The sequence below is a fragment of the Vibrio comitans genome (assembly GCA_024346835.1).
GTDB classification, from domain to species: Bacteria; Pseudomonadota; Gammaproteobacteria; order Enterobacterales; family Vibrionaceae; genus Vibrio; species Vibrio comitans.
The window spans coordinates 1,384,115-1,441,785 of sequence record AP024866.1 but is presented as its reverse complement, the minus strand read 5'-3'; the positions used below and the strand labels follow the sequence as shown (position 1 = coordinate 1,441,785).

General features: G+C 44.7%; 47 protein-coding genes (2 of these 47 running past the window's edge). 17 read left to right on the top strand and 30 right to left on the bottom strand.

Annotated features, from left to right (window positions below):
* The 3 genes from OCU46_RS06530 to msrB all read left to right on the top strand — a co-directional run.
* Positions 1 to 1,673, top strand: partial view of an Hsp70 family protein gene (locus OCU46_RS06530; RefSeq protein ID WP_141270239.1) — the 3' portion only. It extends 172 nt beyond the left edge of the window; only the last 1,673 of its 1,845 coding nucleotides appear in the window; the start codon falls outside the window, past its left edge; its stop codon occupies positions 1,671 to 1,673.
* Positions 1,674 to 1,751: 78 nt separating this feature from the next.
* Positions 1,752 to 4,577, top strand: coding sequence for an Hsp70 family protein (locus OCU46_RS06525; protein WP_141270237.1), 2,826 nt, complete (start codon positions 1,752 to 1,754; stop codon positions 4,575 to 4,577).
* 189 nt (positions 4,578 to 4,766) lie between these two features.
* Entirely contained in the window at positions 4,767 to 5,894 is a 1,128-nt protein-coding gene (gene msrB / locus OCU46_RS06520) for a peptide-methionine (R)-S-oxide reductase MsrB (RefSeq protein WP_141270235.1), read from the top strand.
* 70 nt (positions 5,895 to 5,964) lie between these two features.
* On the opposite strand, the gene OCU46_RS06515 is transcribed toward msrB, so the two are convergent.
* The 9 genes from OCU46_RS06515 to OCU46_RS06475 all read right to left on the bottom strand — a co-directional run bounded on the left by OCU46_RS06515 (position 5,965) and on the right by OCU46_RS06475 (position 14,568).
* Positions 5,965 to 6,927, bottom strand: coding sequence for an alpha/beta fold hydrolase (locus OCU46_RS06515; protein ID WP_141270233.1), 963 nt, complete (start codon positions 6,925 to 6,927; stop codon positions 5,965 to 5,967).
* Positions 6,928 to 6,944: 17 nt separating this feature from the next.
* A complete protein-coding gene (locus OCU46_RS06510) occupies positions 6,945 to 7,418 on the bottom strand; it encodes a DUF2947 domain-containing protein (RefSeq protein ID WP_141270231.1) in 474 nt (157 codons plus the stop codon).
* Position 7,419: 1 nt separating this feature from the next.
* Positions 7,420 to 8,010, bottom strand: a complete 591-nt coding sequence (locus tag OCU46_RS06505; protein WP_141270229.1) for an HD domain-containing protein — start codon at positions 8,008 to 8,010, stop codon at positions 7,420 to 7,422.
* Positions 7,998 to 8,591 carry a ribosomal protein S5-alanine N-acetyltransferase gene (gene rimJ, locus OCU46_RS06500; protein ID WP_141270228.1) on the bottom strand — a complete coding sequence of 198 codons (594 nt, stop codon included), beginning with the start codon at positions 8,589 to 8,591 and terminating at the stop codon, positions 7,998 to 8,000. The genes OCU46_RS06505 and rimJ overlap by 13 nt, the downstream gene beginning before the upstream one ends.
* A gap of 8 nt (positions 8,592 to 8,599) precedes the next feature.
* Positions 8,600 to 10,144: a transcriptional regulator TyrR gene (tyrR, locus tag OCU46_RS06495; protein WP_141270226.1), complete on the bottom strand. Its 1,545-nt coding sequence runs from the start codon at positions 10,142 to 10,144 to the stop codon at positions 8,600 to 8,602.
* 86 nt (positions 10,145 to 10,230) lie between these two features.
* Entirely contained in the window at positions 10,231 to 11,310 is a 1,080-nt protein-coding gene (locus OCU46_RS06490; protein WP_141270224.1) for a YcjF family protein, read from the bottom strand.
* Between the two features lie 4 nt (positions 11,311 to 11,314).
* A complete protein-coding gene (locus OCU46_RS06485; RefSeq protein WP_141270222.1) occupies positions 11,315 to 12,685 on the bottom strand; it encodes a YcjX family GTP-binding protein in 1,371 nt (456 codons plus the stop codon).
* A 72-nt stretch (positions 12,686 to 12,757) separates the two neighbouring features.
* Complete coding sequence (locus OCU46_RS06480) at positions 12,758 to 12,943, bottom strand: hypothetical protein (RefSeq protein WP_141270220.1); 186 nt, start codon at positions 12,941 to 12,943, stop codon at positions 12,758 to 12,760.
* Between the two features lie 110 nt (positions 12,944 to 13,053).
* Positions 13,054 to 14,568, bottom strand: coding sequence for a fumarate hydratase (locus OCU46_RS06475; protein ID WP_141270218.1), 1,515 nt, complete (start codon positions 14,566 to 14,568; stop codon positions 13,054 to 13,056).
* A gap of 160 nt (positions 14,569 to 14,728) precedes the next feature.
* On the opposite strand from OCU46_RS06475, the gene pabB reads away from it, so the two are divergent.
* The 4 genes from pabB (at position 14,729) to OCU46_RS06455 (ending at position 19,620) form a co-directional block, all read left to right on the top strand.
* The gene (gene pabB / locus OCU46_RS06470) at positions 14,729 to 16,087 is read left to right on the top strand and encodes an aminodeoxychorismate synthase component I (RefSeq protein ID WP_141270217.1); all 1,359 of its coding nucleotides are present in this window, start codon (positions 14,729 to 14,731) and stop codon (positions 16,085 to 16,087) included.
* Between the two features lie 22 nt (positions 16,088 to 16,109).
* A complete protein-coding gene (locus tag OCU46_RS06465) occupies positions 16,110 to 16,709 on the top strand; it encodes a CoA pyrophosphatase (RefSeq protein WP_141270215.1) in 600 nt (199 codons plus the stop codon).
* Between the two features lie 128 nt (positions 16,710 to 16,837).
* Positions 16,838 to 18,238 (top strand): asparagine--tRNA ligase, encoded by a 1,401-nt coding sequence (gene asnS, locus OCU46_RS06460; RefSeq protein WP_141270213.1) that lies wholly within the window; start codon positions 16,838 to 16,840, stop codon positions 18,236 to 18,238.
* A gap of 191 nt (positions 18,239 to 18,429) precedes the next feature.
* Positions 18,430 to 19,620 carry an amino acid aminotransferase gene (locus OCU46_RS06455; RefSeq protein ID WP_141270211.1) on the top strand — a complete coding sequence of 397 codons (1,191 nt, stop codon included), beginning with the start codon at positions 18,430 to 18,432 and terminating at the stop codon, positions 19,618 to 19,620.
* Positions 19,621 to 19,701: 81 nt separating this feature from the next.
* Here the strand turns inward: OCU46_RS06455 and OCU46_RS06450 are convergent, their stop codons facing one another.
* The gene (locus OCU46_RS06450) at positions 19,702 to 20,346 is read right to left on the bottom strand and encodes an outer membrane beta-barrel protein (protein ID WP_141270209.1); all 645 of its coding nucleotides are present in this window, start codon (positions 20,344 to 20,346) and stop codon (positions 19,702 to 19,704) included.
* Between the two features lie 178 nt (positions 20,347 to 20,524).
* Here OCU46_RS06450 and OCU46_RS06445 point away from each other — a divergent pair, with 178 nt between their 5' ends.
* From OCU46_RS06445 to OCU46_RS06435, 3 genes are all read left to right on the top strand, one after another.
* Positions 20,525 to 22,393 (top strand): putative nucleotidyltransferase substrate binding domain-containing protein, encoded by a 1,869-nt coding sequence (locus OCU46_RS06445; protein WP_141270207.1) that lies wholly within the window; start codon positions 20,525 to 20,527, stop codon positions 22,391 to 22,393.
* 4 nt (positions 22,394 to 22,397) lie between these two features.
* The gene (locus OCU46_RS06440; RefSeq protein ID WP_141270205.1) at positions 22,398 to 23,132 is read left to right on the top strand and encodes a 3'-5' exonuclease; all 735 of its coding nucleotides are present in this window, start codon (positions 22,398 to 22,400) and stop codon (positions 23,130 to 23,132) included.
* Positions 23,133 to 23,231: 99 nt separating this feature from the next.
* Entirely contained in the window at positions 23,232 to 24,212 is a 981-nt protein-coding gene (locus OCU46_RS06435) for a helix-turn-helix domain-containing protein (RefSeq protein ID WP_141270203.1), read from the top strand.
* 30 nt (positions 24,213 to 24,242) lie between these two features.
* Here OCU46_RS06435 and OCU46_RS06430 read toward each other — a convergent pair whose 3' ends face one another.
* From OCU46_RS06430 to OCU46_RS06395, 8 genes are all read right to left on the bottom strand, one after another.
* Positions 24,243 to 25,478 (bottom strand): membrane dipeptidase, encoded by a 1,236-nt coding sequence (locus OCU46_RS06430; protein WP_141270201.1) that lies wholly within the window; start codon positions 25,476 to 25,478, stop codon positions 24,243 to 24,245.
* Positions 25,479 to 25,685: 207 nt separating this feature from the next.
* Positions 25,686 to 26,594: a SphA family protein gene (locus OCU46_RS06425; protein WP_141270199.1), complete on the bottom strand. Its 909-nt coding sequence runs from the start codon at positions 26,592 to 26,594 to the stop codon at positions 25,686 to 25,688.
* A gap of 407 nt (positions 26,595 to 27,001) precedes the next feature.
* The gene (locus OCU46_RS06420; RefSeq protein ID WP_141270198.1) at positions 27,002 to 27,280 is read right to left on the bottom strand and encodes a hypothetical protein; all 279 of its coding nucleotides are present in this window, start codon (positions 27,278 to 27,280) and stop codon (positions 27,002 to 27,004) included.
* 265 nt (positions 27,281 to 27,545) lie between these two features.
* Positions 27,546 to 27,860: a N(4)-acetylcytidine aminohydrolase gene (gene yqfB / locus OCU46_RS06415; protein ID WP_141270196.1), complete on the bottom strand. Its 315-nt coding sequence runs from the start codon at positions 27,858 to 27,860 to the stop codon at positions 27,546 to 27,548.
* Between the two features lie 75 nt (positions 27,861 to 27,935).
* On the bottom strand, positions 27,936 to 29,507 hold the full coding sequence (locus tag OCU46_RS06410) for a BCCT family transporter (protein WP_141270194.1): 1,572 nt from the start codon (positions 29,505 to 29,507) through the stop codon (positions 27,936 to 27,938).
* A gap of 109 nt (positions 29,508 to 29,616) precedes the next feature.
* Positions 29,617 to 30,906 carry a TRAP transporter large permease gene (locus OCU46_RS06405; protein WP_141270192.1) on the bottom strand — a complete coding sequence of 430 codons (1,290 nt, stop codon included), beginning with the start codon at positions 30,904 to 30,906 and terminating at the stop codon, positions 29,617 to 29,619.
* On the bottom strand, positions 30,903 to 31,427 hold the full coding sequence (locus OCU46_RS06400; protein ID WP_141270190.1) for a TRAP transporter small permease subunit: 525 nt from the start codon (positions 31,425 to 31,427) through the stop codon (positions 30,903 to 30,905). Before OCU46_RS06400 ends, OCU46_RS06405 begins: the two co-directional genes overlap by 4 nt.
* Before the next feature lie 70 nt (positions 31,428 to 31,497).
* Positions 31,498 to 32,589 (bottom strand): TRAP transporter substrate-binding protein, encoded by a 1,092-nt coding sequence (locus OCU46_RS06395; RefSeq protein WP_141270188.1) that lies wholly within the window; start codon positions 32,587 to 32,589, stop codon positions 31,498 to 31,500.
* 207 nt (positions 32,590 to 32,796) lie between these two features.
* Here OCU46_RS06395 and OCU46_RS06390 point away from each other — a divergent pair, with 207 nt between their 5' ends.
* Positions 32,797 to 33,456: a DUF2982 domain-containing protein gene (locus OCU46_RS06390; protein ID WP_141270186.1), complete on the top strand. Its 660-nt coding sequence runs from the start codon at positions 32,797 to 32,799 to the stop codon at positions 33,454 to 33,456.
* A 120-nt stretch (positions 33,457 to 33,576) separates the two neighbouring features.
* Here the strand turns inward: OCU46_RS06390 and OCU46_RS06385 are convergent, their stop codons facing one another.
* From OCU46_RS06385 to gyrA, 4 genes are all read right to left on the bottom strand, one after another.
* Positions 33,577 to 34,230: an MBL fold metallo-hydrolase gene (locus OCU46_RS06385; protein WP_141270185.1), complete on the bottom strand. Its 654-nt coding sequence runs from the start codon at positions 34,228 to 34,230 to the stop codon at positions 33,577 to 33,579.
* 151 nt (positions 34,231 to 34,381) lie between these two features.
* Positions 34,382 to 35,965 (bottom strand): L,D-transpeptidase family protein, encoded by a 1,584-nt coding sequence (locus OCU46_RS06380; RefSeq protein ID WP_141270183.1) that lies wholly within the window; start codon positions 35,963 to 35,965, stop codon positions 34,382 to 34,384.
* Between the two features lie 83 nt (positions 35,966 to 36,048).
* Entirely contained in the window at positions 36,049 to 36,645 is a 597-nt protein-coding gene (locus OCU46_RS06375; RefSeq protein WP_141270181.1) for a GTP cyclohydrolase II, read from the bottom strand.
* 213 nt (positions 36,646 to 36,858) lie between these two features.
* On the bottom strand, positions 36,859 to 39,498 hold the full coding sequence (gyrA, locus tag OCU46_RS06370; RefSeq protein ID WP_141270180.1) for a DNA gyrase subunit A: 2,640 nt from the start codon (positions 39,496 to 39,498) through the stop codon (positions 36,859 to 36,861).
* 285 nt (positions 39,499 to 39,783) lie between these two features.
* On the opposite strand from gyrA, the gene ubiG reads away from it, so the two are divergent.
* From ubiG to yfaE, 4 genes are all read left to right on the top strand, one after another.
* Positions 39,784 to 40,500 (top strand): bifunctional 2-polyprenyl-6-hydroxyphenol methylase/3-demethylubiquinol 3-O-methyltransferase UbiG, encoded by a 717-nt coding sequence (gene ubiG, locus OCU46_RS06365; protein ID WP_141270178.1) that lies wholly within the window; start codon positions 39,784 to 39,786, stop codon positions 40,498 to 40,500.
* Positions 40,501 to 40,980: 480 nt separating this feature from the next.
* Positions 40,981 to 43,263 carry a class 1a ribonucleoside-diphosphate reductase subunit alpha gene (gene nrdA, locus OCU46_RS06360; protein ID WP_141270176.1) on the top strand — a complete coding sequence of 761 codons (2,283 nt, stop codon included), beginning with the start codon at positions 40,981 to 40,983 and terminating at the stop codon, positions 43,261 to 43,263.
* Between the two features lie 70 nt (positions 43,264 to 43,333).
* Positions 43,334 to 44,467 (top strand): class Ia ribonucleoside-diphosphate reductase subunit beta, encoded by a 1,134-nt coding sequence (gene nrdB, locus OCU46_RS06355; RefSeq protein ID WP_141270174.1) that lies wholly within the window; start codon positions 43,334 to 43,336, stop codon positions 44,465 to 44,467.
* Between the two features lie 22 nt (positions 44,468 to 44,489).
* Positions 44,490 to 44,771, top strand: a complete 282-nt coding sequence (yfaE, locus tag OCU46_RS06350; RefSeq protein WP_141270172.1) for a class I ribonucleotide reductase maintenance protein YfaE — start codon at positions 44,490 to 44,492, stop codon at positions 44,769 to 44,771.
* A gap of 87 nt (positions 44,772 to 44,858) precedes the next feature.
* Here yfaE and OCU46_RS06345 read toward each other — a convergent pair whose 3' ends face one another.
* Together OCU46_RS06345 and OCU46_RS06340 are read right to left on the bottom strand one after the other, a co-directional pair.
* The gene (locus OCU46_RS06345; RefSeq protein WP_141270170.1) at positions 44,859 to 45,194 is read right to left on the bottom strand and encodes a hypothetical protein; all 336 of its coding nucleotides are present in this window, start codon (positions 45,192 to 45,194) and stop codon (positions 44,859 to 44,861) included.
* Between the two features lie 218 nt (positions 45,195 to 45,412).
* Positions 45,413 to 46,678, bottom strand: a complete 1,266-nt coding sequence (locus tag OCU46_RS06340) for a molybdopterin-binding protein (RefSeq protein WP_141270168.1) — start codon at positions 46,676 to 46,678, stop codon at positions 45,413 to 45,415.
* Positions 46,679 to 46,928: 250 nt separating this feature from the next.
* Between OCU46_RS06340 and OCU46_RS06335 the strand changes: the two genes are divergently transcribed.
* Positions 46,929 to 47,801 (top strand): DUF3943 domain-containing protein, encoded by an 873-nt coding sequence (locus OCU46_RS06335; protein ID WP_167495350.1) that lies wholly within the window; start codon positions 46,929 to 46,931, stop codon positions 47,799 to 47,801.
* Between the two features lie 58 nt (positions 47,802 to 47,859).
* On the opposite strand, the gene OCU46_RS06330 is transcribed toward OCU46_RS06335, so the two are convergent.
* From OCU46_RS06330 to OCU46_RS06305, 6 genes are all read right to left on the bottom strand, one after another.
* Positions 47,860 to 50,148 carry an acyl-CoA dehydrogenase gene (locus OCU46_RS06330; protein ID WP_141270164.1) on the bottom strand — a complete coding sequence of 763 codons (2,289 nt, stop codon included), beginning with the start codon at positions 50,146 to 50,148 and terminating at the stop codon, positions 47,860 to 47,862.
* Positions 50,149 to 50,177: 29 nt separating this feature from the next.
* On the bottom strand, positions 50,178 to 50,804 hold the full coding sequence (gene psrA, locus OCU46_RS06325; RefSeq protein ID WP_141270163.1) for a TetR family transcriptional repressor PsrA: 627 nt from the start codon (positions 50,802 to 50,804) through the stop codon (positions 50,178 to 50,180).
* A gap of 422 nt (positions 50,805 to 51,226) precedes the next feature.
* Complete coding sequence (gene nhaA, locus OCU46_RS06320) at positions 51,227 to 52,411, bottom strand: Na+/H+ antiporter NhaA (protein WP_141270161.1); 1,185 nt, start codon at positions 52,409 to 52,411, stop codon at positions 51,227 to 51,229.
* 253 nt (positions 52,412 to 52,664) lie between these two features.
* A complete protein-coding gene (locus OCU46_RS06315) occupies positions 52,665 to 53,780 on the bottom strand; it encodes a lipocalin-like domain-containing protein (RefSeq protein ID WP_141270159.1) in 1,116 nt (371 codons plus the stop codon).
* Between the two features lie 9 nt (positions 53,781 to 53,789).
* A complete protein-coding gene (locus OCU46_RS06310) occupies positions 53,790 to 56,243 on the bottom strand; it encodes an ABC transporter permease (RefSeq protein ID WP_141270157.1) in 2,454 nt (817 codons plus the stop codon).
* Entirely contained in the window at positions 56,224 to 56,895 is a 672-nt protein-coding gene (locus OCU46_RS06305; RefSeq protein WP_141270155.1) for an ABC transporter ATP-binding protein, read from the bottom strand. The genes OCU46_RS06310 and OCU46_RS06305 overlap by 20 nt, the downstream gene beginning before the upstream one ends.
* 167 nt (positions 56,896 to 57,062) lie before the next feature.
* On the opposite strand from OCU46_RS06305, the gene OCU46_RS06300 reads away from it, so the two are divergent.
* A protein-coding gene (locus OCU46_RS06300; protein WP_141270153.1) for a DUF2867 domain-containing protein crosses the window boundary here: on the top strand, positions 57,063 to 57,671 show its beginning. It continues 819 nt past the right edge of the window; 609 of the gene's 1,428 nt are visible here — the first part of the coding sequence; its start codon is at positions 57,063 to 57,065; its stop codon lies beyond the right edge, outside the window.

The window sequence follows — 57,671 nt, the reverse complement described above, 5'->3', positions numbered from 1 at the left end:
AGCCTAGCGAACATGAAATGGGCGCTGGCTCAAGAACCCTGCCTTGGACAGAGTCTCCAGAAGCACTTGTTGGCTCTGTTGCAAGAAAACTAGGTAGCAAGACTCCAATTCGTTTAGTCGCAAGTGCTAAGTCTTGGCTGGGTCATGCGGCAGTCAATCGCCGTGAAGCCTTCTTACCCGCAGGTAGCCCAGAAGAAATCAGCAAGGTTTCTCCTTTGCGCGCAACTGAGCTTTACCTAGAGCACTTAATGCGGGCTTGGAATCATGCAAATCCTGAGCATAAGCTTCATGAGCAAGATGTCACAATAACGGTTCCAGCCTCCTTTGATCCAGCGGCCCGCGACCTCACAGCAGAAGCGGCTCGTAACCTTGGCCTGCACCACCTAACGCTATTGGAAGAACCGCAAGCGGCTTTATACAACTGGATTGAGAAAACCGGTGATGACTGGCGCAATCAATTAACAGTCGGTGATGTCGTGTTGGTTGTCGATGTTGGTGGTGGTACTACCGACTTATCTCTAGTTGCAGTAACCGAAGATGAAGGGAATCTTACCCTAGAGCGTGTTGCAGTCGGCGAGCACATACTGCTTGGCGGTGACAACATGGATCTTGCCCTAGCCTATCGCATCAAAATGAAGATGGCTCAAGACGGTAAAGACCTGCAACCTTGGCAAATCCAAGCCATCGTACACGCGTGTCGTGATGCAAAAGAAGCACTACTCAACGATAAAGAACTGCAATCTGTACCGATTGTTATTCCAAGTCGCGGCTCTAAGCTGATGGGTAGCACACTGAAAACTGAGCTGACTTCAGAAGAAGTTCAACAAACCCTAGTGGATGGTTTCTTCCCTGTCGTAGATATCGACGAGCATCCAAAACAAGCCAGACGTGGTGCATTAACTCAAATGGGTCTCCCATATGCACAAGATGCAGGCGTGACAAGACACATCGCCGCATTCCTTAGCAAGCAAGCAGAATCCACCTCTGATGTATTTGGTGGCATGTTTGGCTCTGATAAACCTGATTTTGTTAAGCCAACGGCTATTTTATTTAATGGTGGTGTACTCAAAGCAGAGATGCTTGCTGAACGCTTGTTCGAGGTCATTAACTTATGGCTAACGGGTGCTGATGCGCCTCAGGCGAAGCAGTTACTCGGTTCAGATCTAGATCTTGCGGTATCTTCAGGTGCCGCCTACTACGGTCAAGTTCGTCAGGGCAAAGGAGTACGCATCCGAGGCGGTATCGCTTCAAGCTACTATGTGGGTATCGAAAGCGCTATGCCTGCGATCCCTGGCATGGCACCACCAATGGAAGCGCTGTGTGTGGCACCTTTTGGCATGGAGGAAGGTTCTTCAGCGGATGTACCAAGCCAAGAGTTTGGTCTAGTGATCGGTGAACCTGTCCACTTCCAGTTCTACGGCTCTACCATTCGCCGAGACGACAGTGCAGGCACGCACCTAGACCATTGGCAAGACGGTGAGCTAGATGAGCTTCCTGAAATCCAGGTCACTCTAGACGCCAAAGAAGGCCGACAAGTAGGTGATGTGGTAGCGGTTAAGCTAGCGTCTCGAGTCACAGAGCTGGGTACTCTCTACCTAGAAGCCATTGCAGCTGACAACGGTCAAAAATGGCACGTTGAATTTGATGTACGAGAAGAAAACACCTCAAGCTAATCTATAATTCCATAGACCCTAAACAGCACTGATGCCTTCAGTGCTGTTTTTCTCCACCCCTGTTTCTCCGAGTTAACTATGACATCGTCAAAGACATCAGCTTCTTCAAAAAAATCTCGATTCCTGGTCGGCATTGACCTTGGTACCACCAATACTGTGGTCGCTTTTTGTGAAAACACTGAACCTCTTAAAGAGTCGCCTCTGCAATTGTTTGAAATTGACCAGCTTGTGGGACAAGGTGAAGTGGCACGCAGACCGCAACTTCCGTCCTTCAGGTTTCATGCGACAAAGCAGCAGTTTTCCAGTGAAGCTCTTCAGTTGCCGTGGACACAGCAACAGGTTGAAGGAGACGTTGGACATGTCATCATTGGTGAATGGGCGCGAGAATTGGGCTCTCAGGTTGAGGGAAGACAGGTTTCTAGTGCGAAAAGTTGGCTATCCCATGCCAATGTAGACCGAGAGTCAGAGATCTTGCCGTGGGCAGGTGCTGATGATGTGGAAAAGGTTTCTCCGGTTATTGCCAGTGCCAGTTACCTAAACCATATCAGGCAGGCATGGAACCACCGAAACCCAATCAACAGACTTGAAGAGCAAGAAGTGGTTATCACCGTTCCTGCCTCATTTGATGAAATCGCCAGAAGTTTAACCCTAAAGTCTGCCTCTCTGGCGGGCTTAGAGAATGTGCTGCTTCTGGAAGAGCCTCAGGCGGCCTGTTATGACTGGTATGCTCGCTTTGAACAGCAGCAGAACCCCGATCTTTCCGATATTCCTCTGATTTTGATTTGCGATGTAGGTGGTGGCACCACCGACCTTAGCCTTATTCAGGCTAAATATACAGACGGTGAACTTAGCCTCAACCGTATTGGTGTGGGTGAACACCTGATGCTTGGTGGTGATAACATCGACCTTGCCCTCGCCCATATTAGTGAGCAAAAGCTAAACAACAAAACGCCCATGAAGGCTCAAGCCCTAAGCAAACTCATTTCACAAACTCGCCGCGTGAAAGAGAACTTGCTTGGCGTGAATGCGCCCGAGGAAGGTAAAGTCACCCTTCTTGGCGGAGGCTCTCGACTCATTGGCGGCGCACGCAGTGTGGCAGTAACGCGAGAGGAAGTTCAGCAACTCGGCTTGGAGGGCTTTTTCCCTCTCACCGAATTTGATGAGCTACCTAGCAGTAAACGTAGTGCCGTTGTGGAATTTGGCCTGCCCTATGTATCCGATCCCGCTGTAACTAAACACGTCGCGCAATTTTTAAACCAGCACCAATCGGCTTGCCAAGACGCGTTAGGACAAAGCCAAGGTAGCGCTATCCCTGTCGCTCTGTTAGTTAATGGAGGCGCGTTTAACAGTCCTCTGATTAAAAAACGTATCCAGGATGTCCTTGAATTGTGGCGTGATGATTCCGTTACTCTGTTAGATAACCCACACCCAGACTTTGCCGTGGCTTATGGCGCAGTGGCCTACAGCAAAGCACGCCGTGGTGCCCAGTTAAAGATTGGTGGTGGTAGCCCTCGCTCCTACTTCTTGCACCTTGCGGGTAAAAATAAAAGCCAAGCGCTCTGTCTACTGGGTAAAGGCAGTGAAGAAGGCACCGAAGTGCGTCTAACCGGACGCCGCTTCGCGCTCACCCTTGATCAGCCGGTTCGCTTTAATCTGTTAACCACTACGATGGACAGTTTGAGCGATGGCTCAATACCCAACAATGGAACACTTCACACGGTGGACAGTGACCTAATGCAGGCACTTCCTCCTTCTATCGCATCACTTGATAGTGGGAACGACGAGGAACTAGAGGCTAATCAAAAGCGCAGAGTGGAAGTGCAGCTGAGCAGTAAGTTAACAGAAGTTGGCACATTGCAGCTTGAGTGTGTTGACATCGAAAACGATGACGACCGCTGGCAGGTGGAGTTTGAGGTACGCAACCAAAAAACGGTTGAAGAGCAACAAATTCCAGAGAATTTAACACAATCCAAGCAGCTCATTTCTGCGCTTTACAGCGGCAGTAAAAAGCAAACTGATGCTAAAGAAATCAAAATGCTCGCCAAGCAACTAGAGCGAAAATTAGGCAAGCGGGAGAGCTGGGACTTAACCACCTCTCGTCATCTGTTTGATGCCTTTGCGCTGGGTAAGAAACGCCGACGCCGCTCGGAGCCCCATGAAAAAAATTGGTTAAGATTGGCGGGTTACAGCTTGAGACCAGGATTTGGCGATCCCGTTGATTCTTGGCGCATGGAGCAAGTTTGGCCACTTTACCAACAAGGTATTCAATTTAAAAACCAGCAAGGATGGAGTGATTGGTGGATTTTTTGGCGCAGAGTCAGTGGAGGCCTAAACCAAGACCAACAAGAAACCATTCTTGCCGATATTGCTAAATATCTACACCCAGGAGCGCTGAAAAACCCTCAAACAGCCAAAGTAGCACATGACAATGGTTATGAAGCAATGGTGCGCCTATCTGCTTCTTTGGAACGATTACATTTCGAGGACAAAACGCTGCTTGCCAATTGGTTCATGACCAAAGCATGCCACTTAGAAAGCTACCGTGATGCGCACTGGTGGGCACTAGCACGCCTAGGCAGTCGCAGGCCATTGTATGGCAGTCAGCACAATGTGATTCCGGTTAAAGAGATCAATACCTGGCTACACACTTTGCTTGAACTTGATTGGAGCAAACAAAGCATGGCTGCCTTTGCTGCAGTCATGATGGCGTGTAAAACCGGTGATAGAACGCTTGATGTATCAGAGGAACTCAGGCAACAAGTAATAGAAAAAATCACTGGCAGTAAAGTTCCTCAAACTTGGTTGCACCTGCTAACTGCTGAAGAGTCGTTTAATCAAGAAGAGGCTCAAAAAGCCTTTGGCGATACCTTGCCAGCAGGCCTGCAATTACTGCAAGACGACTAAGCGTGCTCTAACATCATCGATTGCCCCTATCAAAAGGGGCAATATTATCTTTCTTCTGAACCAACCCCTTCTGCAGCTCGTACTACTATTGTTAATTAAAATTGCTATTTAATAACAAATAGTGAAAGTTTTTCTTAGTTCGCACTTTCCTATTGAGAGACTATTTAACAAAGAAAGACGAGGTCTCAAATGAAACGACTGTCTACCGCACTTTTCACCATTGTAATCGCTTCTCCTTTCGCATGGATGATGTCTGGCAGTTCTATGGCTGACGATGCAAAGATGTCCGATGCAACCAACATCAAAGTCGCCACGCTTGCCGGTGGGTGTTTTTGGTGCACAGAGGCTGATCTTGAAAAACTGCCTGGCGTTATTGATGTTGTCTCTGGTTATGCCGGAGGAACGGAGGTCAACCCGACCTACAAACAAGTAGCTGCAGGTAAAACGGGCCATATAGAGGTAATTCAAGTTACCTACGATGCTGACTCTGTCACCTACATTGAAGTGCTTGACCAGTTGTTTCGCCACATGGACCCTACCGATGACCAAGGATCGTTTGTGGATAGAGGCCGACACTACCGACCTGCTGTGTTTTATCACAATGAACAACAGCTCGATATTGCTACAGGGTTTATACAAGATATAGACCGATTGGGTGTGTACAAAAAACCGCTGAAAACAGATCTAATCGAATACACAACCTTTTATGAGGCCGAAAATTATCATCAGGATTACTACAAAAAGAATCCTATTCGTTACAAGTACTATCGCCACGGTTCAGGGCGTGATCGTTATCTAGATAGCATCTTTGGTAAAGATCGTGAAGAATCTGGCATGACCTTGATAGCAATGATTGAGGCAGACAAAGGCGTAGATACTCAGCGTTACTCAAAACCGAGTGACTCTGCAATTAAAGATATGCTAACTGAACTTCAATATTATGTTACTCAACAAGAAGGTACAGAGCGTCCGTTTAAAAACGAATATTGGGACAATAAAAAAGAAGGTATCTACGTCGATATCGTCTCAGGAGAGCCTCTGTTTAGCTCAACAGATAAGTATAAATCTGGCACCGGCTGGCCGAGCTTTACAAAACCGATTAATGACCGATTTATCACCGAGCATAAGGACAACAAACTGTTTTACACACGTGTAGAAGTCAGAAGTCGATTTGGTGATTCTCATCTCGGGCATGTGTTTGAAGATGGTCCACAGCCTACTGGATTAAGATACTGCATTAATTCAGCGTCACTAAAGTTTATTCCCAAAGATCAACTGGCTAGCATGGGATACGAAGAGTTTTTATCGCTGTTTTAGAAGTTGTAATTTTAGTGTATGATTTTCTTAGCGGCTAAGTTAACCACGTTGCAATGGCTAACCAAACTGCTTAGAGCACCGGCCTTCGGGCCGGTTCTTTTTTATCTGCTAACCCTTGAATAAATTCAACCAAAGCCTCATTCACAACCTCTGATTTTTCATACTGAAGAGCGTGGCCTGCATCCTCTAGTGCAACAAAGGTGTGATCACTGGATAAGTAAGAGCGAACTTTGTCTGATTGATTGAAATCGAACATCTGATCTTTCTTTCCCCACATTAAAAGCGTCGGTATGTGATTTATTTTGAGGCTCTCCAAAGCCTGTTGACTCGACTGTTGCAGGGCCTGATTTGCGGTTAAATAAATCGCGTTACGAAACCCTTTTATCTTCATTTGCTCACGATATCGCTGTTGCCAGTAATCCAACAGCTCTGGTTTGACAAAGTCTTTTATCTGCTCGTTAACCATTTTAGGAAGATAGAAAGCGTAGGTGAGGTAGCGACCAATGAAAGGCAGTTTTAGTGGTCCAATATCTATCGGTTCATTCAGTGGAGCAAGAAGACTCACACTTGCAACCCGACCGGGATGCGCCTTAGCATAGTTCGCCACAATAGCGCCGCCCATAGACAAACCCACTAAATGCACTGCTTGCTCTATGTGTAAATGATCTAAAAGTTGCTCTATCTGATTAGAAAACAGCTCTAGGTTGTATCGCGTATTTGAACGGGCAGAATAGCCTCTTCCGAACAAATCAAACGTCAATACGCGAAAACCAGATTGTTCTATAGCTTTTACGTTTTTTTCCCACGCAAAGCTAGGAACTGAGAAACCATGAACCAGAACCACAACGGGTAAATCACAGCCACCAGCAAAGTGATAATTAACAATGCCAAGTGGTAGCTGCGCAATAGTAAGTTCAGGGTGTTTTTTTAATTCTTGAGTTAAATAGCGACGTTCTACGTTTCGCCAAACAGGTAGCATGGTCAAAAATAGAATGAGTAATAAAAGTATTAATAACCCTAACTCAAGCCACACATGCCACCCCTCAAATCTTAAGGACGGTTACCCAATTTAACCTGTCCATCAGTGGTAAACCATAGCGCCTGTTTGCGTCGTCGGCCAATCAATATTGGGCCGTCGTCGAAAAACAGAAAGTTTTTCCAGTGCTGCTTGAATATCGACCAAGTCGTTTGTACCACATTGTACTTCTCGTAACAGAAATACACAGTCACATCGTCTTGCCAGTCAATGTGTTCAAGTACTGCTTCAGGCAACCCCTCGCTATCGGACTCCCAATTGCTCATCCAGTTTACCGAGTCAGACCAATTAGCCTCTGAAGTCGGCCAATCTTGGCTGCTCATACGCTCTGAGTCTGGACTTTGCTTGCTGACATTATCCTTCCAGAACTGAGCACTTTTAGCCTGAGACATAGGCTTTATAGCTGCTAAGTCTTCTGATGGGATAGGCATGGATTGGTGGGTAAAGATCCACTTACGTGAATACTCATCTAACGATATATGGTCCATATTACTCATCTTTTAGCCAGCCGTTTTCTACGGCTTCATCTATGATCTGTAGCGCCTTCTGCCACAAGGTTTCTGAACCTTGCTGAATGCGACTGTTGATAGCAATAACTTGGCTGCGTTTCACTTGATGCTCAACCCAGCTTTGCCCTTGATTATGATAGTTCAATAACATTGGGATGAATCGATCTAATGCCTTGGCAAACTTGGCATCACTTGTTATCGCTGCTTCAAATTCATCCCATATAGAACGAAGCTCTTCTCTTTGTCCTTCTGGCAGGTAGCCAAACAAACGATCCGCTGCTTGAAGCTCCTTTTGCTCTTGCTCTTTTGAGGCAACTGCGTCGTAAACGAAGGTGTCCCCCGCATCAATTTCAACAATATCATGCAGTAGCAGCATCTTTAACACTCGAGCGATGTCGACTTCTGCATTGGCATGCTCTTGAGTCAGCATTGCCATAGTTGCTACATGCCAGCTATGCTCTGCACTATTTTCAAGACGGCCCTGTGCGCTCTTTACGCGCGTTCTTCTAAGGACGTTCTTAAGCTGGTCAATCTCCATCAACATATCAAGTTGCTGGTTTAATCTTTGCATGTTTCCATCCAATTTTGGTTAGTTAATGACGTCAGTACATGGTCTTGCCAACGCCCATCAATCAATAGGTAATCCTTGGCGATACCTTCTTTTACAAAGCCCATTTTATCTAGGACCTTAGCACTTCTCTCATTATGCGGAAGATAAGATGCTTGAATGCGGTGCATATTAAACGTCTCGAAAAGATAGTGACAGGCTTCTTTTAAGCTAGAGTGCATTAGTCCCTTTCCCTGCTCCTGTTCGTCGAGAGAATAACCAAGATTACAGGCGTGAAATGGGTAACCGACAATATTACTAAAGGTCACTACACCTAATACCTTGCTCTCGTCATGGCTCAACAATAGAAGGTATAAGCCCTGTCTGAGTTTCTCTAACTCTTCAAGGCGGGTTATCTTATATTTCCACCCTGTTACGGTGTAAAAACCTTCATCTCGAATGGGATCCCAAGGCTTTAAAAACGCTTTATTACGCACAAAGTATTCGCACAATATCTTTGCATCCGAGCGAGTAACAGAACGAATCGTCGGTTCTGATACAGAAGTGCTTTTTTTAATGACCAAAGGCTTATGTGTGAAAAACATCTCCAAACCTATTTCTTCCCAATCTCATAGTCTCTCAGCTTATTAGCTATTGAGGTGTGAGACACGTTCAGCCTTTTCGCTAGTTTTCTGCTCGATGGGAATGCCTGATACAGCTTAGATAACACCTGAGATTCATGACGCTTCATTATATGGTCCAGCGAACCATCAAGATCGAGCTTCGTCTCCCCTTTCGACAAACCATCAAGAGTAGGAAGGTGGAAATGTTGGGTCGACAACTCAGTCCCTTCAAGCTCTGTGAGGGCGCGCAATACTGCATTGTTGAGTTCGCGTATATTGCCCGGCCAGCTATAACTAATTAAGGCGTCCATTAGGCTTGCTGAACAGCTTGGCTTATCAATACCTAACTGCGCACTGTGTTTCACTAGTAACATATCCAGTAAAGGGGCAATATCTGATGACCTATCACGTAGTGGCGGAATTTTGAGATTTAGCACATTAAGACGGAAGTAAAGATCCTGACGGAAGCTTCCCGACTCTATCAGTTGCTCTAACGTATGCTTAGTAGAGGCTATCACGCGCACATTGACACTGACCTCTTTATCTTCACCTACACGCCTAAAGGTGCCATCTTGTAAAAATCGCAGCAGTTTACTTTGCAGGTGTGCTGACATCTCACCAATCTCATCAAGAAATACGGTTCCGCCATCCGCGTTTTCAAAAATGCCTTTGTGTGGCTTTCCTTGGTTAGAAGCACTCTGGGCATGACCAAACAGCTCAGTTTCTGCCACATCATCTGGCATCGATGCACAGCTCAGCACAATAAAGGGATTGGCAGCTCTGTGAGAACGCGCATGACACGCGCGAGCAAGCATTTCTTTACCTGTCCCAGTATTGCCTTCAATCAGTAGCGGCTGCTCTAGCATTGACAACTTTTTGGCTTGCGTGATCAACGCTTTATGTCGATTGGATATGCCCACAAAGTGCTCAAAGCCCAGTGGGTCGCTATCAGAAACCTGCTCAGTGTGTCCATGGTCTTGACGAGCTTGTCTAAGCTGAAACACGGTACTTGCATGCACCGAGGTATCACTGCTTTGCGTCAGATAGACAGGGACAATCTCCATCTGATAATCGATACCACCAATTACAACCGTTTGTTTGAGTCGGGTTGCGGAGTCTTCAAGCCATGCTTGGTAAGAAAACTTTGGTAGCAGTTGGCTGATGGAGCTGCCTAGTATAGAGCCTTCATTATTATGAAAAAGCTGCTTGGCCTTCTGATTGGCCATGTCAATCTGACCATTAAGACCAACGGAGAGAAGTGCTTCTGATAAGTTATCGAGTACAGCCGTAAGTTCTGTGTTTTTACGCTCGCTAGGCATGAATTGAATGCGCCTAACATCAGAGACACCATCGATGCGCCTGATTTGTGCCATCAAAGCACTAAAGGATTCAAAATCTAGTTCAGGGCAATTAAGATAAATGATACCGACAGGGTCAATTTCGATACCTCGCAAATCTAGATTTTGCGAGGTTAATATATCTAGCAGTTCGCGGGTTAAGCCCAAGCGGTCTTCACACAATACTTGTAAACGCACGTCTGATTCTCAAGTGTTCAATAATGTTTACATGAGTGTCTAGCAGAAGCACATTTCAGTCAAGTAATATCAGGGATTAGAGCAAGTTAAGCTTGCTCTCTTTCTTCACTATTTTGTAAACGATGTTTAACAGACAGCAATACTTGGTCACGCACATCTCTCAATCGCAGGCGGTTATCATCGGAAAATGGGATTGGTCTCATTAGCTGAGCAGCCTTAATACCCAAACGTGCAGTCAGCAAACCGACACCTACCCCTTGCGCCGCTCGAGTCGACAGCTTAGCAGTAAGATCCATAGATAGAAGATCCATGCCTGCATCCATAGCCAGCTCAGTACCCCCTGCTGCTGCCATATTGATTAGAGTCAGTCGTAACAATTGAATTCGAGACCAGTAGCCAAGCTCAACACCATATTCTTTAGCAATACGGTTGATTAGCGATATGTTTCTCCAAGCCACCAGCAACATGTCAGCTGCCGCCAGCGGGCTCACTGCCACCATCACAGCAGCCTCTGATGAATACTTGGCAATGGCTTTATTTATCTTCTGATCCACAGGAGACAGGACGTACCCCTGATACAAATCTAGCATGTCACGATCAGAATGATTTTCGCTTTTATGTTGTGACCATTTAGCTAGGCCAACATTCTCAACACCTGATGCGGTCATCGTCTTAGAAAGAGAATCACAAAACGGCCCCGCATTGCCATAGTCGTTATTGTCATAGAGCTCTTGAGCCTTCATTTGCACGTCACCTTGCTGGCGAAGACGTCTCATTTTAAGCAGCTCACGCAATAAAGCTCCCGCTCCAATGGCGCAGCCACCGGTTAACAGCACCGTCCATGACAAACTCAAAAAGTCGTTCGTTTGAAATGCTCCTATGAACGAGTCAATAAGCTGCCACACACTTAAGCCCCCTAAAGTGGCAAACAATAGCTTCCAACGCAATGGGACTCGACGTCGATTAAACAACGTCTCAACCTTCTCTTCTATAGGCTCATCATCAGCTGTAGCGATAGGTTCAGCCTTAATGAATTGATGCTGTTCAAAGGTTTGTTTACTTCCTAGATCAGGCTGCGCGTCTTTGTACTGAGTTTTAGCATTTTCGCGTTGCTCTTTATTCTCATCTGAGTCTGTAAAAACCTGTTTTTGTTTGTATTCGTTCAAAGCATTACCTCAACTTATCACCCAGTAAGAACTGCATCACCTTATCCATACCGATATGCGGCAAGGGCGCGGCTTCTACATAATTTTGTGGTCTGAAGCTAACAAAATCGAATCCTTGTTTATCCCAAAATTCGGCCTTTGGTAGGGTTGCCGGTACTTCTCCTGGATATAAAGTCAGTTCATTTCCTTCTATCGTCGTGCCATTAACAACAGGAATAGATTTTCCTTTCTGCTCTACAAACCCTGCCTCTGTCGATTTTATCGACGCGAAAGGCATGCACTCCATAGAGACACTTTCAAAAGAGACATGTTGCCAAATCGGTTGCACTAAATGTCTAAGCAACAAGTTCAAATTAGAATGTTGATCTGGGGTAATGTGGTCAGCTTTTGTTGCCGCAAACAATAACTTGTCGGTTCTTGGTGAGAACAAGCGACGCATTAGGCTATTTTTTCCATAACTGAAACTCTTCATTATTTCAGTAAGTGCAATCTGCATATCGCTGAAGGCATGCTCACCCTGATTAAGAGGCGTTAACACATCCACCAGCAAGATTTGTCTATCGAACGACGAAAAATAATTGCGATAGAAGGGTTTGATCACCTGTTGCTGATACTCTTTGTAGCGCTTAACCAACAAGTTCATAGTGCTACCCTTTGCAGGTTTGTCCTTGAAAACATAAGGAAAGAACAGCACTACAGGGGCATCGGCCAGCTCACCCGGCAATACGAATCGTCCAGGTTGTATAAGCTGATATCCCTTCGACTTGAGATTAAGTAACAGCTCTGTGTATTGGGCCGCAACTTCATTGAGCAATTTGTCGTCATTAGATGCCTCGTAGTCAAGATGCTGACTTCGGTCTAACCAAGCTTTCACTTCAGGCAGGTCAATCTGCTGAAGACGTAATAGTTGCTGTTCAGACCATGCTTGAAAGTCCATCTCTAGCATGGGCAGATCGAGAAGCCACTCCCCAGGGTAATCCACCAAGTCCACATATAAGGTGGCATGGCGACTGATCAATTTTCGAGCTTTACTGCTTGGCTTATATTTGATGGCGATACGGATTTCACTGACATCACGGGTCGGTGTCGGCCATTGCGGAGTTTCAAGTGTCAATGATTCATAAGAAGCATCTAGATTGAATCTAGGTGTGAGAAGATTCTTCTGGGGCACTCGTCGTGCACCTAACACCCTAGCATCTCTCTGCGCCGCCAATAGAGGCAGATTGTCATGGGTTGACGTATGGAGAAGTTGATCCACAAAGGAGGTAATAAATGCGGTCTTACCGGCACGAGAAAGGCCGGTCACACCAATTCTAAGGTGTGCATCCAGCCCTCTATTAAGTAGTTGTTTTGCTTCGTTTGTTATTTTGTTCATATTACGCTCCTAGGCTCAAGATATTGAATTACTCTCCAAATATCCAGCGTTAGAGCGCAACATTAACAAGATTTAATCATCCACAATGAGCTTATAAATAACAAACAGAGCAAGTTCCAAAAGAAGTGTTAATACTATCGTGATGGTAATGTACTTCTCGTGGAAAATGGCAATACCATTGAGAATTAGGTCATAGCAAAGGAAGCCACCGATAACGACGGCAACGATGATCTGAAGAATTTGTACAAAGCGTGGCATAACATCCCCTGTTAAAAAAAGTCACAGCATAAGTGTATCAGCTATCTCGCTGAATTTTCGATAAAAAGCGCAATCTTTGATTGCGCTTCATCGTTTTAGATTAACTAAAGTTAATCCATTTCAGTAATTTTTACCTTCCACGTCTCAGGTCCAATTTGGTGTGCATTGGCACCACTTGAGTCTACAGCAACGGTAACAGGCATATCTTCAACGTCAAACTCATAGATAGCCTCCATGCCTAGCTCTTCAAATGCAATCACTTTGGCACTCTTGATCGCTTTAGAAACAAGATAGGCAGCGCCACCCACAGCCATTAGGTATACCGCTTTGTTCTCTTTTATAAGCTCAACGGTCTGCGAACCGCGCTCAGCCTTACCTATCATGCCGGCAATGCCCGTTTTAGACAGCATCATTTCGGTAAACTTATCCATACGCGTTGATGTCGTTGGGCCAGCAGGTCCCACAGCCTCATCACCCACAGCATCTACAGGTCCAACGTAGTAAATAAATTTACCCTTAAAGTCGACGCCTTCTGGCAACCCTTCACCACTTTCTAGAAGCTGTTGAATACGTTTATGAGCGGCATCACGCCCAGTCAACATCTTACCTGATAGCAATAATGTCTCGCCTGTTTTCCAGGTTTCAATATCCGCTTGCGTAACAGAATCGAGATTCACTCTGCGCGCTTTTGCTCCTGCATCCCACGAGATTTCTGGCCAGTCTTCTAGTTTAGGTGGAACCAAATCCGCTGGACCCGACCCATCTAGAGTGAAATGTACATGACGTGTTGCTGCACAGTTTGGAATCATACACACAGGCTTAGATGCAGCATGAGTTGGAGCAGTTTTTATCTTAACGTCCACGACAGTGGTTAAGCCGCCTAGGCCTTGAGCACCAATACCCGTTTTGTTGGCACGTTCAAAGATCTCAAGACGCATCTTCTCTTCTGTCGTTTGCGCACCTCGCTCCATCAATTCATGGATATCAACAGGATCCATCAAGGATTCTTTTGCCAATACTGCGGCTTTTTCTGCAGTGCCACCAATGCCTATGCCTAGCATGCCAGGTGGGCACCAGCCCGCGCCCATAGTTGGCAAGGTTTTTTCAACCCATTCTGCTACGTCATCGGAAGGATTTAACATCACCATTTTGGTTTTGTTTTCTGAACCACCGCCCTTAGCGGCAATTTGCACCTCAACCTTGTCTCCTGGCACCATATTAATGTGCACAACAGCAGGCGTATTGTCTTTGGTATTAGTTCGTTTACCCGCGGGGTCTAGCAAGATAGATGCGCGAAGCGGGTTGTCTGGATTGGTGTAGGCTTGTCGAACACCCTCATCAATCATCTCTTGCACTGTAATATCGGTATCTTCCCACTGTACTTTCATGCCAATGTTCACGAAACACGTCACAATGCCCGTATCCTGACATATCGGTCTGTGGCCTTCGGCTGACATTCGAGAGTTAATAAGGATCTGCGCAATCGCATCTTTTGCCGCAGTGCTTTGTTCGGCGTGATACGCTTTTTCTAACGCTTGTACAAAATCAAGCGGATGGTAATAAGAGATGTATTGAAGTGCATCAGCGACACTGCTGATAAGATCTTGCTTACGAATTACGGTCATTCGCGGAGCCCCTTTTGGTCAGTCTGAATCCGTTTCATGCACGATCAAGCCTATGACTTCACGTGCGTTCTGAACTTGAGATAAATCTATGATACTCTTGAGGCGATTCTCAAACCACACTCACCTTTACGGTGTCGTCACATTTCAAGCAATTTGATAGATGTCTGATTTAAAAATTGAAACCGAGCAACTCATTTATCGAAAGGATCTTGCCTTAGATCTGTTCGATAAAATAGAACAATCCCCTTACGCCATGCTGCTTCGTTCTGCATCTGATAATCACCCAAACAGTCGTTACGATATTTTGGTGCATTCACCACAGATTACAGTAGAAACCTACGGTGGCATGAGTAACGTAACAATAGATGGCGAGTCTTCTCAAGTTGCAGAGGATCCTTTCGAACTCCTAAGAAGACTGCAACAACAATATCTTCCTCACTTACATGCCGATACACATCTGCCTTTCATTGGTGGTTGGCTAGGCTACTTTGCTTATGACTTAGGCAGACGCATTGAAGCGTTCAAAAATATTGCTAAGCAAGACCTAAGCGCCCCTGATATGGCAGTGGGCCTGTACGAAAAGGCATTAGTGGTTGATCACGAACTCAAACAAGCGTTTTGGGTTGGGAAAAACCTCGCTGCTGACAATATGCCCAAGCTCAATCACGAGAGCGACGCTCAGCATCCTTCGTTTCAGTTAGAGACTTCTTGGTCTGCGAATATGACCAAACAGCAATATCAAGATAAGTTTGAGGCTGTTCAAGATTACCTGTTATCCGGTGATTGTTACCAAATCAACTTAGCACAGCGCTTTAGCGCAGGTTACTCTGGCAACGAATGGCCAGCATACAAAACCTTAGAAAACGAGAATAAAGCGCCGTTCTCCGCGTTTATTCGGTTACCGCATAATGCTGTGCTCAGTATATCGCCGGAGCGTTTTCTACTTGCTCATGATAAACAAGTACAGACCAAGCCCATTAAAGGAACTAGGCCACGCTTTAACGATCCCTTAAAAGATAAAGAGCAAAGGGACGACTTACAAACAGCAGAAAAAGACCAAGCCGAGAACCTGATGATCGTTGACCTGCTGCGCAACGACATAGGACGCGTATCCGCGCCCGGTAGTGTAAAAGTGCCGCATTTGTTTGAAATCGAGAGCTTCCCTGCCGTTCATCACCTAGTGAGCACAATCACAGGGGTGTTGGATGAGCAATATGACGAATACGACCTGCTGCGCGCTTGTTTTCCTGGAGGTTCAATTACTGGCGCACCAAAGGTCAGAGCGATGCAGATCATAGAGGAGCTTGAGCCTCACCGTCGCAGCGTCTATTGCGGCAGCATTGGCTATATCAGTCGATGTGGCAATATGGACACCAGCATAACCATCAGAACGCTGATTACCGAAGACAATAAAATACATGCTTGGGCAGGAGGTGGATTGGTCGCGGATAGCGAATGTGAATCAGAGTACCAAGAAACGTTACATAAACTTGGCAAAATTCTGCCAGTATTAGAGTAGCGAATTGTTTAGAGAGGAAGGCATGACCAAAGACGAATTTTTATTGAGATTTAATCTAAGTAAGCCTACTTCCTACGATACGCAAAGCCTGCAGCGATTGGCTCATTTTGATCAAGATGTTCTAAGACCTGCCGCGGTATTAATCGGTCTCGTTGAGCGAAAGAATCGTCTCCATGTCATTCTCACTAAGCGCGCTGCTCACCTAAAGCACCATCCAGGACAAGTCAGTTTTCCTGGAGGAAAATATGAGCAAGAAGACGCACATCTTAGTGTTACTGCCGTAAGAGAGACCTTTGAAGAGGTGGGTATCGATCCTTCATTGGTCACAGTAGCAGGTGCCCTGCCTCCTTTACCTACAATCAGTCAGTTTGCCGTTACCCCGTATATTGCGTTTATCGAGCCACACTATCAGTCAAAGCTTGATCCCAATGAGGTTGCTGAAGCATTTGAGGTGCCCGCGGAGTTTCTTTTTGCCCGTAGCAACCTTTCTAGTTTTCATTTCCAATTAAAAACCGTGACACACAAAGTATTTGCTATCCCCTATCAAAGACACTTTATTTGGGGAGTAACCGCACAAATTATCGATGCGATGCAGAGACAGCTCACTTATTTGATGGATTAAACACCGCTTAAAAAAAAATACCCACGAAATAGGCACTCTTTACTTGATGCAAATTTATTGGTGGGTAAACTGAGAAGTTCTATTTAATTTTCTATTTCTCGATAGCATCTATTGGAGAGTAATACCAAATGACTTACGCGCCTGTAACAGACGTTCTTAGCGGAAAGCTCGAAGTAAACAGTGAAATCACTGTTCGAGGCTGGATCCGTTCACGTCGCGATTCCAAAGCTGGAATCTCTTTTCTTGCCATCTATGACGGCTCTTGTTTCGACCCGATTCAGGCCGTGGTCCCAAATAGTTTAAATAATTACGATGAAGAAGTGCTTAAACTGACTACAGGTTGTTCTGTAGAAGTCACTGGTACCATCGTAGAGTCTCCAGCAAAAGGTCAAGATTTTGAACTGGCTGCTACCGCTGTAAAAGTGGTTGGTTGGGTTGAAGACGCTGAAACCTACCCTATGGCGAAGACTCGTCACTCTATCGAGTACCTTCGTGAAGTAGCTCACCTTCGTCCACGTACAAACGTGATCGGCGCTGTCGCTCGCGTGCGTAACTGTTTGTCTCAAGCGATTCATCGCTTCTATCACGAGCAAGGTTTCTTCTGGACTTCGGCGCCGTTAATCACTGCATCTGATGCTGAAGGTGCGGGCGAGATGTTCCGCGTATCTACTTTAGATATGGAAAACCTGCCACGCACTGACAAAGGCGATGTAGACTTCAACGAAGATTTCTTCGGCAAAGAGACATTCCTTACTGTATCAGGCCAGTTGAACGCAGAAGCGTACGCGTGTGCCCTAAGCAAGGTTTACACCTTTGGTCCAACGTTCCGCGCAGAAAACTCAAACACCAGCCGCCACCTAGCGGAGTTCTGGATGGTAGAGCCTGAGATTGCGTTTGCTGATCTTGACGATGCTGCAAAACTGGCTGAAGACATGCTTAAGTATGTGTTCAAGGCTGTTCTTGCAGAGCGCCGTGACGACCTAGAGTTCTTTGCTCAGCGCATTGACAAGCAAGCGATCTCTCGTCTTGAGCAGTTCGTTGACGCTGATTTTGCACAAGTGGACTACACTGACGCAATTCAAATCCTACTCGATTCTGGTCGTGAGTTTGAATTCCCTGTTGAGTGGGGCATCGACATGTCATCTGAACATGAACGTTACCTTGCTGAAGAGCACTTCAAGGCACCTGTAATCGTTAAGAACTACCCGAAAGACATCAAAGCTTTCTACATGCGCCTTAACGACGACGGCAAAACTGTTGCTGCGATGGACGTTCTAGCACCTGGCATTGGTGAAATCATCGGTGGTGCTCAACGTGAAGAGCGTCTAGACGTTCTAGACGAGCGTATGATCGCTATGGGCATCGACCCAGAGCACATGAACTGGTACCGCGACCTACGTAAATACGGCACTGTGCCACACGCTGGTTTCGGTCTTGGTTTCGAGCGTTTAGTATCCTACGTAACAGGCATGGGCAACGTACGTGACGTTATTCCATTCCCACGTACACCACGCAGCGCGAACTTCTAAGTCGACGACTGTTATTAAAAACCGCCTGATGGCGGTTTTTTTGTATCTAGGTTTCAGGAAAAATTGATATCAGACAGGTGTTGCGAATTACATTGATAAATTAATTACAAATCTGTTGTTTTGACGTTTTTCTACAGGTATAAAAGAAGACAGTCACATTCCCTTAAATCACTTTAACACGGACGATTCTCATGTTTGAAAAAGTAGTAGCTGCTCCTGCCGACCCAATCCTAGGTTTAACTGAAGAGTTTAAAAAAGATGCTCGTGATACCAAGATTAACCTTGGTGTAGGTATCTACAAGAATGAACAAGGTTCTACCCCTGTTCTTGCCACTGTGAAAAAAGCAGAACAAGCCATTCTTGAGACTGAAACCACTAAGTCTTACCTAACGATTGAAGGCACAGCCGAATATGGCCTAGCTGTACAAAAGCTACTATTTGGTGAAGACAGCGCTATTGTTTCAGAAAAGCGTGCTAAAACAGCTCAAGCGCCAGGTGGCACAGGCGCACTTCGTGTTGCAGGTGAGTTCATCAAGCGTCACCTAAATGGTGCGAAAATTTGGATCAGCAACCCGACTTGGGCAAACCACAAAGGTGTGTTCACAGCGGCAGGCATCGAAATTGCTGAATACCGTTACTACAACGCCGAAACAAAGGCGAAAGACTTTGACGCTATGCTTGCGGATCTTGAACAAGCCAATGCTGGTGATATCGTTCTTCTGCACGGCTGTTGCCACAACCCTACGGGTATCGACCCAACGGCTGACGAATGGCAAGCACTAGCGAAACTAGCAGCGGACAAGCAACTTATTCCACTGTTTGACTTTGCCTACCAAGGTTTTGCTAAGGGCGTAGAAGAAGATGCAGCAGGTCTGCGTGCGTTTGCTGAGCAAAATAGCGAAATCCTAGTGGCGAGCTCTTTCTCTAAGAACTTCGGATTGTACAACGAGCGCGTTGGTGCATTTACTCTGGTAGCGGCAAATGCTGACGTTGCGCAGACAGCATTTTCTCAAGTTAAAGGGATTATTCGCTCAATCTACTCTAACCCACCGGCTCACGGCTCTGCTGTAGTTACGCACATTCTAAACAATGCTGAACTTCGTCAAGAGTGGGAAGCAGAAGTAAAAGAGATGCGTGACCGCATTCAAGAGATGCGTACACTGTTTGTCGAAACTCTTAAAGCGCAGGGCGTTTCACGTGACTTTAGTTTTATTGAGCGTCAAAACGGTATGTTCTCGTTCTCTGGCCTAACCAAAGAGCAAGTAACGCGCCTTAAAGATGAATTTGCTATCTACATTGTAGGTTCTGGCCGTATCAGCGTGGCTGGCATGACCAAAGAAAACATGCTGCCACTGTGCAAAGGCATTGCTGCAGTACTATAAGCATTTTGTAAGCATTGCTTGAATGATATAAAGGCTGGTTTTTACCAGCCTTTATTGTCTCTATTGCCTAGACCACTAGCATCAAAAACGAAGTTTAGCGACCACCCCACCCTGATCCAGCGTTGAATCATCATTCCAAATCGTTCTACCGTACGCTCCTAATGAGAAATTCGTAGTAAAATAATAATCCAATGACAGCTCAAAAGAAGATTCATGAATGATGTCGTATTCAAGATACTCGAGGACCATATTCCCCTCTAACGCATCGGTAAACGCATAGTTGGCACCAGCAAATAACCCCAACAAAAAATCTTTTTCGGTATATTTTGTTGAGCCATTGCTATCGCGTATCTTCAACTTAGAACCACCTATTTTAATACCGGCGTAAAGGTCCCCATTTTCCATCACAGCAAAACGTCTTGCTCCTGATAGTGTTACATAATCGGCTCTGTCATTCTCATCACCATGATGGGTGAAACGACCTTTATATTGAAAATTGGTGAACCAATGCTCATTGAGCAACCACCTTAGATTGATGTCACTAACAGTCACACCATCCCTACCAGTCAGGACATCAGAGTTCAATTTGCCACCACCGATAGCAAAACTGAGAAAGTTATAGTTCACCGGCGTCTCATACGAGCGAAAATCCCAGCTAGAAGCAAAGCTATCAGCCGCAAACAATGAACTTAAACTAAACAGTGCAATCGATGAGTATTTGTTCATGCGCGCTCCATGTCATGAAAAAAAGACGAACTAATGCTTATATTCAACCATAATAGTAGACAATAAATGATGATAGTTTAGTGACTTAACAATGATTTAGCGCCAAACTACTGTCTAGACCCTCATTTTTTCGTTTCACGATGAACGATGCACAAAATCGCGATAATTAAGGCGCCTCATGGAAGTTGAACTACTCGAAATAAAACAGTTTCTCGCTCAGTACCCCCCCTTCTCCGACTTACCCGACGAGATGCTAAGTCAGGTCGCCTTTGAAACTGAGATTTCTTATATTCGAAAAGGCGAAGTTGTTGTTTCACTGGGTGAAGCTATCTCTGATTTCTTTGTAGTACGCAGTGGCGTGGTCGAAATATCTAAGCGTAATGGTTCGCTGTTTAATCGATTAGATGAAGGGGCGGTGTTTGGTCAGTTAGCACTACTTAGTAACGGCAAGGTAATGTTCCCAGCAACCGCAATCGAAGATTGCCTTTTGTACTGCATTCCTGCTGACACCTTTCAAACACTGTATGACAACTATGATTCCTTCGCAGATTTCGTCGCGCTAGACGACAGCACAAGGCTTCGCCGAGCCATGGCGAACACCGACGACAACGACCTAACTACGGCTAAGATAACCGCGATGATTAATCGCCCTGCATCTACTATCTCAGAGTTTTCTTCAATTAGAGATGCGGCAATACAAATGGACGATGAGAATACCTCTTGTCTTCTTGTGGTCGACGATGAGGCGCATAGCAACGAAAAACTACGGGGTATACTCACCGACCGAGATTTATGTACGCGAGTTGTCGCTCAAGGCGTATCCCCCGACGACATAGTAAAATCTGTGATGACCCAAGACGTTATCACATTAGATAGTAACGCTTATGTCTACGAAGCCATGTTAACCATGCAGCGCTTCAACGTTCATCACTTACCCATTGTGAGAAAAAGCACCCCTATAGGTGTAATCGAGGCCAGTGATATCGTGCGATATGAGTCGCAAAACTCATTGCTATTAGTGAGCTCTATCTTCCAACAAAACAGTGTGGACGATTTAGTGACGCTCTCCGAGCAAGTCAGTGATAGTTTTGTCCGATTAGTCAACGAAGATGCCAACTCTCACATGGTGGGAAGTGCAATGGCGATCATAGGTAAGAGCTTTAAGCAACGAATCATTGAATTAGCAGAAGAAGAACTCGGCCCCTCACCCGTTCCGTATTGCTTTCTTGCTCTTGGTTCCATGGCACGTGATGAGCAATTGATTGTCACCGATCAAGATAACGCCATCATTTTGTCGAACAGCTTCGACAAAGAAAAGCACGATGAATATTTCGCTACCCTTTCTCAGATGGTCAGTGACGGCTTGGACCGTTGCGGTTATCCATACTGTACTGGTGACATTATGGCGACTAACCCTATCTGGCGAATGACACAAACTGAGTGGGAAGACTGTTTTGCCGATTGGATTGATAACCCCAACGCCAAGGCATTGCTGAACGCGTCAATATTTTTCGATTTGGTCGGCGTACACGGGCAGATAAAATGGGCAGAAAAGCTTAATCGCTTCATCACAGAACGCGCTAAGAATAATTCTAAATTCCTATACTGCTTGGCACGAAATGCACTAAACCGAACGCCTCCTCTCGGTTTTTTCAAAAGCTTTGTAATGGAAAAAGACGGCAAGCATAAAAACTCCATAAATCTGAAAAGGCGAGGCACAGCGCCACTTGCGGATCTAATTCGTGTTCATGCTCTGGCTGTGGGTTCAACCCAGCAAAACTCATTTGAGCGCCTAGATGACATTCTTGATTCAGGAATATTACCAAGAGGAAGAGCGCAAGATCTTAAGGATGCGCTAGAGTTTATTTCTCTGGTACGTATACGACATCAAGCGATCGATATCAGCGAAGAGAGAGAGCCAGATAACAACATAGAGCCTGAGAACCTTTCCGACTTTGAAAGGCGAAACCTTAAAGATGCTTTCCAAATCTTAAGTAATGCTCAGAATTTCTTGAAATTTCGCTATCAAGGCACAGCGCTGAAATAACATTATGTTTAAAAAAACTAAAGAAGATCAGGCCCCTATCGCACCAACCAAAGATTGGCAAGCGCATTTCAATGCTTTGCTGGAAGATAGCAAGCACGGGCATATTAAGCGCTTCTACGCGACTGGCACTATTGACCATACAACACCATTAAAAGATGTGCCTTTTCTAGCCTTAGACTTCGAAACTACAGGACTAAACTCCGATAAAGATGAAATCATCTCAATAGGGTTAGTCCCTTTTGATTTAAAACGAATCTATCTAAAGCAAAGTAAACAATGGCTTATCAAACCGCAAAAAGCCCTTAATGCAGACTCAGTGGTAATCCATGGTATTACGCACTCAGAACTTCAGTACGCTCCAGATATCATGAACGTGCTTCCTGAGTTTCTTGATGCTATCGCAGGCAAGGTTTGCGTGGTTCATTACCGTCAAATAGAGCGAAGCTTTTTGGACAGTATTCTTAGACGCCGAATTAATGAAGGCATTCAGTTTCCCGTCATTGATACCTTGCAGATTGAATGGGAAGTACAACAAGAATACGCGGCTGGCTTTATGAATCGTTTGAAGGGTAAAAGGCCAGGTTCTGTGCGTCTTGCTAAGAGTCGCAAACGCTACAACTTACCTACCTACACGCCTCATGATGCCTTAGTCGATGCCATTGCTACAGCCGAGCTTTTGCAAGCACAGGTTGCGCATCATTTCACTCCTGACACTGAGATTGAGCAGTTGTGGCTATAGTTGCAAGCTTTAAGACGTAGCGACCGAGCTTCGACGCTCGGTTACGTCAATGGCAGACCAATATCCGAATGAGTATCATCAGATCAACAACGGCACCCAATGAACAAGACTATCCCACTCATCCACAAGTCGGCTGCGATAGCACAAATAGAAGCACTCAAGCTTTATATTAAAGACATTTGGCCCATCGTCAGTGATGCTCAACTTCCCATATATCTAAACTCAACATCGGCTCAATTTATCCCCTTTCACTCTCTTTGTCGATTATTGCAATCGGCGTTAAAACACCTCACCGCAAAAGAGTTCATCGAATTTATCCACTGCGGTGCAAAGAGCTACTCACAACATATCGAAGGGGTTTGTTTATCGGACAAAAGCAAAGGAGACCTAGGCAAAGGAGCTCTGGGCGAACTAGTACACTATCTGCCGATTCAAGAAGTGGCGTTTACATCATCATCTAATGGGACTGTGTCAGAGTGCTCATTAACAATGACATTGGAAGAGGTTGAGCCTTACACTTTTATCAGCGAACTCTACGTTATCTCCGTTGCTCATCATTGCTTAACCCAGCAGTGCCCCGCTCTTGTAGAACCCATTAAATATCATTTGGTGACGCATGAAAAATTTGGATTAGATGCACTAAAGGCCTCCACCAAAGCTCCGCAATTTTTGGGACAAGAATGTACCGCACTTTTTTATCGCTCATCTAGCTTATCGGGTTTTAGCAACCATAATCAGCACTGGCGCAGGCAAACACAAACTTTCACCGAACAAGTTGCCGATGCTCTGGAGAGTTACATTGGGCGGCAAGATGTCAGTTTAGATACATTTAGTAGCATCGTTGGGATCCCCCCTCGAACAATCCAACGTCACTTAGATAATGAGGGAACGACTTTTCGCAAAATCAAAGAGTCGTTAAACATGGCATTTGCAAAGCGAGTAATGATTGAAAGAAATGTCTCTATCTCTGATATTGCCGAACACTTGGGATACTCCGATACCTCTCAGTTTATTCGTGCATTCAAAAAATCAGAAAAAATGACGCCGCTGCAATGGCGAAAAACCAATCAAGCAAACTGAAAAGCCCACATAAAAATGTGGGGAAAATAATTAAGCTTTTGGCGTCCATGTTTGTTCATATACACGCATCAAGTTACCACCAAACAATTTTGCTAGGTCTTCATTTGTGTAACCCATATCCCATAGAGCATCGATAACACCAGCGATGTGTTTGGATAGCTCGGCACAACCTGTCGCACCTTTATCAAACGCGTCTACCATGTAGCCGTTGTCAGCATATTTATCAGCGTTAGCAATAGCAAAAGGCACGACTTTCGCTGTTGTCATCATGTCATCCGTTGCGATGCCTACGTGGTCGATACCGGCTACTTTTACTGCACCATCAATCATCTGTGCAAATTGTTTTGGTGAAATATCTTCAGGCCAAACTCCATCCATCATGAACTCTGTCCCTGTCACCGCGACCACGCCGCCCATTTCTGCCACCGTTTTTGCTTGCTCATCTGAAATCAATCGGTAACACGCTGACAGACGATAGTCTGGGTGATCTTTTTGTAGGTTTTGCTCTGCCATACGCTGCTCAGTTTCACTTAATGTTTCGTGAGGCTCACAGCCATAGGTTGATGCCAGTGGTGAATGCGAGTAAATAACCGGTACACCTTTGTGATGCTTCTGCATGTAATCAGTCACATCTTTTGTTGTGTAATGAGAGGTGTGAGACAGGTCAACGGTGATGCCATGTTTTACCATTTCATCAATTACTTCCTTACCGAACTCGGTTAGACCTGATTTGTCACCATTAATCATGGAGATAACACCTGAACCCGTTAGCTCTGTTTCGTTATAAGTAAGCTGCATTGTTTTAATGCCGTGCTCTGCCATTACCGCAACATTTGAAGCATCTCCCTCCAAAGGCATGGTTGTTTGGCTTGCCCACATTACGGCGTATTCGCCGTTTTCATGCGCTAGTTGAAAGTCTTCCACTTTTTCTACATAACGAATGAGCGTTTTTGCTGAAGATGATGCTTTTGTCCACTTAGCGTGTTCAGATTTAAACGCCAGCATATTAGGTGTGTGAGGCGCTGCAATCGTGACAGACGCACCGGTTACACCACGCTGATGAGCAAGGTCAATATACTGCGCGACTTCAGAATCTTCCGTGAAACCAACCGCGCTAGGAGAAGCATAAAAGTCCAATACGACCGCTTCTTTTGCAAACTGCTTCGCTTCTGGTGACGCGAATTCATGCCAATCTTTGGTTTCAATAGAGGCGTTTACGCCTGCAGATAATGATGCGATTGTTACGGCTAGTAGTAATTTTTTCATGACGTGTCCTCTACAATGATTAGCGAGTCAAGTGCGCTGTTGATGTAGAAGATAATAAGTGAATCAAGCAGATGAAACGTGCATATTACGCCAAGTGTGTTTTATACCACAATCTATACTTCTCACAATAAAACGGAGATTAAAACACCCTGCCCTTATGCACTATCGGCAACAAGGCAGGTTATTTGAACACGACTCCGCTAGTGATTAAAACACAGCCTTTGGTGAGTAAGTTACATTGAGAGAGTACGTTTCCCCTTCTAGGCGGGATTCTGAATAGTACTCTTTGGCAGCGTTTGCGGTAACGTTCCAGTTCCCGTTTATCCAGTAACCCACAGATAAGCCAATACCATGAACTTGTGATTGCGAACCTATAGACGTATTTAAACGCTCATTAACCAGTGCATGTGTATCTGTTATATCGTCACTTTCGGTCTGCCATTGGCTATATCCTCGGATACCCACTTCCAGTTGCTGAGTTAAGTACTGGCTGTATCCATATTCAAAGCTGAGGTGATCGCCGGGCTTTACGTCGGTGGAATCAGACTCGGTATGAAACTCATAGGTCGCAGCGAACATCAAAGCACCTGCCCCATCCATAAGATAGTAATAGCCTGATGTCTGTAGCTGGGTTGTCCATAGATCGAGAGTAACATCACTGTTGCCCGTTGGAATATAGACACCAGCACCAAAGTTGATGTCATAGTTGTCCTCTTGCCAACCTAGCCAAAGAGGCTGCACAAAAAGATCACCGACACCTGAAGAGTCACCACCTGAAGATTCGTTGTTAACTAATAAAGGGTTAAAAGAAAAAGCATATCGAGCACCAAATAACTCTTTGTCAGTTGTCCAAACAAAGGAAGGCGCAATAGCGAAAACACTGTAGTCGGTATCAAAACCAGTTTCACCAGAGGAATTTGTGAGCTTATCTGCGGTATAGTAAATATTGTACTGCTCGTAAATAAAACCCGCCTCTTGAGGAACGGAAAGATCTCTGACATTACTGACACCTGGAGAATAGTGCCCCGAACCAAAAAGGCCATCGGCAAGTGCGTGTCCGCTGGTGACGAGAGCTAAACTCAAAGGGAGCAGCCTGATCAATGGTGTTAATTTCATAAGTCGTACTTCCCAAAAATAACCCAAAGAAACACCCTTGCTTTCATCGGTTATTCTTATAAATCAATTGGGTATATATTAACCATTGGACACCAATGCAAAAAATGACTTAATTTTATTTATGATATGCAGTTCTGTTATTTCACTGATTTTCGGTATAGCTATCTAGGTAATCAAATGAAGAGTATTGCTGTTGAAATCACTATGCCCCTCTCAGGGAGCGAAGATGCGATAGTGATAGTGGCATAAGCGCCTAGAATTGATTTTGGGCTTAACGGGTAGAGGGGTGACGTCATCGCCTCAAAAGACAGTAAAAGCTAGCATGCACATGATAGTAGTGAGGGATTGTAATATCACTACTATCAAACGCAAAGCGCTACGCGTTCAGGATAGATCTAAGTGCTGTGCTATATGATATTTCTGCGGCGAGCCTCTTTCTTGTAGCTCGACTCTCGATAAAGCCAAAGTAACCCATTCGCACACAGCATTAGAGCCGTAAATAGTACATAGTTTAAAAGCTGGCTTTGCAAAAATGCTAGCATGCCCATCTCGCCAATAGAAGAATATTGGAAGGCAATGCTAAAGACAAGATAGAAAGCAACCGCTCCGGTAGTACTCTTAAAGAGCCAATTAACGAAACCTTGCTCTCGCTTCTTTTGCCAAATTTGAAACACTTTATCGTTCATGACCTATAAATACCTTGTTCTTTTGTACTTGTTCTTTTACGTATTTCGATACCTTCAAACGTATCGAATAAAATGAATTATCGTGTATCCACGAATCTAGCCGCTCAGCCTACCCCAAACCGTTCGCTAACCAAATGAATGCAGCGAATTTCAGTGACTAGGCTCAAACTTTCTAGGGCGAATGGGTGCTAGCTTCGATTGCTACTCACACATACACGTTAGTGTGGATAACGAAAATTATCGTGCATCAAATAAATACTCTAGGTCAATCTACAAGTTGGTAGTCGATCACAAACAACTGCGACACGTTAGGATAAATCTCCGAGATCACCTGTTTGAGTTGCTGCAGGCTCATATTTTCTTGCTGAGCATGAAAGTCGGTCAATTCTTTAAATTGGATTGGGGTGACTGACTTTATCTGCAAACGGCAAAACCAACGACCATCCTCATAGGTTGATACATCAACCGTAGAGCCTGCCGCATAATCACACTCACTCTCATCGCGTATGGTGATGGTTTTCTTACCTGCTAAGATGTCACTTTCAAAGCGTTCAAAGAACGTCATTGTTGTTAAACTCATAATATTCCTTTGGTTCACAAAAAAGGCCTGATAAATCAGGCCTTATACTAGTACTTAGTCTGTAAACTTCAAAGCTTAACGTTCTTCTGTAGCCATACCCATTAGCAAGCTCACACACATAGCAAGCAATACAAAGGTAAATGGCAGCGCAGTAGAAATGGCACCGGCCTGTAGGGCCTGTACAGCTTCTGAACCGCCAACCCAAAGCATAGCGACAGCGATCGCGCCTTCCATAAATGCCCAGAACACACGTTGTGGCATAGGAGCATCGAGCTTACCACCAGCGGTAATGCTATCGATAACTAGAGAACCTGAATCAGACGATGTTACGAAGAACACCATCACCAAGATAATCGCGATAATAGAAAGCATGTTTGCCATTGGCATAGCGTCAAACATCTCAAACATAGCTAGAGAGACGTCGGTTAGACCTTTACTGCCCAGAATACCCACATTGTTAATCACTTGGTCAATTGCCAAGCCACCAAACGTAGACATCCAAATCAGAGTCACTGTTGTTGGTACAATCAATACAGCAGTCATAAACTGACGAACAGTACGGCCTTTAGAAACACGAGCGATGAACATACCTACAAATGGGGACCATGAAATCCACCAAGCCCAGTAGAATACAGTCCAGCCTTGGAACCACGCCTCGTCATCACGACCGTGCGGGTTACTCAGTGGAATAATGTTCTCAACGTAAGAGATTAGCGTCGTAGAGATGCTGCTAAAGGTAACGTGATAACCGATGATCAATACAAACACTAGCAATACGAACGCAATGATCATGTTGATATTAGAAACCAGTTTCACACCACCATGCATACCGCGCATTACTGAAACAATTGCAAGTAAGGTAACAAAGCTGATAACCGCTACCTGCATCCCAAAGCCAGCCTCAACACCAAACACGTGCTGAATACCACTTGCGGCTTGTTGAGCACCAAGGCCGAGGGATGTAGCAAGACCAAATAATGTCGCTAGAACCGCCAGAATATCAACAATGTGACCAGGCCAACCCCATGCACGATCACCCAAGATAGGGTAAAAGATTGAACGGATAGAAAGCGGTAGACCTTTGTTGTACGCGAAGAACGCGAGAGAAAGTGCTACAACACCATAGATCGCCCAAGGGTGAAGACCCCAGTGATACATAGTTGCACCTAGTGCAAGCTTCGCAGCTTCAGGAGTGTTCGCTTCCACATTCAGCGGAGTCTCATACCAACCAGTGAAGTAAGCAACAGGCTCAGCCACACTCCAGAACATCAGACCGATACCCATGCCGGCTGCAAATAGCATCGCTATCCATGAAAGCACAGAATATTCAGCGACTGCGTCTTTACCACCTAAGCGTATCTTTCCGTATGGCGAAATGATTAAACCTAAGCAGAAGACAACAAAAATGTTACCCGCCCAAATAAATAGGGCATCAAAAGAGCCAATGATCTGCCACTTTAGTCCATCAAGTGCGGTCTTAGCGGTATCCGCATCAAGAAACACCATCGCCAGTAGAAAAAGAATAGTTAGGCCAGCACTTGCGGAGAACACCGCATTGTGTACGTCAAAACCCCATTTTTGGACATTATCTTGTCCGATCTGATAGTCAGTACTGTCAATACTGTACTTATCAATTCCCTTGGTCATTCGACCTCCTATAGGTGTACAAAAAACGTACCGATTACGATTACATAATGTAATTAACTTTCAATTATAACTGACTAAGGCTATTTTTTCGATAAATCAGGGAATTAAGTTACATTGACAGCCCATACATACTTGGAAATAGCAGCAGTGTTGCGAGCACAACTATCTGAATGGCGATAAACGGCATCACGCCAGCGTAGATATCTCTTGTTGTGACTTGCTTAGGCGCTACCCCTTTTAGGTAAAACAAACTGAAACCAAAAGGAGGTGTTAAGAAGGAAGTCTGCAAATTCATTGCGACCAAAATGGCAAACCACACCATATTAATTCCAAGCAGTTCAGCAACCGGCGCAATCATAGGAACGATGATGAAACAGATTTCCACAAAATCAATGAAGAAACCCAGCACCAGAATGACCAACATCACTAAGATCAAGAAACCCCACTTTTCACCTGGGAGTTTTAATAACCACTCCTCTACTAGGTAATCGCCGCCTGTATAGGTGAATGCCATAGAGAATGCGGTAGCACCCAATAAGATAGCAAACACCATAGCCGTAACCTTGACCGTCTCTTTAGATGACTCATACAGCAAGCTCCAGCTAAATTGGCGGTATAATAGAGCAAGTACGATGGCACCCGCACCACCCAGTGCTGCAGATTCGGTTGGCGTTGCAATGCCAGCAAAGATGGAGCCGAGTACCACGACAATTAACGCTAGAGGCGGCACGATTGCCTTCAAGGCAGCAATCACTTCTTGTTTACGACTTTGATCATCAAGCTTAGGAATAGATTGAGCAGACTCTGGCTTAAAGAAGGCATAGATAGCGATGTACAATACATAGGCAATCACTAACACCAAACCGGGCCATAGTGCGGCTTTAAATAAATCGCCAACAGGAACACCTAGCACATCACCCAACAGAATAAGGACGATGGAAGGAGGAATAATCTGACCTAACGTCCCCGACGCACAAATAGTGCCACAGGCGAGTTTTTTGTCGTAGTTGTATTTCAGCATGACCGGAAGCGATATCAAACCCATAGCCACGACCGACGCCCCCACTACCCCAGTCGATGCCGCCAGGAGCGCTCCAACCAAAACGGTCGAGATAGCAATACCACCTCGCACTCCACCAAACAGGCGTCCCATCGCCTCTAGCAACTGCTCAGCTAAGCGCGTTTTTTGCAGAACCAACCCCATAAAAATGAACAGTGGCACGGCCATCAAAACAGTATTTTGCATGATGGACTCTATGCGATAAGGCATGAAGGCGAACATATCCCAACCTTCTGACCACACACCAAATATCAGCGCTATACCCCCAAAGGTAAAAGCCACTGGAAAACCGAGCAATAGCGCGAACAAGGCTACCGCAAACATAATAATCCCTATCATGCTTGTTCCTTCTTATGAGAATCCGCGTTAAGTAATTGGCTAAGGGACTTACATAACAGTCCTAAGCCACTTGTAGCAATAAAGAAAAATGAGACTGGAATAACAGCCTTAATGATCCAGCGATAAGGCAAACCGCCAGGATCACCCGACTCTTCACCAATATCATATGCCTGATAGGCAAAATCGATACCGTACCAAGCGACTAATAAACTGAATGGCAGTAACCAAATGAAAATGCCAAGAATATCGATAATGGCCTGTACCTTCGGCGAAAAACGTTCATAAAAAATATCAACGCGAACATGGCCATTGGTTTTTATGGCGTAGGGTACGCCGAGCAAGAATACCGCAGAAAACAGATGCCACTCTAACTCTTGGAAAGCGATAGACACGTCATTAAATACATAACGCATCACAACATCGTAAACAACGTTTGCTACTAAAAGCAAAAACAACACACTGGAGATATGCCCCAATGCGTCGCTAATTCTATTGAAAAATCCCTCTAATGCAGTCAGCAATTGACCTCCCTGTCTGCTGAAACTAAAGACGATAGTGGGCTTTCCTTATACTGAGAAAGCCCACTGTTTTTTACTGATCCGTCGTCGCGCTGTTTAGGTAAGCTCGTTTAGAGATATCACTCCAAGAACGAGTTTGTTCTAGATACTGCGCTTGAGACATTTGAATCTTCTTCGCCATCTCATCTTCAGCCGCATGCTCGGCCAACAAACGATCATTCACTGCGCGAAGCTGTTTCATCACTTCAGGTGGGAAGTTTTTCACTTGTACATCAGGGTATTCAGTCCTGATACTCGCCCAGTTTTTACCACTTTCATGGGTTGACTGAATATACATATCGTAGGCTGCGGTGCGCATAGCGACGCGCAGGATCTCTTGCAAGTCAGCAGGTAGCTTGTCCCACGTGCGCTTATTCACTAAGAACTGAAGCTCTGTTGCCGGCTCGTGCCAACCTGTGTAGTAATAAGGCGCGATCTTATGAAAGCCCATGCGAAGATCCAGAGATGGGCCAACCCACTCTAGTGCGTCGATGGTTTTTCTTTCCAATGCTGTATATAGCTCACCCGGTGCAATGTTGGTTGGCTTAGCGCCGAGTTCAGCAAGCACCTCGCCCGCAAAGCCTGGAATACGCATTTTCAGACCTTGCAGGTCATCAACACTGTTGATCTCTTTTTGGAACCAGCCACCCATTTGGACGTCTGTGTTACCGCCCGGGAAAGACATAAGATTGTGTGGAGAGTAAACCTCGGCCATTAGTTCCATACCACCACCGTGATAGAACCAAGCGTATTGCTCTTCTGCCGTCATACCAAAAGGCATTGTGGTAAAGTAAAGGGTGTTTGGAACCTTGCCCTTCCAGTAATACGAAGCTGAATGCCCCATGTCATACTGGCCCGATTTCACCATATCAAACACACCAAATGGCGCTTTGTGTTTATTTGATGAGTCGACACGAATTTGCAATCGACCGTTAGACATTTTCTCAGCCATAGCGGCCATATTTTTTGTGGCATCGCCGAAGATTGGGAAGTTAGGTCCCCATGTTTCCGCAAGCTTTAACTTGTACACTTTATCTGCCGCAACGGCTGTACCTATGCTCGCCACCCCAATTAGGACCGCTAAACTACGCACACATGCCTTTGCCCATTTTGATTTCACTACCATGTTATTTGCTCCTCGTGCAGTCATAAATGTCTACAAAATCAACTAAATATGGACCAGTTTTATATAGGTTGCTAAATAGTTGTTAAAAGTGTGTGTCACTCGATCTTCTTAAGGAACTTATTACATTTTTTATCAATTAATGTCTAAGCTGAATGATCAGCTAAACATGGACTTTCGTAGGTGTGTTAAAGGCAAAGTGTGGTAATTATGTCTTCACTTCAATTGACCAATGAAAAATTTATTTTAGGTAACATCAGTCGAGGGTTATTGCTCGCCTGCTACATATTGATATCCGTTTGGTTAAGCACCTTTTCCAACAGCACACAAGGGAGCATTGGCATACTGGTTATATGCGCTTCTGGCCTATTCATGCTGGTTTACACCTACAAGCGCGGCGTAGTGCGATTCACTATTACTGACAGTCATCTTCAGCAACATACCTTCAAGGGGGGATGGGTCGTGCAATGGCGTAACGTGTCTTCTTTAGGGCTATGTCGCAGTCACCAACCCACACATAGCCCAGAATTGCCATGGATAGGGATCAGGCTCAAAGACCCTATTCCGTTCGTAAAACAAGCCTGCCCGCGACTGATCACTAATTTATTGTTGGAACAACGTTCTCTTTTGTATCTCGGAGCGCGAGAAACCGACAAAGAACACCTGTTTCAAGACCAAGTTCTAGATTCAGCGCGCGTAGAGTTAAAAGAGGGAGAAACTTTAAAAGGGCTACAGGCAAGCCTATATCACAGGATGCACTACCAACGAGAATATTGGGGTTACGACATTTTCATCTCAACTGCCGATTTAGATAGAGATGGAGAAGAGTTTGTAGGACTACTGAGAAAATACTGGGCAGGATCACGATAACGTTGCCCTGTTAACCGAGGGGAGATTAACTGGAGAGCTTTGCTGCAGTGAGGTTATCTAGATCAAGAGGTTAAGAAAATGAAGAAGCTAGAACTCTAGGTCCTAGCTCCCTTAAATGCCTTAATATAAAGGCATTTCGTCCGCTACAAATGGATTGCTCACTCGTTCAGAGCCGAACGTTGACTCCGGCCCATGTCCAGGGACAAAGCGAGTTTCGTTGCCTAGAGGCCATAGCTTGCTCTTAATAGAGTCGATTAGCGTATTGTAATCACCCTTCGGGAAATCGGTACGGCCTATGCCTCCTTTGAACAATACATCTCCTACAAACGCAAGGCTTGCAGACTCGCTATGTAGAACAACATGGCCAGGTGTATGACCAGGTGTATGAATCACATTCAACGATTGATTGCCAAAAGTGACAGTGTCACCCTCATCTAGCCACTGACTAGGCTCAAACGCTTCAGTCAAAGGAAAGCCGAACATTTGGCTTTGACCTTCCAAACCTTGTAGCCAAAAATTGTCATCTTTATGTGGCCCTACAATGGGTTGATTCAAGGCTCTCGCGAGCTCTTCACTGCCACCGACATGATCTAGGTGACCATGCGTGAGCACCAATTTCTCTACCTGAACTTGCAACTCTTCAATCATCATCAAAAGCTGCTTAACATCACCACCTGGGTCGATAACAACACCCTTCATCGTCTCATCACACCAAACGATAGAACAGTTTTGTTGGAAAGGGGTTACCGGAACAACTTGATACTGCAACGCCATGAAAAACCTTTTATTTAAATGAATATTTTATCGAAAAACTTCAGCAGAATATGACAGCTTCTCACTCTAAACTCAAGCCTAGCTATGCCGCAAGCGCGCCACTGACATCACTATTAACAATCTGATATTGAATGATTCTGTACTCTACGGGTTATCGTTTAATCGCTAAGCTAGGGGACTTTGGGCGAGTGTCATATCCATAAATATCATCTCTAAAGTAGATCCGTCCTGATTCAACCCAAGATGTCTTATAAATAAGATGTACTGGGAGCCGTCTCTTTAATGGAATGCGTGCATTCGCCTGCTGCCCTACTGGCGAGATGTTGTTCTTTCTAAAGCCCTGTGTCTTGGCCAAGGTATAGGCAAACTTGTCTGCGTGTTGCACCCGAATACACCCAGAACTAAATGCTCTTGATTGTTTATCGAACAGATATTTAGCGGGTGTATCATGCAAAAAAATCGCACGCCGATTTGGCGTATTGAATTTGTATGCACCTAGTGCATTGTAGCTACCTGATAACTGCCTCATACGAAACGGGAATGTTTTAGCGTTGACTCGATTCCATTGAATAGCACCATGGTCTATCACTACCGGATCAGCCCACCCTTTAATTACTTGAATCCCTCTTTCACTTAGGTATCCAGGGTTGTAACGCAATATAGGAATAATATCTTCGCGCATGATTTTAGGCGGAACGTTCCATGTAGGGTTCAGCACCAATGAATCCATCTTTATTTCTAGCATCGGTGTTTTACGTTTTTGCTTTCCGACAATCACCCTAGAAGAAAAGGCAACCTCGCCTCTAAAGTAATAATTCAAATCAAAACTTGGTAAATTCACAACGACTAACGCACTTCGTTGCATTGGCCATAAGCGACTTCTTTCAGCGTTTAGAGCAAGTCTATGAATGCGATCTTCAATGGGAAAATTGAGCCATTCCACTGTTTTAGGTCCTATGACTCCATCGGCGTTTAAGCCGTGTTGAGTTTGAAACCTCTTAATGATGCTTCTCAGATCTTTGCCATACCAATCTTTCTCTTTTACCGACAAAGGTGTGGTTAGCCCCGCTAGTTGAAGGCGGGCAAACAAGACTTCCTTCTGTGGAATAAGATCACCCACTCTAATAAGCGCATCTGGCGAATACAGTGCGAGCTCATCATTGATCGCTAATTGCATCTTATCAATTGCAGATTGATAGTCTCGATAACTTTGAGAATTTGGCCCTAAGGTCATTAAAAACTCAGTTAAAGAGCTGCTTTGCACCGAGGTTTCAAATTCCCCGACAATGTTTGGAGGTGGATCGCCCCAATCATCAGGTAACCCCTGTCCGTATAGCCAAGTGTTTTTGTTCTCTCTGAGCAGTTCGCGATAACTGAGAAACGCTAGCATAAGGTCAGTTGCGACTAAATCGTATTGGTAATATTGTTCAGAGCTTCTTAGAGCATGGAGTTTTTGCAGTCGCTGTTCAAAAAACGGGCTGACTTCGGCTAAAACCACCATTTCGATGATGTCTTCGAACACTTGCCTGTCATGAGGCTGAAGCCAGATAAGTTGGTGGCGATTTGACGAGTAAATGGATTCTGTAAGCTGTGGGTAACGAAATGTCTGTTCTACGGACGATGAAGAGCTAATCCACCCTAGGGTATGGAACATGCTTTGTGAATAAGCAGGGACTAAAAGGACGACATAGACAAGTACCCCTGCCCATATCGTCCCTTTCTTGCACAAGGTCATAGCGAACACTCAATACCGATACTGGTTTAAGTATGGCAAATAACCCCTGTTTTAACGAAAAATTTTAATGCTTAAAATTTCGGCTACACGTCAAGGTCATGTTTGCCGTGTGAGGCTTTGGCCTTCAGGTAGTTCTCATTGCCACTTTTTAGATGCGCCATAGTATTGATCACTTCATCGATACTAATGCCATGCTCTTTTAATTCACGAATTTTTTTAGGATTGTTAGTTACCAAACGGATATGCTCAACGCCCAATGCAGCTAACATTTGAGCCGCCTCTTCAAAATCACGCAGATCATCGGCAAAGCCTAGATGGTTGTTCGCTTCATAGGTATTTAAGCCTTCGCTTTGCAACTTGTAAGCATCAATCTTGTTGTATAGTCCAATCCCACGACCTTCTTGACGCAGATACAAAAGAATACCACCTTGCTCTGCCATCTTGTTAATCGTCTCATCTAACTGCTCACCGCAGTCACAACGAGACGAATGAAACACATCGCCGGTTAAACATTCCGAGTGCATACGAACGATAGGTGCTTTTTGAGTCTTGTCAGCCGATTGAAAGACCATAGCAACATGTTCTTTATCCGTTTTTAAACCATGAAAAGAGAGAAGCTCAGCATCAATATCGCTTTTTGTTCCAACTTTTAAATGTACACGGGCTCTTACTTCTGCCATAACTCTGTCTCTATCTTAACAATGTGGTCGATCCCAACCTTAGGATCAATAACTATAGATTTTATATTGGGTTAAATGAAATCTTTTCAAGCCTTTGACCTGCATCAATTTTTTAAATCAATATTCAAAGAACAAAAAAGACTCATCCAGTTGAATCCGGACATAAAAAAACCGAGCTAGAAGGCTCGGTTTTCATTCTATACAAAGAAAAGGTTATTCTTCGCTAGCTTCAGAGTCGTTAGAATCTGTTGGAGCTTCAGTTGCTTCTGAAGATTCAGCCGTTTCAGGCGTAGCGCCTTCTGCATCTTCTTCAATTAGCTCAGCTTCCTCGATTTCATCGATGCGCTGCAACGCTACAACGTTCTCGCCTTCAACGGTACGAATCAGGGTAACACCTTGAGTGTTACGGCCTACTTGGCTTACTTCAGATACACGGCTTCTTACTAGCGTGCCACCATCGGTAATAACCATGAACTCGTCGCCTTCTTCAGTTTGAACTGCGCCAACAACACTGCCGTTACGCTCAGAAACCTTAATAGAAACAACACCTTGAGTTGCACGGCTCTTCGCTGGGTACTCAGAAAGAATCGTACGCTTACCATAGCCATTTTCAGTGATGGTTAGAATGTCACCTTCGTTGTGAGGAACAATCAAAGAAACCACTTGGTCACTGTCAATTAGCTTGATACCGCGTACACCTGCTGCAGTACGACCCATGCCACGCACTTGTGACTCGTTAAAGCGAACTACTTTACCTGATTTAGAGAACAACATGATGTCGCTATCGCCATCGGTAATGTCGACACCAATCAAGGAATCTTCGTCACGCAAGTTAACCGCAATCAAACCGTTACTACGTACATTAGAGAACTGGTCTAGTGACGTTTTCTTAACCGTACCATCTGCTGTTGCCATGAAGATGAATTTGTCTTCGCTGAACTCAGACACAGGAAGAATAGCGGTGATACGCTCACCCTCTTCCAACGGTAAGATGTTGACGATTGGCTTGCCACGAGCAGTACGGCTTGCCAACGGCAATTGGTACACCTTCAAGCGATAGGTTTTACCGCGCGTTGAGAAACATAAGATGTTGTCGTGGGTATTCGCCACTAGAAGACGTTCGATATAATCTTCGTCTTTCATCTTCGTTGCACTCTTACCACGGCCACCACGACGCTGTGCTTCGTAATCGCTTAGGATTTGGTATTTAACGTAGCCTTCATGAGAAAGCGTTACCACTACGTCTTCTTGAGCGATAAGCTCTTCCATGTCGATATCATGGATAGCCGCTGTAATCTCAGTACGACGCTCATCGCCATAACCTTCACGAATTGCTTCTAGCTCTTCTACAATCACTTCCATCAAACGTTCAGTGCTTGCAAGAATGTGCATTAGCTCTGCGATTTCGTCTAGTAGCGCTTTGTATTCGTCTAGGATTTTCTCGTGTTCAAGACCCGTAAGCTTTTGCAGACGAAGATCTAGAATTGCTTGTGCTTGTTGCTCAGTCAAGAAGTACTGACCATCACGAATACCAAATTGTTCTTCTAACCACTCAGGGCGTGCAGCATCAGTGCCAGCGCGCTCTAACATAGTAGAAACAAGACCTAGGTCCCAGCCACGAGCAACCAAGCCTGCTTTTGCTTCAGCTGGTGTCGGTGCTTTACGAATCAGCTCGATGATCTCATCAATGTTAGCCAGTGCTAGAGCAAGGCCTTCAAGGATATGAGCACGGTCACGTGCTTTACGCAGTTCGAAAATAGTACGACGAGTGACAACTTCACGGCGGTGATCAACAAACGCCTTCAGCATCTCTTTAAGATTGAAGTGCTTTGGCTGGCCTTTATCAAGAGCAACCATGTTGATACCGAAAGTCGTTTGCAGCTGTGTATGAGCGTAAAGGTTATTCAGAACAACCTCACCCACTGCATCACGCTTACATTCAATCACGATACGCATGCCGTCTTTATCAGACTCATCACGAAGCGCACTGATGCCTTCTACTTTCTTATCTTTTACCAGCTCAGCAATCTTCTCGATTAGGCGAGCCTTGTTAACTTGGTACGGGATCTCAGTAACGATGATGGTTTCTTTGCCCTTGCTATCAGCTTCGATATCAGCTTTAGCACGCATGTAAACCTTACCGCGACCCGTTTTATAAGCGTCAACAATACCTTTACGGCCGCTAATAAGCGCCGCTGTTGGGAAATCTGGTCCAGGAATGAAATCCATCAACTGATCAATAGTGATGTCTTCATCTTTGATAAACGCCAGACAGCCATCAATAACCTCAGTCAGGTTATGAGGTGGAATGTTGGTCGCCATGCCTACTGCGATACCCGATGAACCGTTAACCAAAAGGTTAGGGACACGAGTTGGCAGTACTGCAGGAATTTGTTCTGTACCATCATAGTTAGGTACGTAATCGACTGTCTCTTTCTCAAGATCTGCTAGCAGCTCATGAGCAATTTTAGACATACGTACTTCGGTGTAACGCATTGCCGCTGCAGAGTCACCATCGATAGAACCAAAGTTGCCCTGGCCATCCGCTAGCATGTAACGCAATGCAAAAGGCTGCGCCATACGAACGATAGTGTCATAAACCGCGCTGTCACCGTGTGGGTGATATTTACCGATTACATCACCAACGACACGCGCTGATTTTTTGTAAGGCTTGTTCCAATCGTTCCCCAATACATTCATCGCGAACAAAACGCGTCTGTGTACAGGTTTCAAGCCATCTCGAACATCAGGCAGTGCACGACCCACGATGACGGACATCGCGTAGTCAAGGTACGAGCCTCGAAGCTCGTCTTCAATATTTACCGGTGTGATCTCTTTCGCTAGATCGCTCATAGAGCCATTATCCCTCTATTATTAGATCGTCTTTTCGATTCCTATAAGAATAAAAAAATATAACACAATTTTCGAGGATTCTGCATTACTTTCACTATCAGATCCCCCCTGTGTGATGTGCGTTCCTGCCTAGATGGACATAATTTAAACTAATCATCAATTATGGTTTAAAAAACAATCAGTTCGACTTGTAGATTGCTACAGTCATCTCATCGGCGTTAATGCAAATGCATTCCATGAATACTTGGGGTTATAATGAGGAAAATTTCAAAAAGCGTAGTGACTATGGAACAAGGAAAAAACGTCGATCCTGCCGAGATCAAAAAATTTGCCGACATGGCGTCTCGTTGGTGGGACAAAGAGGGAGAATTCAAACCACTGCATCAAATTAACCCTCTTCGATTGCAGTACGTTCAAGACTCTATCGGTGGCTTGTTTGGCAAGAAAGCGCTAGATGTGGGTTGCGGTGGCGGCATACTTGCCGAAAGCATGGCCCTTGAGGGCGCGCAAGTTACTGGACTAGATATGGGACGTGAACCACTAGAAGTCGCTAGGCTGCACGCATTAGAGACAGGCGCAAAGCTTGACTACATACGCATGACAGTAGAAGAGCACGCCGCGACCCATGCAGGACAATACGACGTTGTCACCTGTATGGAGATGATAGAACATGTGCCAGACCCACAATCGGTGATCGCATCATGTGCAGCTCTAGTCAAACCCGGTGGCCACGTTTTCTTCTCGACGCTTAATCGCAATCTTAAATCCTACTTGTTTGCGATTGTTGGCGCAGAAAAGGTGTTGAAGTTACTTCCACAAGGCACACACGACTACAATAAATTTTTAAAGCCTTCAGAGCTGATAAAAATGGTGGACGCTACCTCACTTCAAGAAAAGGGCATTACGGGCCTTACCTACAACCCACTCTTCGATACCTACTCTTTAGGGCGCAATGTGGATATTAATTACATTGTTCATACCCAAAAAGCGGACAAAGCGTAGCTTTTGATTCTAATTTGCTCTCTGGTTTGATACCTGATTAAACCGAGAGCATTTTGCGTAGAACTACTGCGACTTTTATTCAGATTTTGAGCAAGTTGTTCTCTGTTTGAGCGGAGCATTTTTTCGGCGCTAATCGATCCAATTCTTTGATAAAGATCAAGTAAATTTTTTTTTACCCTGTTTGATTTTAAGTCACCCACAAGCTGTGCAAAATCCCAAGCCAATTTCTCTATAAACTCATAAGTAAGTGAACGCTAACAGAGAAAATTCCATACACGGCTTATCCACAGAAGATTCTTAAGCTTAAACTTGAAAACTCCCCCCAACCGCACTATCTTGTAAGTCGTTGAAGGGAACACCCCTATATGTAGTGTTTCTACCTCACGAAAGAGGTAGATATGGATCACAAAGCCGTCAATATTTTTTTGCCAAAGTTAAAAAATGTGGCTTTAACCATTGATGTTATGGATATCTAACAGAATGAATCAAAAACTTACCGTCACAAAGCGTCACGGACGCAAAGAAGCGATAGATCTAGAAAAGATCCATCGCGTGATCACTTGGGCTGCAGAAGGCCTAGATAATGTCTCTGTTTCTCAGGTCGAGCTGAAATCACAGATTCAGTTCTATGACGGAATCACCACCTCAGATATCCATGAAACTATCATCAAAGCCGCTGCTGATCTGATCTCTGAAGAGACACCGGATTACCAGTTCCTTGCTGCACGTCTATCTGTGTTCCATCTACGTAAAAAAGCGTATGGCCAGTACGAGCCACCGACGCTATTTGACCAAGTTTCTAAAATGGTTGATGCGGGTAAATACGACAAGCACTTGCTTGAAGATTACTCTCGCGAAGAGTTTGAACTAATGGACTCGTTCATCGACCACAGACGCGATCTTAATTTCTCTTACGCCGCAGTAAAGCAGCTTGAGGGCAAGTACTTCGTACAAAACCGTGTAACTAAAGAGATCTATGAGAGTGCACAGTTCCTGTACATGCTGGTTTCTGCGTGCCTGTTCTCTAAATACCCTAGAGAAACTCGACTAGATTACATTCGTCGCTTCTATGACGCTGTTTCTATGTTCAAGATCTCACTACCTACACCAATCATGTCTGGTGTACGTACCCCTACTCGCCAGTTCAGCTCGTGTGTTCTAATTGAGTGTGGTGATAGCCTTGACTCTATCAATGCAACGGCAAGCTCTATCGTGCGTTACGTTTCTCAACGTGCAGGTATCGGCATCAACGCAGGTCGTATTCGTGCATTAGGTTCTGAAATCCGTAACGGTGAAGCATTCCACACAGGTTGTATTCCATTCTACAAATACTTCCAAACAGCCGTTAAATGCTGTTCTCAAGGTGGTGTGCGTGGTGGTGCTGCAACAGTTTTTTACCCGTTGTGGCATGGTGAAGTTCAAAACCTGATGGTTCTTAAGAACAACCGCGGTGTTGAAGAAAACCGTGTTCGTCATATGGACTACGGCGTTCAGCTAAACAAACTGATGTACCAACGCTTGATTGAAGGCGGAAACATCACCCTATTCTCACCTTCGGATGTCCCAGGGCTCTACGATGCCTTCTTCGAAGACCAAGATGAGTTTGAGCGTCTATACGCTCAATACGAGGGCGACCCTAGCATTAAGCAAGAGCAAGTTAAGGCGATTGAGTTGTTCAGCATCTTGATGCAAGAGCGTGCTTCGACAGGCCGTATTTACATTCAAAACGTTGACCACTGTAATACGCATAGCCCATTTGACTCTAAAGTTGCGCCAGTACGTCAATCAAACCTATGTCTTGAGATTGCACTGCCAACTAAGCCTCTAGCTAATGTTGATGATGAGAACGGCGAGATCGCCCTTTGTACGCTGTCTGCGTTTAACTTAGGCGCCATCAATGAATTAGACGATCTTGCTGAGCTTTCAGACTTAGTGGTTCGCGCATTGGATGCTCTGCTTGATTATCAAGACTACCCGCTACCAGCGGCTCGTATTTCAACAATGAATCGCCGCACTTTAGGTGTCGGTGTTATCAACTACGCATACTACCTAGCGAAGAACGGCGTTAAGTACTCAGATGGTTCAGGTAACGCTCTAACGCACCGTACATTCGAAGCGATTCAGTACCACCTACTTAAAGCATCAGTAGAGTTGGCTAAAGAACAAGGTGCATGTCCTTCATTCCATGAAACGACTTATGCCCAAGGTATTCTACCTATCGATACTTACAAACGTTCTCTAGATAAGATCTGTGAAGAGCCACTTCGCTACGACTGGGAAACATTGCGTCGAGACATCAAGCAATACGGTCTGCGCAACTCAACATTGACCGCTTTGATGCCATCTGAGACCTCTTCTCAGATCTCTAATGCAACCAATGGTATTGAACCGCCGCGCGGTTACGTTTCAGTGAAAGCGTCTAAAGACGGCATCCTGAAACAAGTTGTGCCTGAGTTTACAAAGTACAAAGAGAACTATGAGCTACTATGGGACATCCCAAGTAACGATGGTTACCTAAACCTTGTGGGCATTATGCAGAAGTTTGTAGACCAATCTATCTCTGCAAACACTAACTATGACCCTAACAAGTATGAAAGTGGCAAGGTACCGATGAAGCTATTGCTTCGTGACCTATTGAACGCGTATAAGATGGGCGTTAAAACCCTGTACTATCACAACACCCGTGATGGTGCTAAAGACGACCAAAAAGATGTGGTTGTTGAGCAAGATGACGACTGCGCAGGCGGCGGTTGTAAGATTTAATTTTTTAAGCTGAAGGGGTGTGCATTCACCCCTACTTTGCTGTTTAACTTATGGAATAATTGAGGTTGAGATGACCTATAGTACTTTTACTCAAAACAAAAATGACCAGCTTAAAGAACCTATGTTTTTGGGACAGCCGGTTAACGTTGCTCGCTACGATCAACAAAAGTTCGAGATCTTCGAAAAGCTAATCGAAAAGCAACTGTCGTTTTTCTGGCGTCCAGAAGAAGTCGACGTATCAAGCGATCGCATCGACTACAACAAGCTTCCTGAACACGAAAAACATATCTTCATCAGTAACCTGAAGTACCAAACACTGCTTGATTCAATTCAAGGTCGTAGCCCTAACGTAGCGCTGCTACCGTTAGTTTCTCTACCCGAAGTTGAGACTTGGATTGAAACTTGGTCTTTTTCAGAAACGATTCACTCGCGTTCATACACTCATATCATTCGAAATATCGTAAATGATCCTGCGACTGTCTTCGACGACATCGTTGAAAATGAGCACATCCTAAAGCGCGCAAAAGACATTGCACACTACTACGACGATCTTATTCAAGCGACCAATGACTACCACCGCTACGGTGAAGGTAAGCATGAAGTTAACGGCGAAATCGTAGATGTAAACCTTCATACATTGAAGAAAAAACTCTACCTATGTCTAATGTCAGTTAACGCTCTAGAAGCGATTCGCTTTTATGTAAGTTTCGCTTGTTCATTTGCCTTTGCCGAACGTGAACTAATGGAAGGTAACGCGAAGATCATCAAGCTAATTGCCCGCGATGAAGCCCTCCACCTTTCTGGTACGCAGCATATGATCAACTTGCTACGTAACGGTCAAGATGACTTTAGCTTCATGCAGATAGCGGAAGAGTGTAAACAAGAGTGTTTTGACCTATTCAAAGAAGCAGCAGAGCAAGAAAAAGAGTGGGCAGAATACCTATTCAAAGACGGCTCAATGATTGGTCTTAACAAAGATATCTTGTGCCAATACGTAGAGTACATCACTAACATTCGCATGAACGCGGTTGGATTAGATGCGGCTTACCCTGAAGCGACCAACAACCCTATCCCATGGATCAACGCTTGGTTATCGTCTGACAACGTTCAAGTTGCCCCGCAAGAAGCTGAAATCAGCTCTTACCTAGTGGGTCAAATCGACAACGAAGTATCTGCGGACGACTTTGAAGATTTTGAACTTTAACCAACAGAGTCAGGCTTAATCGATGTACAAGGTTACAATTAACAAGGTTACCCAATTAGTTAACTCTAAGAATACGACACTGCTAGAATCGATGGAGATGTCGGGGTTAAAACCTGAATTTAACTGTAGAGATGGCCATTGTGGAGCCTGTCGCTGCAAGGTAAGCTCTGGAGAAGTTGAATACATCGGCTTTGCCATGGCTTATCTTAAAGAAGATGAAATACTACCCTGTATTTGTCGAGCAAAGTCAGATTTGAAGCTAGAAGATGTAAACGTGCATAAAGAAATACGTTCAGCGTCCTAGATAGATAAAAAAGAAAAAGGCCCCAAACATCTTCATGTTTGGGGCCTTTTTGTATCTTGCTATTTAGCTTTTTACACTTGAAGTCAATTAACCCGCAACGACCGGTACCCAAGTATAAGGGGCTTCACTATTGTTAAAGCGATTGCGACTTTGGCGAACCATCCAGTGATTGTTTCCTAACACCGTCTCTGCGTCGTTTTCGCTAACATCTTTACTGCCCATTAAGTGACCATCGTCATCAAACAGTTTGAGTCTATAATTCGCTGTTTGTTGAACTCTATTGTTGATATTTGCACGGTTGAGAATAGAGACGCTTCGCCACATAGCCAGCAAATTGATTTGATCAGAATGATCAACCTCTCCGAGCAACACCTGATCGGTACCTACTTTGTACCAGATCTCAATCCTTGATTGGTTTTGCATAATATCCTCCCTAGCCGTTAGTGAGACAACCCTTTTTCAAGAGCGAGCCACCATTATAAACCTCGTTGCACAGTAGAGAAGTAGTGAATTATTCTGAATTAGAAACACTCGAATATCTTCTTAATTTACAGGCACTTAACCTTTAGAACAAAACGTTATATTGTAATCAAAGCGCTTAAAGTGCTGGTCGTGCCTGTTAACTAAAAATGCAGTTAAGATCACAAATTCGTTATGCTAGACGCGACTCTTGTCACACTTCCGTAGTCCGCAAAAATCTCATCTTCATTTAAGTGACGGCGTAGCATATCGATGGCGATAGCAGAAATCACTACATTTCGAGCTTTAAAACTGTAATCTCTTTTAAATACAACGGCTTGATAAAGGATCTTATCCTGCACTACTAACAAAAATTCCACACCACCGTCTTCAATGTTATGGATGATCATTGTGTTAGTGCCTGATCTTTCTAGTGAAAACTGCTGATAAAGCTTATCGATCATAGACGAGCGCTCATCACCAAAAGCAATAGATTCACCAGGGTTAGTATTCACCGAGCTTATACTTATTTGTTGTTCCACTGCGCTTGCCGAAACCCACTGATGAAAATGACCTTGCGTGGAGTAATCGATAATATTGAGTCCTACACCCTGCTCCTTCATCATCGACACAGTCAAATCTCGCACTTCTCGGTTGACCGAAATAGTATTGGCTGACAATTCTTGTTCAACCTTCAGTAAAAAGTCTCTGACCTCTTGTGCAGCCTCACTATAAAATATCTTCACTTCAATGAAAGGTAATGCCGAGCGATAACCTAATGAAACTTCACCAGGTATATCTAGGGCCTCAATTTGATTGGCAATGCCTGATTCAGATAAACCAAAGGTATAAATGCGATGCACTTGTTTCTGTTCTACTGATGAGAAGCTTTTCTGCATATGCGGCAGGATTTCCTGTGCAAGCATGGTTTTGAATTCGTGTGGTACTCCGGGAGTGAAGTAGCATAGAGCACCATTGATGTTAACTCTAAACCCACAAGCAGTTCCCCTAGGGTTGTCCAAAATCTCACTGCCTTTTGGAAGCAGTGCCTGCTTGATGTTTGAATCTGGCATAGGTCTTTGCCACTGCTCATACATTTGGATTAGACGCTCTACCCACTCATCATACAGTTGTAATTCTACTCCCGCACAAAGTGCTGCAGCTTGCGCTGTTAAATCGTCACTGGTTGGGCCAAGTCCACCATTTACTATCACTACATCATGATTACGAGATAATTGTGACAAGCCTTCTGAAATCGCGTCTAGAGAATCCCCTACCGTCAAACGAGTGGTCATTTGAAAACCTTGTTCAAACAGGTACGCCGATAACCAACTGGCATTGGTATCTACGATATCCCCAAATAACACCTCCTCCCCTGTACTGAGCATTGCGATACGCGGTGGTACTGATTGGTTAGCTGAATGTTGAAGGGGCTGAAGCTTAGTCATATTTGTCTTCTCGGATTGCTAATAGAATTTTACGTAAACTCATGTTACGTTAACAATTAATTACACGCCATTTACAAGGCGTGGGTAATTCAAGGAATGAACACCACTTGATTGCTTTTACATCGTACTGTAAAACAAAAGTGTAATATTCATAAGTCACTGTTTTATTTAGCCATAAAATGGTAGATAATTGTGAAATGGATCCAAATATTTTGCATGGGAGCATAAAGTGCAGTTTAAAAAAGTAGGCATGTCGTTAATAGGCCTTTTTAGCACTGCCGCTTTCGCTGAATATGACACAAGTAAACATATTGAACTTACTTATGTCGTTAACTGTGAAAGTAACTACCAATATTGCGCTAATGGCTCAACAACCAACTATAAAGCGCTATCACTCGATGATCACGAGCCTAAACTCGATACTGAAGCCCAACGTTATCCTATGCATTACACCATAGCAGACGAGAGAGATTGGGACTATCTCGCAGAACAGACTTATACCATTCTCGGTCTTAGTGTCGCGACCGTTGGACTGATGACCTTGCTTCCTGAGAGCATCACTAAATGGGAAGACGATGATAGAGACCTCAGTAAGTTGGGCGATAAGTGGGTTGACAACGTAAAAGCAGGCCCAACTTGGGACCGAGATGAGCATGTTCTTAACTATGTTATGCACCCCTACTTCGGCGGTGTTTACTACACCGCAGCAAGGCATGCAGGATTTAATGAGTTCGAATCATTTGCCTATTCTTTCACTATGTCGACGTTCTTTTGGGAATACGGCGTGGAGGCATTTGCAGAAGTACCATCATGGCAGGATCTTTTTGTAACACCCGTTTTTGGTGCTGTGGTCGGTGAACTTATGTTGCAGGGTGAACAGGATATCTTAGCCAGTGGCGGACGCGTCTGGGGATCAGAAACGATGGGAAGCATTTCTCTGTTTTTCTTAAACCCTGTAGGCAAAATTCACTACTGGATAACAGATGCATGGGGTGGCGATACAGAAGCTGCCTTTGTAACCAATCCGTGGTTTGGTTATGAAGATGCTGCCGTATTTGCATTAGACGCCGGTGCACCTTATGACCGACAGTTTATTGGTATGCAGGTCAGTTTAAAATTCTAACCTAGCTACCAAATAAAAAAATCGCGCCTAGGCGCGATTTTTTTTATTACTACTTTAGCTAGGCTGCATCATTATTTACCGGACGAATGCCCTGCGGTTTATCCGTACGTACTTCTTCAAAGTCATGACTAAAGTGGTCGACCTGGATAGCTCGGTAACGAAGCTTATCCGCTTCAAGCACTTTATTCACTTCCTCTTGTGACAAGATCCCTAACTCTTTCGCTATGCTAAGTTTCTGTTGCAGAGGCTGTTTTTTATCAATTCGTCCATCACGAATTGCCTTGGTTACCTTTTTCTCTATCGGAGCAACAGACAACATGGCATCAAATGCTCTTTCCATAATACCTACTGCATCGTCTTCTTTATCACTCACATAGCAAAGCTTAGTTAAGCGCTCTCTATGCTCACCCTGCTCCATCAGCAGCTGTGCTACTTTCAACGTCACTGCATCACTTGGTGGCTGGAAATGATTACCAATTGGGAACACTAGCGCCTTCATAGCGTATTTCGCCCAGCCAACAGGGAAATTGTCATACGCCTGCTGCAATGCCTTCGCACCACTGTGCAAGCAGTGCTCTACTGCATACTGAACAAACGCAAGGTCTTTTTCCTGTTCACCCTCGTCGTGATATTTTTTGAGAGCTGCAGAAGCCAAATATAAGTAACTCAGCAGGTCCCCTAAACGTGCAGAGATCAATTCTTTACGTTTAAGATCACCGCCTAGAGTCAGCATGGCAAAATCAGAGCTGACCGCCAGTGCTCGGCTTAATCTTGTCATGTGCTTGTAGTAACGTTTTGTTTTACCGCCCACAGGTGAAGAAATTAAATGAGAACCCGTTAAGGCAGCGCCCAGAGCACCCAAGCTGTTCTTTGTTGCATGGGTAATGTGTTTAAACAGTAAAGTATCGAATTTACCCGCAGCTTTATCTGCATCTTCCTCTGACGCGAGTTCCATCTCACTTAGCACATATGGATGGCAACGTGTTGCGCCTTGACCAAATATCATCAGGTTTCGAGTCAAGATATTGGCGCCCTCTACCGTTATCGCAACAGGAATTCCATAGTAGTGGTGTGAAAGGTAATTCATTGGGCCTTGTTGAATGGCACGACCCGAGTGAATATCCATAGAGTCGTCCAAAATAGTACGAGCCATTTCTGTCATATGATATTTAGCGATGGCTGTTACAATGCCTGGTTTCTCTCCGCTATCAAGGGCCGTAGTAGTTAGGGTTCGACTCGCCTCCAATAGGTAGGTTAGCCCGCCTATTCTACCTAAGCTCTCTGCTACGCCTTCAAAGCGACCGATAGACAAACCAAATTGTTTGCGTACCAGCGAGTACGCGCCAGTTGTTCTGGCTGTTAAGTGCCCAACAGCGGCTCCAAGTGCAGGTAATGAAATACCTCGGCCTGCTGATAGACATTCCACCAACATACGCCAACCTTTACCTGCGTAGTCTGCACCGCCAATCAGCCAGTCAATGGGAATAAATACCTTCTCGCCACGAGTTGGCCCGTTCATAAACGCAAGCCCCAGCGGATCATGCCTTTCGCCATTTTCCACTCCTGGATGAGAGGTTGGAATTAGTGCACAGGTAATACCAAGGTCAGTGCCCTTACCTAGCAGGTTTTCGGGATCTTGCAGCTTAAACGCTAAACCTAACACGGTTGCGACCGGTGCCAAGGTGATGTATCGCTTATTCCAACTTAGCTCGATACCCAACACAGTTTCACCATTATGCTCCCCATAGCAAACATGCCCACTATCCGGGATCGCACCAGCATCAGAGCCAGCTTCAGGACCCGTTAATGCAAAACAGGGAATGTCTTGGCCATCGGCCAATCTAGGGAGCCAGTAGTTTTTTTGTTCATCAGTACCATAGTGAGACAAGAGTTCACCTGGACCAAGGGAGTTGGGCACCATTACCGTCACTGCAGCACTTAAACTTCGAGTAGCGATCTTGGTGACAATGGTTGAGTTAGCAAGGGAAGAAAATGCTCTCCCACCATATTCTTTAGAGATGATTAAAGAGAAAAATCGCTCTTTCTTTAGATAGTCCCACACCTCTTTAGGAAGGTCTCTGTCCTTTTTGACAACCTGATAGTCATCAATCATATCCAACAGTGTCTCAACTTGGTTATCGACAAAGCTTTGTTCTTCAGCGGTTAAGGTAGGTTCAGGATAAGCGTGTAGTTTCTCCCAATCTGGCGATCCAGAAAAAAGGTCGCCTTCCCACCAAACGCTACCCGCTTCCATTGCCTCTCTCTCTGTGTCTGATAGTGGCGGCAATACTTTCTTGAACATTTTAAATGCTGGGTCACTCACCCATTTCCTTCTATATGAAGTCATAACCTTCCCCTTCCCTTAATGGTTAATCTTTAATCTGCACACATACCTGACGCCAAAAATGGCACTATTTGTTCAAACATTGCTTCGACATCAGTATTCATTTCAAACTCACTATTGGCGATGTCTAGCAGCGCTTCGCTTGAGGCCATAGTGAAAACACAAGTCCCCAAGGTAAAATGCAATCGCCAAAATAATGTTTCTTTGTCTAATTTTGGATTAGCTTGAATTACAGCCTGGGTGAACCTATCTAGTACATGCCCATAGCGTGTTGTAATAAACCATCTAAGGTGACCCTGCACATCGCTGTAACCTCTACCTACGAGTAGCAAGAAACGACTCGCTCCCCTATCAAATTCTTTATCTAGGTTGGTCAAAGGGCTCTTTAGTGCATTGAAGACGTCTTTCATTGATACATTCGTACGCAAATCTAAAGACTCAAGTTCACGTTCAAGCTGTGGCATAAACTCTTCTAGATAGCGATCCAGCACCGCTCTAATCAGCGTTTTCTTATCACCAAAGTGATAGTTTACAGAGGCAAGATTGACATTGGCTTGGCTGGTAATGGCACGCAAAGACGTGTCCTTGAAGCCCTTCTCTGCAAACAAAGACTCTGCGACCTCTATGATCTTCTGTTTTGTTCCCAATCTTGCGCCCATATTCAATCACCTGTATTAAACACTTGTTTGAATTTAACAAGAGCGCAACATGAAAGCAACAACAAAAAACAAAAGAGATCTGACCAGATCACAAATTAAGCAGACTGGGAATAATTAACTAGTTGAAAAACAGTGTGTTAAGAAATTGTCGAAGATAATCAGGAATGATTAGAAGAAAATTAGAAATTTAATTGAACTCTTTCAGTGAGTCCCAGTCTTATATTATGTAAGCAACAGAGCAGTATGAATTAGCTTGAAAGAATTCGATTTTTTACTGTTGATTACGACCACTGTTATTTCTTTTGACTCCTATGTTTTGTATAAGCCCAGTCCGATTGATTGGGCTTTTTTTTGTGCAAAATTTACCCACAAAAAAAGGGAGAGCTTTACAGCTCTCCCTTTCAAATCATCAAATCTTACTATTAAGACTGAGCTTCCACTGTTGAAGCTTTATTCTCAGCCTCTGCCTTCTTTGGGAGCGATACGCTCAGCAAGAAGTAACCAATCACAGCAGCTAGAGTTGAGCCCATCAAGATACCCAATCGTGCGTGAGTGTTGAAGTCTGCATTTGCACCAGTAAAGGCTAGCGATGCGATGAACATCGACATGGTAAAGCCGATACCACACAACACAGATACTGCAAAAATATGGCGGAAATCGATACCCTCTGGAAGCTTAGCAACACCTGCTTTAACTGCTAACCAGCTGAAGCTGAAGATACCTAGTGGCTTACCAATAAGTAGACCAAGCGCGATACCCATAGGCAGTGCAGTACCCAAGGTTGACAGTGAGATACCTTCTAGTGATACACCAGCATTTGCAAAAGCAAAGATTGGTAGAATCATGAACGCTGACCAAGGATGTAGTGCGTGCTCCAAATGTTTCAGCGGAGAGTGCTCGCCCTTCTTACCTTTAAGAGGGATAGCAAAGCCAATAACAACACCTGCTAGTGTAGCGTGTACGCCAGACTTAAGAACAGCAAACCAAAGAATCGCACCCACTAATAGGTACCATTTCAGTGGAGTCACTTTCTTGTGGTTCATGTAAAACAGTAGGCCAGTCATCGCAAAGCCAATAGCCAATGCCATTGTAGAAAGATCACTGCTGTAGAACAGAGCGATAATTACAACAACACCTAGGTCATCGATGATCGCAAGAGCCAGCAAGAATACTTTCAATGCTACTGGTACACGATTACCAAGCAGTGCCATGATACCTAGAGCAAAGGCGATATCTGTAGCAGCTGGGATAGCCCAACCTGCAAGAGCATCAGCATTGCCCATGTTAAATAGTACGTAAACTAAAGCCGGTGCAACCATACCACCCACTGCTGCAATTGCAGGGAAGATAGCTGTTTCGCGAGACTTTAGAGCTCCTTCTAGGAGTTCACGTTTTACTTCCAAACCAATCAGTAGGAAGAATAGCGCCATTAGACCGTCGTTTACCCAATGTTCAACAGACATGCCTAACACGTAAGAATGCAGAGCGCCTTGATAAGCTTCGTTAAGAGGAGAGTTCGCCACAACCATTGCTAGCGCAGCTGCGATAACAAGGATTATGCCTCCGGCTGATTCCATCTTAAAAAAATCTTTTAGCATTTGACTCATATTTAAACCTATACATTTGTGATTAGAATCACACAACTAAGTGGCAGATAGTCTACCTATTGTTACGCTAAACAAAATTCGATTCTATATACCAAACACTTCGGAATATACGAATTAAAAAGTAGAATGCCTATAGTTGAACCATAATAAAAGGCAAAAAAAAGCCCCTGAGATACTAAAATAATACAAAAAGAATTTAGTTAAACTTCCCCCAGAGCAACACAGCCTAACTTATATAGAGTAGACCAATAACTCAGTAGCCGATCAATTGAAGGTAACCGGTAGCATTGATACTTCCTGAGGCTTCGATTCGTCCTGACCATGACGGTATCGAAAGATTGACCCACTGCTCAAGACGTGACGTCTTCGCCGTTAGAAAAATATTATACTCCGGTACATTCACCACCCATTGCAAAGGCACAGTCTTACCGTTACTCAAGGTGCTGCTGCCAATTGCATGGACCTCTATCTCATCATGCTTAAGTGCCACATGACCGCCATCGGGCGTATAAATATTGCCATAGTGATAAGCGTCTATATCCCCTTGATGGCGTGTTTTAGTGACTGATAGTACTCTTCCATCTTGGAGTCTAAACGTAAACTGGTTATAACCCTTTTGGTCCTCACCAATGATGTCAGTTCCCCATACCTGATTAAACACAGCATTGCCTGACACCTCGATAGTTTGGTTACCTATGGTTAATGTACCTGAGCTCTTAACATAAGGAGCGGCGTAGCCATACATCGCCCGCGACATCAACTCATGTGTTACCTGATAACCATTTTCTCCTAGAGGGATATAAGGTTTATCTAAACTGTTCGCTAGGTTGATATCAAATTGATCCGATGAAATGGACAATCTTCCCGGCATTGGAAAGCCGGTAAAAGAGCGCAAAGACCAGTTATCAATGGAAAGCTGATACGGGCGCTGGCGCATACCGACCAAACCTACCCCACCTCTTGCAAACCGTTGGTCTCTGAAAACTTGATCTGGAGTGGTAACGATCGCTTGAGAAGTATATATCTGTGGTGACTCCCAGCCCGTTCCCTCATTTTCAGACATAGAGATTCGAAACAAAAACCACTGCACGAGATACTCGTTGCCTTGGTCATCATTTAGCGTAGCAATGTATCGCCACACTTCATGCTGAAACTTTGGGTGCACCCTAAAGTCGTTAGGGAAATTAATTCTAGGGCCTGGTAATACCGGTTCAAAGGTATCATCCACCTCACTCTTGAGATCTTCTATGGTCAATAGAGGTTGCTGCTCTGTGCTCCATAGCTTGTAAATCACTATACCGACACCAATAGAGAGGGTCGCAACAAGTGTGGTTATCAGCAGTAGACGTTTATTCAAAGTAATTTGCATTGTTTTGCTCTATAACGCGTCGCGCAGTGATTTCATCGGCGTACGACGAATGACTTGCAACACAGGTATCGCTCCCGCCAACATTAAGGCACCGACAGTAAGAGCCAACGTGCCCAAATAATCCCATGGAACCACATGCAGCTGCATACTCCAGCCAAAGGTTTTCTTCAAAATAAGCTCGACAACATTACTGGCTAACGCCATACCAAGTGGAATTGCGACGCATGAGGACACCAAACCGAAGGCGAACAGTTGCGCACCGCCAACAAACACTAACTCTTTACCTGACACGCCCAGACAGCGAAGCAAGGCAACATTGCGTAACCTAGACGCCTCACCCGCAAGCGTCGCAAAGAAGATCCCAAATACGGCGACAATCAGGGTTAAGTTACCTAAGGTGTCAGTGATGCCGAAGGTTCTGTCAAAAATTTTCAATGCCTGCTCATGGATGGTGTTGTTGTTAACCACCCGCTCAGCCGGCGTTCGATAAATAGAGATCAACTTAGAGGTCAGGCTATCGGCTGTGGATTTATCATTAAGCACAACGCCTAAGCCTATGCTTCCTTGTCCCGGCAGCAATAAGCGCCAGCTATTTTCCGATAACAAGACCTGATCATAAGGGTTTCCATAATCATAGTAGACCCCTACCACACGCCATTGCTGGCCCACGGGGGCAGGCAGTGAAATATAGTCGCCAACTCTGATGTTACGTTTCAGAGACATAGACTCACTGATCATAACGCTACGAGAATGATGCAGATGATGCCAATAGTCCGGAATGGTAACCTTCTCCGATAACGAGCTCTTCTCTCCCGCACTATCGCCAGTGCTCACCAAATTGATATTGCCATCGAGGGTTACTAATTCTGTCTCCCAACGTTGCCAAACCTCTTTAACTTCTGGCTGCTTTTCTAGCCATGAGGTCATTCGAGGCGCCGCGTTAACTGTCGGGTGGATATAGACATCGGCCGCAAGACGCTGCGAAAGCCATTTATCGGTGGTTTCTCTAAAGCTTCCCACCATGGTTTCTACGCCAACGTTCGCCGTTATTGCTAACATAAAGGCCATTAACGCCACACCACGATAGCTCATTGAAGCAGCCGCATCGGCAAAGAACCAACGTGCTCTTACCCAGCGCAATCGATAAGAAAGATAGGTGAATAGCTCAAATATGACGTAAGGTACCACTAAAGCAACGCCCACCAACATAAAGGCAAGAATACTAAAACCAGCATAAACCCCTTCACCAAACTGAAGAATGAAAACAGCAGCAAATAAACAAACCGCTGATAGTACCGCTTGCCAGAAAAATTCTTTACCCGCAAAACGCACCAAGGACAAACGAGCCGTCAAACGAATAGGCTGCGAACGTACTAAGCGAACTAAAGGCCAAGTACAAGAGAGCAACACGCCCAAGATCGCCATGCCTAAACTCTTAAGGCTCCAAGTCCAGCTCCAGTTGATCACCAGATCAATACTCGCGTTATAAATAGCGCCAATACTCATAGACACGGCAGGCAATAATTGATTGGCAAGCATTAATCCCAAGACATTGCCCGAAAGCCAACTAACGACAACCAGAATAACTAACTCTAAACTTAAAGCCGCCACCAGCTGTCCGCCTGAAACGCCTATTTGACGCAATACGCCAACGACGGTTTGTCGCTGAATGAACGAAAGCGACATAGCTTGATAAAAGATAAACAAGCCGATTAAGAATGACAGCATTCCCATTGCGGTGAGATTGAGATGAAAGGCTTCAGTAAGAGACACCAGCTCAGCACGAGTGTTCTTACGCAAACTCATGCCTTCAGGAAGCATGGCGCGAACCTTATCGAGCTTTTGTTGGCTCATATTTCCGCAACCAATTATGGAAAAGCCTGTGCCTCTTCTTAAGTTACGAGTTACCGCCATATCGACGATTAAGTTGGAGCCCTTTACTAACTTTTGGTTATCAACCACAAGTGGGCCTAGCTCTTTGCCATCATGCAGCTTAAGGCGTTGACCCTCTTCCCATCCCATGTACTTCATGTAGGTGTGATTCACCAACACCGGATAAGGAGGTTGCATCATTTTCAGTATCGGGTTTTCTAGGATATTCGATCTAAAAAACACCTCAGCCGTGGCCAAAGCGTCAATACCTAGTAGCTGAACTTCACTTCCTTCGTCAGTACGAGTGCGATAAAGATCAAACGGAATACATTGATTGAATCCTTCACGACGCATCTGGACATAAAAGCCCTGAGGAATAGTATTAGAATTACTTTTAGATTGGATACGGTAAGGCAAAGGGTTTGAGAAAAGGCGTTCACCGTGTGTATAAGAGAGCTTGGCATGCTGGTTAATGGCCAAAACGCCAACCAGTACTGAAATACCAAGAGACAACCCTAGCCAGACTAAGATCATCTGTAATGGGTGCCGCTTGTAATGACCGAGTAGCGCTTTAGCTATGGGCCATAACATGCAGTTGCCCTCCTTGCAGACGCACGGTTTTTTCCATATACGCAGCGACCTTCTCACTGTGTGTTACCAGCAGTAAGGTACAATTGAATTCTTTGGTCAAAGATGTAAACAAGCGCATCACCGCTTCTGCATTCTTTTCATCTAGGCTACCGGTTGGCTCATCCGCCAACAGAATCGACGGCTCCATATACAATGCACGAGCGATAGCCGCACGTTGTTGCTGTCCACCAGACAACTCTTCGGGGTATCGACCTAATAAAGGCATTAGGTCTAGGGTTGCCAATATCTGGCGCCATAACTGACTGTTTTCAGGTAAACCCTTCAATTGGCGGCAAAAGCGAATATTGTCAGCAACGTTCAGCGTGGTGAGTAGGTTATATTGTTGAAAAACATGACCAATGTGATTACGACGATAACGAGTACGATTGTTCTCTTTGAAATTATGCATGTCATAATCGTCAAACCAGATTTCGCCAGAGTCGACTTTATCTAGGCCTGCGATCAGGTTAAGAAGCGTACTCTTACCTGCACCAGATTCTCCCATAAGTGCTATTTGCTCACCTCTGCCAATCTTTAGATCAGCACCCTGTAGTACCGGATGAAATTCTCCACCGTCAACAAATCCTTTGCTAACACTTACCAGTTTCAACATTAATGGTTACCTTTTACCCATCTTAAGCTCACTTAATTACTCAATCTCGAAAATGAGAGGACTCTTTTGAAAAATGTGATGTATTTTTCAGCAAGATCATGAAAAAGTGAGGGTTTTCTGCAAATAGTATACTCTTATCTATAGGATAGAACCAAGCAGGAATCAGGATGAACTCAAAAAAGGTATTAGTCGTTGGCGCGTCTGGCTATGTAGGCTCGCAACTTGTACCACTGTTGCTCGAGAAGGGACATCAAGTTACTGCTAGCGCTCGAAACCCAACATTATTAAAGAGCCGAATTGCCAGTCACCCTAACCTCACCTTTGAAGAACTGGATTTAGCAGACAAACAGCAAACACTGGATGTCGTTGACGATTATGATTTAGTCTTCTTCTTGGTTCATGGCATGAATCATGGTCATGACTTTCTTGAGTACGAGCTATCACTTGCTCATCACTTTGCTGATGCACTTAACCAAAACACCATTGGTCAGGTTATTTACCTGAGCTCTCTGCAGCCTCAGACTGGCGACTCCGAGCACCTTAAAGCCCGTCGAGAAACGGGGAACATATTACGCAACACTAAGGTGCCTATTATCGAACTTCGCGCAGGGGTGATTATTGGGCCAGGCTCCGCAGCCTTCGAAATAATGCGCGATTTTGTCTACAACCTACCCGTACTTATCACACCAAAGTGGGTAGATTCTCGTGCTAACCCTATTGCGCTGCAAAACCTTAACCACTACCTATTATCATTAGTGGATGAAATGCCAACCAAG

Excerpts from the sequence above, each read along its gene's own strand:
- OCU46_RS06525 (WP_141270237.1), top strand. The coding sequence starts at position 1,752 with ATGACATCGTCAAAGACATCAGCTTCTTCAAAAAAATCTCGATTCCTG.
- msrB (WP_141270235.1), top strand. The coding sequence starts at position 4,767 with ATGAAACGACTGTCTACCGCACTTTTCACCATTGTAATCGCTTCTCCT.
- OCU46_RS06510 (WP_141270231.1), bottom strand. The coding sequence starts at position 7,418 with ATGGACCATATATCGTTAGATGAGTATTCACGTAAGTGGATCTTTACC.
- OCU46_RS06505 (WP_141270229.1), bottom strand. The coding sequence starts at position 8,010 with ATGCAAAGATTAAACCAGCAACTTGATATGTTGATGGAGATTGACCAG.
- rimJ (WP_141270228.1), bottom strand. The coding sequence starts at position 8,591 with ATGTTTTTCACACATAAGCCTTTGGTCATTAAAAAAAGCACTTCTGTA.
- OCU46_RS06485 (WP_141270222.1), bottom strand. The coding sequence starts at position 12,685 with ATGAACAAAATAACAAACGAAGCAAAACAACTACTTAATAGAGGGCTG.
- OCU46_RS06480 (WP_141270220.1), bottom strand. The coding sequence starts at position 12,943 with ATGCCACGCTTTGTACAAATTCTTCAGATCATCGTTGCCGTCGTTATC.
- OCU46_RS06475 (WP_141270218.1), bottom strand. The coding sequence starts at position 14,568 with ATGACCGTAATTCGTAAGCAAGATCTTATCAGCAGTGTCGCTGATGCA.
- pabB (WP_141270217.1), top strand. The coding sequence starts at position 14,729 with ATGTCTGATTTAAAAATTGAAACCGAGCAACTCATTTATCGAAAGGAT.
- OCU46_RS06465 (WP_141270215.1), top strand. The coding sequence starts at position 16,110 with ATGACCAAAGACGAATTTTTATTGAGATTTAATCTAAGTAAGCCTACT.
- asnS (WP_141270213.1), top strand. The coding sequence starts at position 16,838 with ATGACTTACGCGCCTGTAACAGACGTTCTTAGCGGAAAGCTCGAAGTA.
- OCU46_RS06455 (WP_141270211.1), top strand. The coding sequence starts at position 18,430 with ATGTTTGAAAAAGTAGTAGCTGCTCCTGCCGACCCAATCCTAGGTTTA.
- OCU46_RS06450 (WP_141270209.1), bottom strand. The coding sequence starts at position 20,346 with ATGAACAAATACTCATCGATTGCACTGTTTAGTTTAAGTTCATTGTTT.
- OCU46_RS06445 (WP_141270207.1), top strand. The coding sequence starts at position 20,525 with ATGGAAGTTGAACTACTCGAAATAAAACAGTTTCTCGCTCAGTACCCC.
- OCU46_RS06440 (WP_141270205.1), top strand. The coding sequence starts at position 22,398 with ATGTTTAAAAAAACTAAAGAAGATCAGGCCCCTATCGCACCAACCAAA.
- OCU46_RS06435 (WP_141270203.1), top strand. The coding sequence starts at position 23,232 with ATGAACAAGACTATCCCACTCATCCACAAGTCGGCTGCGATAGCACAA.
- OCU46_RS06430 (WP_141270201.1), bottom strand. The coding sequence starts at position 25,478 with ATGAAAAAATTACTACTAGCCGTAACAATCGCATCATTATCTGCAGGC.
- OCU46_RS06425 (WP_141270199.1), bottom strand. The coding sequence starts at position 26,594 with ATGAAATTAACACCATTGATCAGGCTGCTCCCTTTGAGTTTAGCTCTC.
- OCU46_RS06420 (WP_141270198.1), bottom strand. The coding sequence starts at position 27,280 with ATGAACGATAAAGTGTTTCAAATTTGGCAAAAGAAGCGAGAGCAAGGT.
- yqfB (WP_141270196.1), bottom strand. The coding sequence starts at position 27,860 with ATGAGTTTAACAACAATGACGTTCTTTGAACGCTTTGAAAGTGACATC.
- OCU46_RS06410 (WP_141270194.1), bottom strand. The coding sequence starts at position 29,507 with ATGACCAAGGGAATTGATAAGTACAGTATTGACAGTACTGACTATCAG.
- OCU46_RS06405 (WP_141270192.1), bottom strand. The coding sequence starts at position 30,906 with ATGATAGGGATTATTATGTTTGCGGTAGCCTTGTTCGCGCTATTGCTC.
- OCU46_RS06395 (WP_141270188.1), bottom strand. The coding sequence starts at position 32,589 with ATGGTAGTGAAATCAAAATGGGCAAAGGCATGTGTGCGTAGTTTAGCG.
- OCU46_RS06390 (WP_141270186.1), top strand. The coding sequence starts at position 32,797 with ATGTCTTCACTTCAATTGACCAATGAAAAATTTATTTTAGGTAACATC.
- OCU46_RS06385 (WP_141270185.1), bottom strand. The coding sequence starts at position 34,230 with ATGGCGTTGCAGTATCAAGTTGTTCCGGTAACCCCTTTCCAACAAAAC.
- OCU46_RS06380 (WP_141270183.1), bottom strand. The coding sequence starts at position 35,965 with ATGACCTTGTGCAAGAAAGGGACGATATGGGCAGGGGTACTTGTCTAT.
- OCU46_RS06375 (WP_141270181.1), bottom strand. The coding sequence starts at position 36,645 with ATGGCAGAAGTAAGAGCCCGTGTACATTTAAAAGTTGGAACAAAAAGC.
- gyrA (WP_141270180.1), bottom strand. The coding sequence starts at position 39,498 with ATGAGCGATCTAGCGAAAGAGATCACACCGGTAAATATTGAAGACGAG.
- ubiG (WP_141270178.1), top strand. The coding sequence starts at position 39,784 with ATGGAACAAGGAAAAAACGTCGATCCTGCCGAGATCAAAAAATTTGCC.
- nrdA (WP_141270176.1), top strand. The coding sequence starts at position 40,981 with ATGAATCAAAAACTTACCGTCACAAAGCGTCACGGACGCAAAGAAGCG.
- nrdB (WP_141270174.1), top strand. The coding sequence starts at position 43,334 with ATGACCTATAGTACTTTTACTCAAAACAAAAATGACCAGCTTAAAGAA.
- yfaE (WP_141270172.1), top strand. The coding sequence starts at position 44,490 with ATGTACAAGGTTACAATTAACAAGGTTACCCAATTAGTTAACTCTAAG.
- OCU46_RS06345 (WP_141270170.1), bottom strand. The coding sequence starts at position 45,194 with ATGCAAAACCAATCAAGGATTGAGATCTGGTACAAAGTAGGTACCGAT.
- OCU46_RS06340 (WP_141270168.1), bottom strand. The coding sequence starts at position 46,678 with ATGACTAAGCTTCAGCCCCTTCAACATTCAGCTAACCAATCAGTACCA.
- OCU46_RS06335 (WP_167495350.1), top strand. The coding sequence starts at position 46,929 with ATGTCGTTAATAGGCCTTTTTAGCACTGCCGCTTTCGCTGAATATGAC.
- OCU46_RS06330 (WP_141270164.1), bottom strand. The coding sequence starts at position 50,148 with ATGACTTCATATAGAAGGAAATGGGTGAGTGACCCAGCATTTAAAATG.
- psrA (WP_141270163.1), bottom strand. The coding sequence starts at position 50,804 with ATGGGCGCAAGATTGGGAACAAAACAGAAGATCATAGAGGTCGCAGAG.
- nhaA (WP_141270161.1), bottom strand. The coding sequence starts at position 52,411 with ATGAGTCAAATGCTAAAAGATTTTTTTAAGATGGAATCAGCCGGAGGC.
- OCU46_RS06315 (WP_141270159.1), bottom strand. The coding sequence starts at position 53,780 with ATGCAAATTACTTTGAATAAACGTCTACTGCTGATAACCACACTTGTT.
- OCU46_RS06310 (WP_141270157.1), bottom strand. The coding sequence starts at position 56,243 with ATGTTATGGCCCATAGCTAAAGCGCTACTCGGTCATTACAAGCGGCAC.
- OCU46_RS06305 (WP_141270155.1), bottom strand. The coding sequence starts at position 56,895 with ATGTTGAAACTGGTAAGTGTTAGCAAAGGATTTGTTGACGGTGGAGAA.